53 protein-coding genes, 1 other RNA gene and 1 pseudogene (2 of these 55 running past the window's edge) are annotated in these 57,671 nt (G+C 53.3%); 8 read left to right on the top strand and 47 right to left on the bottom strand.

The annotated features are described in order from the left end of the window. The 3 genes from AAFJ72_RS07810 to AAFJ72_RS07800 all read right to left on the bottom strand — a co-directional run. A protein-coding gene (locus AAFJ72_RS07810; RefSeq protein WP_432776666.1) for a chemotaxis protein CheW crosses the window boundary here: on the bottom strand, window positions 1-1,905 show its 5' portion. Its footprint begins 108 nt before the window's first position; the window shows 1,905 of its 2,013 coding nt (coding positions 1-1,905); the start codon lies at window positions 1,903-1,905; the stop codon falls past the left edge of the window. Window positions 1,906-1,916: 11 nt separating this feature from the next. Then, window positions 1,917-2,342: a chemotaxis protein CheW gene (locus AAFJ72_RS07805; protein ID WP_432776665.1), complete on the bottom strand. Its 426-nt coding sequence runs from the start codon at window positions 2,340-2,342 to the stop codon at window positions 1,917-1,919. Window positions 2,343-2,427: 85 nt separating this feature from the next. Then, complete coding sequence (locus tag AAFJ72_RS07800) at window positions 2,428-3,012, bottom strand: HD-GYP domain-containing protein (RefSeq protein ID WP_432776664.1); 585 nt, start codon at window positions 3,010-3,012, stop codon at window positions 2,428-2,430. Window positions 3,013-3,136: 124 nt separating this feature from the next. Here AAFJ72_RS07800 and AAFJ72_RS07795 point away from each other — a divergent pair, with 124 nt between their 5' ends. Further along, window positions 3,137-4,060: a tyrosine-type recombinase/integrase gene (locus AAFJ72_RS07795; RefSeq protein ID WP_432776663.1), complete on the top strand. Its 924-nt coding sequence runs from the start codon at window positions 3,137-3,139 to the stop codon at window positions 4,058-4,060. Between the two features lie 538 nt (window positions 4,061-4,598). Here AAFJ72_RS07795 and AAFJ72_RS07790 read toward each other — a convergent pair. From AAFJ72_RS07790 to AAFJ72_RS07760, 7 genes are all read right to left on the bottom strand, one after another. Beyond that, window positions 4,599-5,012 (bottom strand): DUF4183 domain-containing protein, encoded by a 414-nt coding sequence (locus AAFJ72_RS07790; protein WP_309479573.1) that lies wholly within the window; start codon window positions 5,010-5,012, stop codon window positions 4,599-4,601. Window positions 5,013-5,242: 230 nt separating this feature from the next. Then, on the bottom strand, window positions 5,243-5,527 hold the full coding sequence (locus tag AAFJ72_RS07785; RefSeq protein ID WP_005832515.1) for a DUF4183 domain-containing protein: 285 nt from the start codon (window positions 5,525-5,527) through the stop codon (window positions 5,243-5,245). A gap of 391 nt (window positions 5,528-5,918) precedes the next feature. Beyond that, the gene (locus AAFJ72_RS07780) at window positions 5,919-6,338 is read right to left on the bottom strand and encodes an immunity 22 family protein (protein WP_005832514.1); all 420 of its coding nucleotides are present in this window, start codon (window positions 6,336-6,338) and stop codon (window positions 5,919-5,921) included. Beyond that, the gene (locus tag AAFJ72_RS07775) at window positions 6,335-6,751 is read right to left on the bottom strand and encodes a hypothetical protein (RefSeq protein ID WP_007782264.1); all 417 of its coding nucleotides are present in this window, start codon (window positions 6,749-6,751) and stop codon (window positions 6,335-6,337) included. Before AAFJ72_RS07775 ends, AAFJ72_RS07780 begins: the two co-directional genes overlap by 4 nt. After that, a complete protein-coding gene (locus AAFJ72_RS07770; RefSeq protein WP_432776662.1) occupies window positions 6,700-7,329 on the bottom strand; it encodes an SMI1/KNR4 family protein in 630 nt (209 codons plus the stop codon). Before AAFJ72_RS07770 ends, AAFJ72_RS07775 begins: the two co-directional genes overlap by 52 nt. Before the next feature lie 278 nt (window positions 7,330-7,607). Beyond that, window positions 7,608-8,174, bottom strand: a complete 567-nt coding sequence (locus AAFJ72_RS07765; RefSeq protein WP_432776661.1) for an N-acetyltransferase family protein — start codon at window positions 8,172-8,174, stop codon at window positions 7,608-7,610. A 201-nt stretch (window positions 8,175-8,375) separates the two neighbouring features. Further along, window positions 8,376-9,440, bottom strand: a complete 1,065-nt coding sequence (locus tag AAFJ72_RS07760; protein WP_122905977.1) for an HD-GYP domain-containing protein — start codon at window positions 9,438-9,440, stop codon at window positions 8,376-8,378. 171 nt (window positions 9,441-9,611) lie between these two features. Between AAFJ72_RS07760 and AAFJ72_RS07755 the strand changes: the two are divergent. Beyond that, window positions 9,612-9,971 (top strand): annotated as a pseudogene (locus tag AAFJ72_RS07755) (Mov34/MPN/PAD-1 family protein); the annotation flags it as partial. 43 nt (window positions 9,972-10,014) lie between these two features. Here the strand turns inward: AAFJ72_RS07755 and AAFJ72_RS07750 are convergent. The 9 genes from AAFJ72_RS07750 to AAFJ72_RS07710 all read right to left on the bottom strand — a co-directional run bounded on the left by AAFJ72_RS07750 (window position 10,015) and on the right by AAFJ72_RS07710 (window position 19,773). Further along, the gene (locus tag AAFJ72_RS07750) at window positions 10,015-11,844 is read right to left on the bottom strand and encodes a peptidoglycan D,D-transpeptidase FtsI family protein (RefSeq protein ID WP_432776660.1); all 1,830 of its coding nucleotides are present in this window, start codon (window positions 11,842-11,844) and stop codon (window positions 10,015-10,017) included. A 118-nt stretch (window positions 11,845-11,962) separates the two neighbouring features. Continuing rightward, a complete protein-coding gene (udk, locus tag AAFJ72_RS07745; protein ID WP_432776659.1) occupies window positions 11,963-12,607 on the bottom strand; it encodes a uridine kinase in 645 nt (214 codons plus the stop codon). A 42-nt stretch (window positions 12,608-12,649) separates the two neighbouring features. Beyond that, window positions 12,650-13,294 carry an O-methyltransferase gene (locus AAFJ72_RS07740; protein WP_432776658.1) on the bottom strand — a complete coding sequence of 215 codons (645 nt, stop codon included), beginning with the start codon at window positions 13,292-13,294 and terminating at the stop codon, window positions 12,650-12,652. 70 nt (window positions 13,295-13,364) lie between these two features. After that, window positions 13,365-14,465 carry an endolytic transglycosylase MltG gene (gene mltG, locus AAFJ72_RS07735; protein ID WP_432776657.1) on the bottom strand — a complete coding sequence of 367 codons (1,101 nt, stop codon included), beginning with the start codon at window positions 14,463-14,465 and terminating at the stop codon, window positions 13,365-13,367. Window positions 14,466-14,643: 178 nt separating this feature from the next. Next, a complete protein-coding gene (locus AAFJ72_RS07730; protein WP_122905972.1) occupies window positions 14,644-14,934 on the bottom strand; it encodes a DUF1292 domain-containing protein in 291 nt (96 codons plus the stop codon). Between the two features lie 6 nt (window positions 14,935-14,940). Then, window positions 14,941-15,357 carry a Holliday junction resolvase RuvX gene (gene ruvX, locus AAFJ72_RS07725; protein WP_432776656.1) on the bottom strand — a complete coding sequence of 139 codons (417 nt, stop codon included), beginning with the start codon at window positions 15,355-15,357 and terminating at the stop codon, window positions 14,941-14,943. 9 nt (window positions 15,358-15,366) lie between these two features. Beyond that, complete coding sequence (locus AAFJ72_RS07720) at window positions 15,367-15,627, bottom strand: IreB family regulatory phosphoprotein (protein WP_122905989.1); 261 nt, start codon at window positions 15,625-15,627, stop codon at window positions 15,367-15,369. A 109-nt stretch (window positions 15,628-15,736) separates the two neighbouring features. Then, the gene (gene alaS / locus AAFJ72_RS07715; RefSeq protein WP_432776655.1) at window positions 15,737-18,385 is read right to left on the bottom strand and encodes an alanine--tRNA ligase; all 2,649 of its coding nucleotides are present in this window, start codon (window positions 18,383-18,385) and stop codon (window positions 15,737-15,739) included. A 323-nt stretch (window positions 18,386-18,708) separates the two neighbouring features. Then, window positions 18,709-19,773 (bottom strand): AI-2E family transporter, encoded by a 1,065-nt coding sequence (locus AAFJ72_RS07710; RefSeq protein ID WP_432776654.1) that lies wholly within the window; start codon window positions 19,771-19,773, stop codon window positions 18,709-18,711. 378 nt (window positions 19,774-20,151) lie between these two features. On the opposite strand from AAFJ72_RS07710, the gene AAFJ72_RS07705 reads away from it, so the two are divergent. Continuing rightward, on the top strand, window positions 20,152-20,838 hold the full coding sequence (locus tag AAFJ72_RS07705; protein WP_432776653.1) for a TerC family protein: 687 nt from the start codon (window positions 20,152-20,154) through the stop codon (window positions 20,836-20,838). A 120-nt stretch (window positions 20,839-20,958) separates the two neighbouring features. Here the strand turns inward: AAFJ72_RS07705 and AAFJ72_RS07700 are convergent, their stop codons facing one another. The 7 genes from AAFJ72_RS07700 to cymR form a co-directional block, all read right to left on the bottom strand. Further along, window positions 20,959-21,153, bottom strand: coding sequence for a hypothetical protein (locus AAFJ72_RS07700; protein ID WP_246005837.1), 195 nt, complete (start codon window positions 21,151-21,153; stop codon window positions 20,959-20,961). Between the two features lie 32 nt (window positions 21,154-21,185). Next, complete coding sequence (locus AAFJ72_RS07695) at window positions 21,186-21,392, bottom strand: hypothetical protein (protein ID WP_005832479.1); 207 nt, start codon at window positions 21,390-21,392, stop codon at window positions 21,186-21,188. A 24-nt stretch (window positions 21,393-21,416) separates the two neighbouring features. Continuing rightward, window positions 21,417-21,908 carry a PRC-barrel domain-containing protein gene (locus tag AAFJ72_RS07690; protein ID WP_122905965.1) on the bottom strand — a complete coding sequence of 164 codons (492 nt, stop codon included), beginning with the start codon at window positions 21,906-21,908 and terminating at the stop codon, window positions 21,417-21,419. A gap of 74 nt (window positions 21,909-21,982) precedes the next feature. Then, entirely contained in the window at window positions 21,983-24,244 is a 2,262-nt protein-coding gene (gene recD2 / locus AAFJ72_RS07685) for an SF1B family DNA helicase RecD2 (protein ID WP_432776652.1), read from the bottom strand. Between the two features lie 101 nt (window positions 24,245-24,345). Further along, window positions 24,346-26,013, bottom strand: coding sequence for a methyl-accepting chemotaxis protein (locus AAFJ72_RS07680; protein WP_432776651.1), 1,668 nt, complete (start codon window positions 26,011-26,013; stop codon window positions 24,346-24,348). Window positions 26,014-26,208: 195 nt separating this feature from the next. Beyond that, window positions 26,209-27,357, bottom strand: coding sequence for a cysteine desulfurase family protein (locus AAFJ72_RS07675; RefSeq protein WP_432776650.1), 1,149 nt, complete (start codon window positions 27,355-27,357; stop codon window positions 26,209-26,211). Window positions 27,358-27,399: 42 nt separating this feature from the next. After that, window positions 27,400-27,819 carry a cysteine metabolism transcriptional regulator CymR gene (cymR, locus tag AAFJ72_RS07670; RefSeq protein ID WP_122905962.1) on the bottom strand — a complete coding sequence of 140 codons (420 nt, stop codon included), beginning with the start codon at window positions 27,817-27,819 and terminating at the stop codon, window positions 27,400-27,402. Window positions 27,820-27,918: 99 nt separating this feature from the next. Here cymR and AAFJ72_RS07665 point away from each other — a divergent pair, with 99 nt between their 5' ends. After that, the gene (locus AAFJ72_RS07665; RefSeq protein WP_170163465.1) at window positions 27,919-28,092 is read left to right on the top strand and encodes a hypothetical protein; all 174 of its coding nucleotides are present in this window, start codon (window positions 27,919-27,921) and stop codon (window positions 28,090-28,092) included. 16 nt (window positions 28,093-28,108) lie between these two features. Here the strand turns inward: AAFJ72_RS07665 and AAFJ72_RS07660 are convergent, their stop codons facing one another. The 7 genes from AAFJ72_RS07660 to AAFJ72_RS07630 form a co-directional block, all read right to left on the bottom strand. Next, a complete protein-coding gene (locus tag AAFJ72_RS07660) occupies window positions 28,109-29,467 on the bottom strand; it encodes an AAA family ATPase (RefSeq protein ID WP_432776649.1) in 1,359 nt (452 codons plus the stop codon). Window positions 29,468-29,473: 6 nt separating this feature from the next. After that, window positions 29,474-30,229, bottom strand: coding sequence for a tRNA threonylcarbamoyladenosine dehydratase (locus AAFJ72_RS07655; RefSeq protein ID WP_122905960.1), 756 nt, complete (start codon window positions 30,227-30,229; stop codon window positions 29,474-29,476). Between the two features lie 69 nt (window positions 30,230-30,298). Further along, a non-coding RNA gene (gene ssrS, locus AAFJ72_RS07650) (6S RNA) lies at window positions 30,299-30,480 on the bottom strand. A gap of 49 nt (window positions 30,481-30,529) precedes the next feature. After that, window positions 30,530-32,320: an aspartate--tRNA ligase gene (gene aspS / locus AAFJ72_RS07645; RefSeq protein ID WP_122905959.1), complete on the bottom strand. Its 1,791-nt coding sequence runs from the start codon at window positions 32,318-32,320 to the stop codon at window positions 30,530-30,532. Between the two features lie 22 nt (window positions 32,321-32,342). Continuing rightward, window positions 32,343-33,626, bottom strand: coding sequence for a histidine--tRNA ligase (gene hisS / locus AAFJ72_RS07640; protein WP_432776648.1), 1,284 nt, complete (start codon window positions 33,624-33,626; stop codon window positions 32,343-32,345). A gap of 482 nt (window positions 33,627-34,108) precedes the next feature. Continuing rightward, window positions 34,109-35,632, bottom strand: coding sequence for a coproporphyrinogen III oxidase (locus tag AAFJ72_RS07635; RefSeq protein WP_432776647.1), 1,524 nt, complete (start codon window positions 35,630-35,632; stop codon window positions 34,109-34,111). Between the two features lie 95 nt (window positions 35,633-35,727). Next, complete coding sequence (locus tag AAFJ72_RS07630) at window positions 35,728-35,898, bottom strand: hypothetical protein (protein ID WP_432776646.1); 171 nt, start codon at window positions 35,896-35,898, stop codon at window positions 35,728-35,730. Between the two features lie 197 nt (window positions 35,899-36,095). On the opposite strand from AAFJ72_RS07630, the gene AAFJ72_RS07625 reads away from it, so the two are divergent. Both AAFJ72_RS07625 and AAFJ72_RS07620 read left to right on the top strand, forming a co-directional pair. Beyond that, complete coding sequence (locus AAFJ72_RS07625) at window positions 36,096-37,979, top strand: SH3 domain-containing protein (protein WP_432776645.1); 1,884 nt, start codon at window positions 36,096-36,098, stop codon at window positions 37,977-37,979. Window positions 37,980-38,361: 382 nt separating this feature from the next. After that, window positions 38,362-39,846 carry an IS1182 family transposase gene (locus AAFJ72_RS07620; RefSeq protein WP_432774196.1) on the top strand — a complete coding sequence of 495 codons (1,485 nt, stop codon included), beginning with the start codon at window positions 38,362-38,364 and terminating at the stop codon, window positions 39,844-39,846. A 138-nt stretch (window positions 39,847-39,984) separates the two neighbouring features. Here the strand turns inward: AAFJ72_RS07620 and AAFJ72_RS07615 are convergent, their stop codons facing one another. The 8 genes from AAFJ72_RS07615 to AAFJ72_RS07580 form a co-directional block, all read right to left on the bottom strand. After that, window positions 39,985-40,536, bottom strand: coding sequence for a short-chain dehydrogenase (locus AAFJ72_RS07615; protein WP_432776644.1), 552 nt, complete (start codon window positions 40,534-40,536; stop codon window positions 39,985-39,987). A gap of 25 nt (window positions 40,537-40,561) precedes the next feature. After that, a complete protein-coding gene (dtd, locus tag AAFJ72_RS07610) occupies window positions 40,562-40,999 on the bottom strand; it encodes a D-aminoacyl-tRNA deacylase (protein WP_432776643.1) in 438 nt (145 codons plus the stop codon). A gap of 79 nt (window positions 41,000-41,078) precedes the next feature. Next, a complete protein-coding gene (locus AAFJ72_RS07605; RefSeq protein WP_432776642.1) occupies window positions 41,079-43,250 on the bottom strand; it encodes a RelA/SpoT family protein in 2,172 nt (723 codons plus the stop codon). A gap of 289 nt (window positions 43,251-43,539) precedes the next feature. Continuing rightward, on the bottom strand, window positions 43,540-44,052 hold the full coding sequence (locus tag AAFJ72_RS07600) for an adenine phosphoribosyltransferase (RefSeq protein WP_432776641.1): 513 nt from the start codon (window positions 44,050-44,052) through the stop codon (window positions 43,540-43,542). 12 nt (window positions 44,053-44,064) lie between these two features. After that, window positions 44,065-46,419 carry a single-stranded-DNA-specific exonuclease RecJ gene (gene recJ / locus AAFJ72_RS07595; protein ID WP_432776640.1) on the bottom strand — a complete coding sequence of 785 codons (2,355 nt, stop codon included), beginning with the start codon at window positions 46,417-46,419 and terminating at the stop codon, window positions 44,065-44,067. A 240-nt stretch (window positions 46,420-46,659) separates the two neighbouring features. Continuing rightward, a complete protein-coding gene (gene secF, locus AAFJ72_RS07590) occupies window positions 46,660-47,574 on the bottom strand; it encodes a protein translocase subunit SecF (RefSeq protein ID WP_432776639.1) in 915 nt (304 codons plus the stop codon). Then, a complete protein-coding gene (secD, locus tag AAFJ72_RS07585) occupies window positions 47,564-48,802 on the bottom strand; it encodes a protein translocase subunit SecD (RefSeq protein ID WP_432776638.1) in 1,239 nt (412 codons plus the stop codon). The genes secF and secD overlap by 11 nt, the downstream gene beginning before the upstream one ends. Before the next feature lie 175 nt (window positions 48,803-48,977). Then, entirely contained in the window at window positions 48,978-49,217 is a 240-nt protein-coding gene (locus tag AAFJ72_RS07580) for a post-transcriptional regulator (RefSeq protein WP_432776637.1), read from the bottom strand. Between the two features lie 87 nt (window positions 49,218-49,304). On the opposite strand from AAFJ72_RS07580, the gene spoVB reads away from it, so the two are divergent. Continuing rightward, window positions 49,305-50,891, top strand: a complete 1,587-nt coding sequence (gene spoVB / locus AAFJ72_RS07575) for a stage V sporulation protein B (protein WP_432776636.1) — start codon at window positions 49,305-49,307, stop codon at window positions 50,889-50,891. Window positions 50,892-50,894: 3 nt separating this feature from the next. Here the strand turns inward: spoVB and AAFJ72_RS07570 are convergent, their stop codons facing one another. Then, window positions 50,895-51,593 carry a DUF421 domain-containing protein gene (locus AAFJ72_RS07570; protein ID WP_432777158.1) on the bottom strand — a complete coding sequence of 233 codons (699 nt, stop codon included), beginning with the start codon at window positions 51,591-51,593 and terminating at the stop codon, window positions 50,895-50,897. A gap of 84 nt (window positions 51,594-51,677) precedes the next feature. Continuing rightward, the gene (corA, locus tag AAFJ72_RS07565; RefSeq protein WP_432776635.1) at window positions 51,678-52,655 is read right to left on the bottom strand and encodes a magnesium/cobalt transporter CorA; all 978 of its coding nucleotides are present in this window, start codon (window positions 52,653-52,655) and stop codon (window positions 51,678-51,680) included. Window positions 52,656-52,788: 133 nt separating this feature from the next. Between corA and AAFJ72_RS07560 the strand changes: the two genes are divergently transcribed. After that, the gene (locus tag AAFJ72_RS07560) at window positions 52,789-53,190 is read left to right on the top strand and encodes a TIGR04086 family membrane protein (RefSeq protein ID WP_122905945.1); all 402 of its coding nucleotides are present in this window, start codon (window positions 52,789-52,791) and stop codon (window positions 53,188-53,190) included. A gap of 97 nt (window positions 53,191-53,287) precedes the next feature. Here AAFJ72_RS07560 and yajC read toward each other — a convergent pair whose 3' ends face one another. The 4 genes from yajC to AAFJ72_RS07540 all read right to left on the bottom strand — a co-directional run. Further along, window positions 53,288-53,587, bottom strand: coding sequence for a preprotein translocase subunit YajC (yajC, locus tag AAFJ72_RS07555; protein ID WP_122905944.1), 300 nt, complete (start codon window positions 53,585-53,587; stop codon window positions 53,288-53,290). A gap of 15 nt (window positions 53,588-53,602) precedes the next feature. After that, complete coding sequence (tgt, locus tag AAFJ72_RS07550; protein WP_122905943.1) at window positions 53,603-54,733, bottom strand: tRNA guanosine(34) transglycosylase Tgt; 1,131 nt, start codon at window positions 54,731-54,733, stop codon at window positions 53,603-53,605. Between the two features lie 118 nt (window positions 54,734-54,851). Continuing rightward, window positions 54,852-55,880 (bottom strand): tRNA preQ1(34) S-adenosylmethionine ribosyltransferase-isomerase QueA, encoded by a 1,029-nt coding sequence (gene queA, locus AAFJ72_RS07545; RefSeq protein ID WP_122905942.1) that lies wholly within the window; start codon window positions 55,878-55,880, stop codon window positions 54,852-54,854. Between the two features lie 42 nt (window positions 55,881-55,922). Then, window positions 55,923-57,671 carry the 3' portion of a SpoIID/LytB domain-containing protein gene (locus AAFJ72_RS07540; protein ID WP_432776634.1) on the bottom strand. The gene runs 186 nt beyond the window's last position, so only the last 1,749 of its 1,935 coding nucleotides appear in the window; its start codon lies beyond the right edge, outside the window; its stop codon occupies window positions 55,923-55,925.

The raw sequence follows: 57,671 nt of genomic DNA, 5'->3' as shown, positions 1-57,671 counted from the left end.
TGTGGCCCCCGAAACGCCTTCGACCTGTCCGATATAGGAACCTATGGATTTTACTACAATTTCTTGGCTGCCGACCAATTCATCGACAACCAGACCGAGTCTTTTTTCCGCCAGTCCAACAACCACGATAAATACATTTTTGGCATTTGTATTACCGGAAGGCATTCTAAAATAATCGTGAAGCCTTATAAGAGGAAAAACTTTATCTCTGATTTGTACAACAGCTTGTCCCTTGATGGAGCGTATTTCTTTTTTAGACATGCGAACGATTTCGATCACGCAACTCATGGGCAGGGCATAAATTGTATTATTTAACTTAATCAGAAGCCCCCGAACAATAGCTAAAGTTAAAGGCAATTTAATCGTAAACTTCGTTCCCTCGCCCAAACGGGTTTCTACATCGATTAAACCGTTTAATTTCTCGATATGATTTCGGACAATATCCATTCCGACTCCGCGTCCCGATATATCGCTGACGGACTGGGCTGTGGTAAAACCGGGAAGAAAAATAAGATTAATCAGTTCCTGTTGTGACATCATTTCGGCATTTTGAGCAGGAATCAGTTGTTTGCTAATGGCGGATTCTTTTACTTTCTGCGCGTTTATGCCTGCCCCGTCATCCTCTACCGTCAATACCACCTGATTTTCTTGGTGGGATGCCTTAATCGTTATTGTGCCCTTGGGTGATTTCCCCAGTTTTTTTCTGACTTCCGGTTCTTCTATGCCGTGGTCCATGGAATTTCGGATCAGGTGAATCAATGGATCTCCAATTTCCTCTATGACAGTCCGATCCAGTTCTGTTTCTTTCCCCTCAAGCAGCAGATTGACTTCCTTGTTTAACGTTCGGGACAAATCCCGTACCATTCTTGGGAACCGGCTGAACAACTGCTCAATGGGAAGCATTCGTGTTTTCATTACGGATTCTTGAAGTTCCCCGATAATTCGGTTGAAATGATTGGATATTTGCTCCAGATCATCAATTGTTTCGTCCGTGGAATAACGGTCGCGCATCAAACTTCCGACTTGGGCGATTCTTGTCTGGTCAATGACCAATTCGCCAACCAAATTCATAATGTTCTCCAAGAGATCGACATCAACACGAACCGTTTGCCCTATTTTCTTTCCTTCCGTTTCGCTCTTGCTGGGGGTTTTGTTATTTTTCTCCACGTCCTTTTTGGCTTCTGTCAATGACACAGTAAGATCATCCGAGCTGTGATTTGAGACAGGCGTCACTTTGACATCCTCAACATCAAGAAGCTCGCCCAATTTATGCTGAATAATTTCAGGATCCAAACTAGTTGTGATGATACAGGCGATTTCATTAAAGGTTGCTTCTTCGGTTATGCTATCCAGGTCTGGTTCCATCGAAATAACGGACGCACAATTTTTTAAATGGTTTATTACAATGTGGGCACGAGCAATTTTCATCTCGCACTGATCGGATAAACGGACTTTACATATCCACTTCGTTAATTCCTGTCTTTCATCCGCAGACAGATTACCCTCCGATCCAAAATTTTCTTCCAACCTGTTTTCCAACTGCTGCAATTGATGCACGATGGAATCGACATTCGTTTTTGTTGCACCTTCCTGTTCAATCTCTTTTTTTAACCCGTTTAAATGATCCAAACATTGAAATAAGATATCTACAACCTGTTGCGTCACCGGCAAATATTGATTTCGGATCTTGTCCAAAATATTTTCCATTTCATGGGTTAATTGTTTCATTTCCTCGAAACCCATCGCAGCCGATGAACCTTTTAAAGTGTGAGCAACCCGAAAAATGCTTTGTATGATTTGCGGGGACTCGCCTTGCAGTTCCAAATTCAGAATTTCCCGTTCCAGCAATTGAAGTTGTTCTTCCACTTCAGATAGGAAGACTCCCATCAGTTCCGAACGATTCATATGCCCCCCCCTTACCCTACAAGAACATGTTCTAGATTTAAGATGCCGATAAATCCATCTTCCGACTGACCAATCCCTTGAAAATAACTGCCGTCAACTCCAGAAACAATTTCGGTAGAGGGCTGTATATCGGAAAATTTGATTACCTGATTAACTCCATCTACAGCGATGCCGATCATTTCTTCGTTATGATTTACCACTACGATTCTCGCTTTATGAATGACGGACGTCTCTCCCAATTGAAATCTTTTACGCAAACTGATGATTGGCACAATTTTTCCCCGAATGTTCGTAACACCTTCCAAAAAAGCCTTACTGTTAGGCACTGCTGTTATTTTTTGCTTTTTTATAATTTCATAGACTTCGGAAATCTTAAGAGCATATTTTTCTGTGCCAAGCTCAATCACTATATACTGGTCTTGCTGTGAAACTTCCATTATTTCACCCCCCTGGGTATAGTCACTCAACCAAGGAATGCGGATTCGGATAGAAGATATGGCAGATCATGCCGGCTGTCTGTTATTAACATTCATGAGTATGGTACAGCTCAATAAAGTGCGATTCACACACATGTAGAAATACAGTCAAATAGTACGGATCAAATTGCGTGTTTCGACTTTTCCACAACTCTGTTTTGGCATCCGCGAACGAAATGCTTTTACGGTAAGGGCGATCCGAAACCATGCAGTCGAACGCATCCAATATGGAACAAATTCTGGCGTAGAATGGGATGTCACTGCCAATCAAACCGAATGGGTAACCCGTTCCATCCAGACGTTCATGATGGTAGAGAACCGAACTGGTAACATCCTGGTTGGTGATGCCCTCCTTCTGTAATAATTCGTTTCCCCACATCGGATGTTGCTTAATTAATTCCCATTCATTTTGGGTCAGTGCGGAGGATTTTCTTAAAATGGATCTTGGAACAAAAATTTTCCCGATATCGTGCAATGAACATCCCAGTACAAGTTTTTGCGTTTGCTCTTGATTTAAATTTAATTCTGCGGCCATTCGTCTTGCCATATTACTAACGCGAATACTGTGATGATAAGTAGTCGAATCGTGCAACCATAATTTGTGCAACCAACTTGCGATACGTTGATTCAATAGGATGTCCCTCCATTAAAGATAATGTTGACAGGACCCATATTGTTTTGTTACTTATTGCGTTAAGTGCCATACTCAACGATTTCGCACAACTGAACTTGTACGACATCAGGAGGGACAAAAAATGAAACATGCTATCGTGGGGCCAATTGAAAAAGAGCAGGAGGAATTGACGGACGAAGAAATTGTCAGTATGTTTTTGGCAACCTATCAACACTCCAAAAACACCTTGCGAAATTATAAGTACGCAATTGAACGCTTTCAAAAATTCATCGGTAAAAAAAGGCTTAATGACGTTACTTGGAGGGATGTCGAACTTTATAAACTGAGTCTGCTCAAGAGGGATGAAAACAATAATCGTCAGTATTCCACAGCGACAATCTCCGTATTACTGGCTCCGCTTCGTTCCCTTTATAAGTGGGGGAACAGTGTCAATATTAATTGTTTTTCACACGATCCGGCAGCATGCATCAAAAAACCGAAAGTTTCAAATAACAGCAGGCGTCATTTTTTAACGAAACATGAGGTTGTAAAGATATTACAGCAATTAAACACCATGGGACTTCGCAATTATGTCATCGGCTTGACTTTGGTTTTGCTTGGTCTGAGAGTTTCCGAATTGGTTTCTATTGAATGGGACGATTTTCATACGGATCCCATGGGAACTTCCATTTGGTTGACCGTGCTTAATGGAAAAGGTCGGAAAGAACGGGAGGTGAAGGTACCCGAGATGCTCTGGAACCTGCTTTGTTCATACCGTATAGAAGATAGAAGAAGTGGCAAAGTTTTTCCGATTACCACCCGTCAGGTTGAACGAATCATCGAAATCGCCCGTAAAAAAGCGAATTTTTCCAAGAAGGTAACCCCCCACTGGTTGCGGCACACCAATGCAACCTTGGCTTTGTTGAACGGGGCGTCCCTTCAACAGGTGCAACAGACTCTGGGGCATTCCCACATCAATACGACACAACGTTATATACATACAGTGGAGCAAATCAAAAAAGCAGCTCCGGATTTTGTCGAAGATTGCCTAAAGGAAGTACTCTAGTGAGCAAGCTGAAACATACTTCGTACTTCTATAAGAAAATGATTGAAAAAAATGTTTTCTCATGGTATATTTGGGTCGAGATTTGCAGAATATTGTATTAATATGTCGTACAAGTTCAGTTGTGCGACATTAATAATGATAATCATATTATCATTATCCCAATTAGCGGTAAATTCATACATAATTCGCCAAGATATCATTATCCGTAAGATAATCTCCATTCTCTTGAGACTGGCTTTGAGCCGCACACATCAATACCTACCCGTTTCGCTTACCTGTTTATATAATAAAGTATCTGTTTGTAGAGTAGAGAACTGAAACGAGTTCTGGCGACCTGAAGGTCGCCAGAACTCGTTTCAGTTCCCCCTCATCAAACCGTACGTGAGGTGGATCGGCTACACTGAATTCCTTCAGCACAAGGGAAAGCGCAGCGTTGATTTATGTGGGCGAATACCCGTAAGTGCAAGTACCAGCGGAAAAACGGGCTCTGCCTCCTGGCGGGCTTGCCTTTGGCTTTTCGTTCCTTTACATCCCAGTTTCAGGAAGTTGCAATTTGGATAAACTGCAAAATAATCGGGACGCCTTGGGAGGGTACCTCGCTCAGAACCAGCAGCCCGTTTTGCACGACATAGCTGTTGGGCGGTTGCAAAATCCCGTTGATGAACAAATTGACGATCGAAACCGACTGCTGTCCGAGAATCCCTGAGGTGCTGAGCTGTGGCGCGGCATCCGCGTCGGTGTACACATTTTTTTGTCCATCGGAAAACGTCGTGTATTGATAAATCGTGGTGGTCAGCAGTCCTGGCGTGCACGGACACGGCGGGCAAGGGGGGCAGGTAGGGCACGGCTGTCCCGGAAAAATGTCTGGACATCCCAAAGGCATGAGCTGATAACGCACATTTAGGGAGTACGTCCGATTGGCGGCGCTGCACTGGATGTTTCTTTGCTGCAAAACTTTTCCCTCCTCTCTATACGAATGATGCGTGCGTTTTTGCGGCTGCCGGTTCACCTCCAAAGCTTTCCATGCGTAACTCGGCTAAGCTGTTTTTTGTCCAACGAGAACGGGCAAAAAAGGAGCGTGCGCCACTTCTCCCACCCATGTCAGACAGTCTGGCGACGGAACGAGAGTACCCCAGGCATGTACAATCGCCTGGGGCTTCCCGTTTGAGTGGATCTCTTGTTTTAGTTGACGACGAATTCAACCAAGACAGGTGTCCCCGCATTCTCAGCGTCGCCATCCGGGATCGTGATAGTGGTTGTGCTGATGGTGGACGTGTTTCCTGGCTGCAGGACGCCGTTGATGTAGAGATTGTAGAAGGCAAAGGTGCTTGGGAATGCAGTAGCCGCAGTACCCGCATCTGTACTGAACTCGGTTGCTGCAATCGCAAAAGTGGCTCCTGTACCTGTTCCGGCTCCCATCGTCGAGGTGAAGCGCAGAGACGTCATAAACGGTTTGATGATTGGCATGCACACCAACTCCTCATGTAAAGTACGTAAGGAAAAAACCTTACAATACATATCAAATGAACGAATCTGCGTTCCCGAAACGGACAAACATCATCTGGGAGGACGTATTTTTTATCGGTTTCGAACCTGCACACCGTGTATTTATCTGCGTTGCCAGAACAACGCAGCCAGACGGAATGAGCCCTATTCGAAACAAAAGATAATCTAGGCTCCTTCTTGCTAGAAAAGTGCCCCCTCTTGCCTTGCTGCCCTTTCGGCACCTCTCTTCAATAGAAGAAAGGCAATAGCGCGTCTGTTCCCAAACGTTAGCCTTCTGCTTCCCCTTTATGACTCAACCTCTCCCCAGCTTGAAAAATAGAAAAAGCGCCCGCACTCAGCCGGACGCCCCTGCTCATTCCTCATATTCGATTGTCGCCAACAGCTCCACAAGCCCATCGCCTACGTGCTGCTCACCCGTCAGCGCAAACAAAGCTTCATTCACAGTCCCGTAGTTGGTCACTTGCCCGTAGAGCAAAATAACTGTCGGAAAACGGGCAATCTCCCCGGACAGGTTCGGCGGAATTTTTTCGGCAAAACTCTCCCCGGCGGATACGCACTCGCGCTGCAAATAAGCCAAAAACGCTGCCCGCTCCTCTACCTGCGCCACCGCGTGCACCTCGAAAAAATCTTCGTCAACCCAATCCAGCCCTGCGGCGGCCATAAATCCGGACGGGATCACGTCCCCGTCCTCCGTGTACTCAGGCTGCAGGAAAGACTGCAGCTCTTCGTCCGTCTGCAAGGTCGTTCCCCAAATCGCAACGACATGCTTCATTCCCCGTTCCCCTCCTGCCCGACATGATCTGCCTCCACTCCCGGCCTCTTCGTCCAACTCCGCAAGAACGAGCGGCAGCCCTTCTGCTTCCGGCAGGGCAGGCACGCTGCGGTCAAATAAGCCCGCTGGCTGCCAGACACGAGCTTTTCTCCTTCCTGCGGCTTCCACAGCGAACGAACCCAGCCCGCAGCATTGGCTCCCTGCGTTTCCGCCAAAAGCTCGCACCATGGCTCCCTTCCGGAAAAGGTCTTTTCCTGCGCGATTTTTGTCACCCATGCTTGCAAAATGCTGTCCGGCGCATACTGGCGAAACGCCACCCGGACGCGTTCGTCCCCTGCTCCGTGCATCGCGGCGTATTCGATCAGCCAGGAAAAGTCAGTAGCCGCTTCTTCCAGCGAACGCTCTGCAGCCACCGCTTCCAGCTTTCTGCGTTGTGCCCGTGCACATCCAGGCCATCCGCTCCGGCAAACGGCTCGTAGTTCCAGCTCTCTGCCCCGATACACCCAAGCGCTGTCACCCGGTCGACAAATGCCGTGAAGCTTTGCCCCAGCAAAAGAAACTCGCCTGTCTCATGCCCCCAGGCATACACGGGCGGATCGTCTGCGCCAGTTCGCAAATCCAGCAGCAGCATGTCGCCATTGCCTCCTGTGTGGAAGCAAAGATACCGCTGCTCGTCGCTCGGGTCTTCCTCGTCGCCAAAATAAGGCCACTCGAAGCCGTCCAGGCTCCAGCCGAGATCCCCGCTGAGGGAAAAAGGCTCGCCCGTTCTCGCTGGCAACGACCAGCCAACCTGGACGCGACTCGTCCCCGCAAGCAAAATCCGGCGAATGGCCGCAGGCAACCTGATCCCCAGCCGCGCTTCCGCCTCTGCGACTTGCTCTGGCGCAGCAGGCGGCCCGATGATGAGCGGCCAAATACGCGCCCCTTGTCTTTCCATGTCCGTCATAAGCGTTTTCCACGCGTGAACCCACTTTTCCATCTGCTCGCGCATTCAGGCAGCTCCTTTTTTGTCCATGCTTGGCTTGACCTGCTTTTTCTTATTGTTACGAATGTAGCCGTCGATTTTCAACCTTCCAAAGAACCAATTTCAACCAAATTTTCCACGCTAACATGCTCAAAACTTGGCTGGCCGCATGCTGACCGTACCTGTCGTCCCCAACCGCCACTTACCAATCACTCCAGCCGCTCCATCTCCCCATGCCACCGCACACCCGCATGCAAAAAAACGTTTCCTTCGAATCGGAAACGTTTTTCCTACACCGCTACGATCTATACCGACACCAATACCCTTTTGACCATATGGCGGAATTGATGCCCGCTCACCATAACCGTTCCGTCCTGACGATAGCCCAATGCCTCGTAGAGCTGGTACGCGCGGGGATTTTCCTTGTCCACCAAAAGGGCGATACAGTCATGACCGCGCTGGATGGCTTCCTGCTCGAACGCTGCCAGCAGCTTTTTGCCGATCCCTTTTCCCCGTTTGTCGGAGCGTACCGCTACCGAATCGAGGTAAAATTCATCGTCGCGCGCTTCCTTGACCAGCGTGGGAGCAATCCCCGTCCGCTCTTTCACAAACTCGACAAACGGCCGATCCAGCACCTCAGTCTGGCTGCCATGATAAAAAAGGGCAAGTCCCACAGGCTCGTCTCCTTCCATGGCGATGACCGCATTTTCGTAGCTGAGCCGATTTCGTTTCTGCGCGAAAAACTGTGCCATCAGCGAAATCGCCTCGCCAGCCGCAGCCGCTCCCGTCAAGGTATGGGCAATATCACCGATCGCCTGATAAATCAGCGGTGCCGCAAATGCTGCATCTTTCGGTTCCGCTTTACGTATCATGGTTCTCTCTCCTTGCGTGTGCGTGCCCATGCGCCGTCTCCGAAAAAGACGGCTTAGAAAGCGACACGTTTTTTTGCTGGCCAGAGCCAACATCAGTCTCATTGTGGCACACTTTGCACCCAAGGTCGAGCTATCCTCACAGCTGTCACAAATTAGCAACAAAAAAAAACCGCTCTCATGAAGAGAACGGTCTGTCCGCGCCTACCCGATCATTTTTTCAATGGTCAGCTTGCGCTCGTATCGCAAATCGAGAAACTCCCCGCTGCGCCGTACCAATGGCCGCATCGGCTCATCCGGGTGAATGAGGATCACTTCTACCTCATCTCCGTTGCTCAGGCGCGCTTTCGCCCCGACGTACAGCAAGGCGATGTATCGCACAAAAATAGTGACCACCTCGATGTTCAACAGCCCGTTGCACGCTTCCTTCCACAAAAGCTGCGCCGCCTCAAAGGGAGAAGTCCTGCCCTTGTAAACCCGGTCGGAACAGATGGCGTCAAATATGTCGGCAACCGCCAAAACCTGGCACTCCAGCGGGATTTCGTCGCCTTTCCGCTGCTCAGGGTAGCCGGAGCCGTCCAGCCGTTCGTGGTGAAGCAGCGCACAGAGCGCCAGCTTTTCTGTGCCGCCTTCCATCTTGCGAATCATTTCGTAGCCGTAGGTCGTGTGCTTTTTCATAATGGCAAATTCTTCTTCCGTCAGCTTGCCCGGCTTGAGCAAAATTTCCTTGGGAATGCGCATTTTGCCCACGTCATGCAAAAAGCCCGCGTTTCCCATAAACGTCACCTGCTGCTCGTCCCATTTCAGCAGACGGGCAATCAACGAACAGAGAATGCCTACGTTCAAGGAATGCCGATAGGTATAGCTGTCGGCTCCTTCCAGCACGTACAGGGAGCGAAACAGCCCCAACTGTTTTGTCGATTTTTCGAGCACATTTGTGAAAATTCGCGAAAAATGCTCCAGACTCGCCACCTTGCCTTGCTGCAACTGTTCGAAAATCATCCGTGTCTCGTCCAGGGCTTGTACGTAAAAAGCGACAGTTTCCTCATCCGCTTCCAACTGGAATAATTGCTGGGAAACCTGCTCTCCCGTTCCTTCTGTCCAAGGATCCACGATTGTTACCTCGCGCACTCGCTGTTTCCAGAGAAGATCCACATGTGCATACGTAATCGTCGTATTCTTACCGAGCAGCAGAACCCCGCTGCTAGAGTAGATGTCATCTGCCAGAACTTGTCCAATCAATTTTTGATTGACGGGTGCCGTAGGCATACAATCACCCTTTCCAGTCATGTATTCTCCTAAATTATAGAAAGGAAGGACGAGAGTTACAATCCTTTTTTCGACAATTTGTCAAAATTTCGCAAGCGGGACCTTCTGCATTCGCCGCACATACGATATAGAACGAATGCTGGCGGTAATGTGGAGGAGGGAACGCATTTCATGACAACACTGTACATCACGCCAAAGGCATGGAAGCAGATCGAGCAGGCTGTACGAAAAAAACCCTCGCTGGAAACAGGAGGGGTCCTGATGGGGTATCCGCTCGGAAATGAAAAATGGGTCGTGACGTATGCCAGCGACCCGGGGCCAAATGCGATTCATCAGCCGCACTCGATCTTTTTCGATGATGATTATTTGAAAAGACTCGTCCGCAAGCTGAGCAGAAAACGCCAGTGGCAATACATCGGCGATTGGCATAGCCACACGATCAAGCGATTGTCCCCGAGCAAAGGGGACAAACGAACCATCTGGACAAAGGCATCACAGTCGATGTACATGTCTTCCTCTCCGCTGATGCTGATTGTCGGGCTTGGCAAGCGCAATCAGCTTCAAGCTCGTGGATTTATTCTCGGGAATACCCTGCGCGAAGTTGGGAAGATCGAGCTGTATAATCGGCAAGCTCATCGACAACTCGGCGAAAAAGCTCCATCGCCTGGTTCTTCCCCCAGCTTGGCTGGTTCTCTGATACGACACAGATCGCATAGCGCGGCTCCTCCAAAGGAGCGTAGCCGACAAACCAAAGGTGGTTTCTGGAATCGCCTGTACTCCCTGTCTGGGCGGTCCCGCTCTTCCCGGCTACCTGCCACGAAGCATCCAGCAGCATTTGGCCGGTCCCAGCCGTAACGACCTTGCGCATCATTTTCCGCAGCTTGCTCGCTGTCACATAGTCGATTCCGGCTGCATCGTGTTTCTGCTCTGGAAACTGGTAAAACGATTGACCGTTTCGATAGGTAATTTCCTTGACCAGACGGACCTGCGCGGGCTGACCGCCGCGCAGGATCGTCACCATCATGTTTGCCGCCTGCAACGGCGTAATCCGCACATCGCGCTGGCCGATTGCGCTCTGGATCAAGACGCCCTCGTCCTCGTAGGACACGTCCTTCGCAAACACCCGACCGCTCTCTTCGCCATCGAGCTGTTTGAACCCGTCCAGCTTGAACAGGTGCGCAGTCGCATGCCCTACCTGCGTGGTCAAGCCCAATCTGGCGGCGTACTCCTCCAGTTTTTTTGCCCCGACTCTTTTCGCTATTTCGGCAAAAGCGATGTTGCACGACTCCGCGTAAGCCTCCTCCATCGTGACGCTGCCGTGCCCTTCCTTTTTCCAGCAGGAAAAATGGTACTTGCCATACTCACCCGTACATGTAAACCGCTCTGTCGGGGAAATTACGCCTTCTGCCAATGCGGCAGCAGCTACCACTGTCTTGAAGACGGAACCTGGCGGCAACTGCTTGAACGCTCTGTTTTTCCACGCGTCTGCCTGCCCGCTCACATTCGTCTGGTCGTAGTCTGGACGGCTGACAGCCGCGAGCATATCGGCGTTTTGTGCATCCAGGACGATGATGCTGCCTTCCCTCAGACCTGCCTGATCGGCTGCCGCTTCCAATCTCCGTTGAATATCCGCATCGAGCGTGGTCAACAGCGACAGCGGGTAATACTGATTGCTTGGCTTCGTATAGCGGATGTCCAGCCCCCGGAGCGGCTTGCCCTGGCCGTCGACGTAGTAGGACAGGACAGACGGCTCCACTCCTTGCAAAAAGCGGTCAAAGCTTCTTTCCAGTCCGGACGCGCCGACGGTAGATTCCGCATTCATTTTGCCGCTCGCCCATTCGTCCGGGTAGAGGGACTCCACCATTTCTGGATTTTTGTGAATGAAGCCGATCAGGTGCTTGGCTACTTCGTCGGGGCGGTAGCGCTCTGTCACCGCCAATGCCACGACACCGGGAATCGCCAGCGCATTGATCTCGTCTGCCTGCTTTTGGGTAAGCTCGATCAGCTTGCCTGTTTCACTGCGCAAGAGCAGCGGGACCTTTGCTGTTTCCATCGTCTCGGACAACCGTTCTTTGGACTGGCCTGTAATTTCCGCCAGTCTGGCAAGCCCTTCTGTCCCTTCCAGGCTGCCGCGGGCAAGCGGAAACAAAATCAGGGCGAGATGCTCTACGCCTGTAAACGCATAGCCCCCGCGATCCAAAATATCTCCACGGCCGCTGTGCAGCACGAAGCTTTGCTGCCGCTGCTTGACCGAAGCTTTCACCAGATCGATTCCGCGCCGGGAAAACCGATGGGGCGCGCCGAGCTGTATCCACCACAGACGGGCGATCAGCACCAGCCAAAGCAGTGTCATCGCCATCAGTACGAGAAAATGCCGTCGTTTGATTCGTCGATCAAGCTGCATGCGTTTCCCTCCCCGCCCTTTTTTCCCAGTATTGCCGAAAGCGCCGGGCGGGAAACTTTTCCATACAAAAAACACACTGCAACTCGCAGTGTGCTTTGGGTCAAAAGCGGATGGGATGCTACAGCTTCGCAGACTGCCGCTTTTCCAACAAAATATTTTTGATTTTGGTCGACAAAAGGTCGAGTGCCACCCGGTTGTAGCCGCCCTCGGGAATGATGACATCCGCATAGCGCTTGGTCGGCTCAATGAACTGCAGGTGCATCGGACGCACTACGTTCAAATATTGATTGACCACAGATTCGAGCGACCGACCGCGTTCCTCGATGTCGCGCACGATCCGCCGGACGATGCGCACGTCCGCATCCGTGTCGACGAACACCTTGATATCCATGAGGTTGCGAATCCGCTCGTCCTCCAAAATCAGCATCCCTTCGAGAATGATGACGTCCTTCGGGTCTACCCGAACTTGCTCGCTTTTGCGGTTGTGTATCTTGAAATCGTAGATCGGCTTTTGGATCGCCCTGCCCTGCAGGAGCTCCTGCAAGTGGTGCAAGAGCAGATCGTTGTCAAAGGCGAATGGATGGTCGTAATTCGTCATGGCGCGCTCTTCCACACTCAGATGGCTTTGATCCTTGTAGTACGAATCTTGTTCGATCATCGTTACGCTGTCGTTGCGGAACTGGTTGTACAGCTCCTTTGCCACCGTGGTCTTTCCGGAACCACTTCCTCCTGCTACCCCAATCAGTACGGGGTTATTACCCATGCCACATGTCCCCTTCCTCATGCTGCTTCTAACGATTTCACCCTACGGCTGTATCTGTTTTTTCAGGCTGACCGCCAGTCCGTCCCCTACCGGGATGAACGTCGTCTCCAAATCCGGCCGCTCCGCCAGATGGGCGTTGAAGGCGTTCAGCTTGTCCACCATCGGTCTTTGTCTTTTGCTCGCCTCGTCTGGCGTCGCCACTAATCCGCGGAACAGGACGTTGTCGCTGATGACAAGTCCCCCCTCCCGGAGCAAAGGCAAATACAAATCGAGAACCGCCCGATACTGTCCTTTTGCCGCGTCGATAAACAGGCAGTCGAACTGATAGGAATCAGGCAGTCCAAGCGTTGCGTCGCGCGACAATATTTCAACCCGGTCTGCGCAGCCCGCCTCCGCTACATTGGCCCGTGCCCGTGCCAGGCGTTCTTCATCTATGTCCATCGTGACAATCCGCGCCTGCGGTGCTGCTTCGGCAAGCCAAATGGTCGAATAGCCGATTGCTGTCCCTACCTCCAAAATCGCCCGGGGGCGATGCAGCAAGAGCAGCATTCTCATCACCTGAGCGGAAGCAAGCTGAACGATCGGAATATTTTCTTCGGCAGCTTCCTTTTCCAGTCGCGCCAGAAGCGGCGATCGCGGCGGAACCAGACCCGACACGTAGTCGTCGATTGCGGGATTGGTTATCATGATTTCACTCCTCTTTCGTTACAACCGCATTATTATAGCATAACTCGCCAAAAAAAGCAGAGGAACCTGGTTAGTTTCCCCTGCTTTTTGCATCATTGGCGTTGTGCTCAGAAAGTGTTTTGGAAAAGTAATGCTCCGATGTTCCGTCTTTTTTCGTGACGTAGAAAAAGTAGTCGTGCTGGGCGGGATTGACGACCGCTTCCAGCGAGGCTCTGCCCGGATTGGCAATCGGTCCCGGCGGCAAGCCTGGGTTCAGGTACGTGTTGTACGGGCTTTTCACCTTCAAATCCTCATACGTCAGCCGATCCCGCTGCTTGCCCAAAATAAACTGCACCGTCGCGTCTGCTTGCAGCGGCCATTTATCGCGGATGCGGTTGTAGTACACACCGGCGACGATGGGCCGCTCCTTGTCTACCGTCACTTCCCGCTCCACGATGGACGCGAGGCTGACCGCCTCGTCCAGTGTAAGCCCGCGCTGTTTGAGCTGCTCTGTCCACTGCGGCTGCCATTCTTTCTCGAATTGGGCCAGCATCTTGGAGACGACATCATGCGCCGTGGCGTCCTTGTTCACCTCGTACGTCTCCGGGAACAAATACCCTTCCAGACGATGCTTGCGTTCCTTGTTTTGCGGAATCTGGGCCACAAATTCGTATTCCGGGAACTCTCCTTCGTTCACTTCCTGCAAAAAGGCAGCTTTCCCGACAATGCCTTCCTTGTCCAAATGCTCGGCAATCTGCTCAATGTTCCAGCCTTCCGGGATGGTAAAGCGAACGGCATTCACGACCGTTTTTCCCTCTGCCATCGCCGTAAGCATATCGTCAATCGCTTGTCCTGTTGTAAACTGGTACTCCCCTGCCTTTAGCTGCGGGGCCACCCCTTTGTACTTCACGTAGTACTGGAACAGCTCGGCATTGCGAATCAGCCCTTGCTCTTCCAGCAGTCTGCCGATTTCCCGCACGGAGGAACCAGTGGGAATCGTAACGTTTTTGGCTGTTTGCGGGCCATCGACGGGTTGCAGCCCTGCGTACACGTACCACGCTGCTCCCCCGGCGGCCAACAGGGCGATGAGAAACATGGCCAACAGCCACATGACAATCCTGCCGCCTCTCCTGCGCCGGGATGCGGCAGGTCTGTCTGCTCTGAAATCAGGCTTCGCTGACATTGGTTTCAAGCTAGAAATCCTCCCTTTAGGGTCTCTTCTCTCCATCCCGTCTATTATACAAGAGGTGACTTTCGCTGTCACTGTATACGATTTATTGGCGAAAAAAGACTGCGAAGAAAGAACTTTGGCCACCAAACCGTTATTTTGAAAGAAAAAAAGAGAGGGCATACGCCCCCTCCCCAAATGTTTAAATCCCGTCTTTCTCCAAATCAGCAATCAATGTTTCGAAGGTCGCTTCTACTTGCTCCCACTCTTCATCATCTTCGATTGGCTGGAGCATGTCCGTACCGTCATAGCGCAGGAAGTGAACCTCGTACTCCTCTTCTTCCTCCTGGTCGACCGGAACGAGCACCAGGTAGCTGCGGTCTTCAATATCAAAAATGTACATGATCCGAAAATCCCGCGGCTCGTCTGTTCCCTCTTCCGTCAGGGCAATCACGTCGCCTACTTCGAATTCTTCCATCATCTCTTCACTCACTTCGGGTCACCTCGATTTTGCGTCCAAAAATCCTTGCAGGATTAATGTGGCCGCCATTTTGTCAATTACGGTTTTGCGCTTTTGACGGCTGACATCCGCAGAGATCAGCATGCGCTCTGCTGCCATGGTTGTCAATCGCTCGTCCCACATGTGGACAGGAAGAGATGTCCGTTCCTCCAAAAGCTTGCCGAATGCCTGGCACATCTCGGCGCGCGGTCCGATTGTGCCATTCATGTTTTTCGGCAAACCTACTACGAATCCACCTACCTGATAGTGCGCCACCAATTCCTGGATGCGGGCCAAATCTTTTTCCCTGGATTGCCGCTTGATCGTTTCCACCCCTTGGGCGGTCCATCCCAGCTCATCGCTGACCGCAATGCCAATCGTCTTTTCGCCTACATCCAATCCCATCCATCTCGTCATGTTCAAGGTCTACTTGCGCTCGGACAAGTAAACAGTCACCAACTCTTCTATGATTTTGTCCCGTTCCAGTTTGCTAATCAGGCTACGCGCGTTGTTGTGGCGTGGGATAAACGCCGGGTCGCCAGAAAGCAAGTAACCGACGATCTGGGTGATCGGGTTGTATCCTTTTTCCTGCAGGGCTTTGTACACTTCAGTCAATGTTGCCTGCACATCCGCCGAATTCGCTTCCTTGGGCACCGTAAACTTCATGGTATTATCCAACGAACTCACAATCAACACCTCGATTTCCTTAAAAACTTCGGTTTTTTGCTACCATACTGTATTCGACCTGGATGGAACCTACTCCTTGTCGATTTTGCAAATTTCTTGGCGGGATCGGCTATTTCGCTACTGCCTGGCTTTTGACGAGCTCTGCTACCGCATCCAGCGCTTCTTGCAGCTTGGAAGGGTCTTTTCCGCCCGCCTGCGCCATGTCAGGGCGACCGCCACCGCCGCCGCCGCAACGGGTAGCCACTTCCTTGATGATTTTGCCAGCGTGGATGCCTTGATCCATCAGGTCTTTGGTCACGCCAGCAACGAGATTGACCTTCTCGCCATCGACAGAGCCGAGTACGATCACTGCGGAGCCGAGCTTGTTTTTCAGTTCGTCTACCATGCCGCGCAGGTTGTCCATATCGGAGGCAGAGACGCGCGCCGCGAGGACGTTCATGCCGTCTACCTGCTTGAGCTGGTCGGTCAATGCTGCCGCTTCGATGTTGCCGAGCTTCGCGCGGAGCGATTCGTTTTCACGCTGCACTTCCTTGAGCTGCTGTTGCAGGCTTTCTACGCGTGCAGGCGCTTCAGCAAGCACAGGTGCTTTCAGTGCTTGTGCCACTTCTTTCAGTGTCGCAAACTGCTGATTCAGGAACTGGTAAGCCCCACGGCCAGTCACAGCTTCGATCCGGCGCGTACCCGCCCCGATGCCGCTTTCGCTGACCAGCTTGAACAGTCCGATTTCGGCCGTGTTATTGACATGGCATCCGCCGCACAGCTCCAGGCTGTAGTCGCCGACTTTGACCACGCGCACGATGTCACCGTATTTTTCGCCAAACAGCGCCATCGCCCCCATTGCTTTTGCTTCTGCCAGCGGCTTGTTGGAGATTTCCACGCTCAGGTTTTCCCACACTTTTTCGTTGACGATCGCTTCGATGCGCTCCAGCTCTTCCGGCGTAATCGCGCTGATGTGCGTGAAGTCAAAGCGCAAGCGATCCGGGGCTACAAGCGAACCAGCCTGATTGACGTGCGTGCCCAGTACGTCTTTGAGCGCCTGATGCAGCAAGTGTGTCGCGGTATGGTTTTTCGTAATCGCCAGACGAGCTTCGCGGTTTACTTCCGCGCGTACAGTGTCGCCTTTACGCAGTGTGCCTGCTTCGATGATGACAGAGTGTACGTTTTGGCCTTTTGGCCCTTTTTGCACATCTGTCACGCGCGCTTTGACAGAATCGGAGAGCAGGTATCCTTCGTCGTTGATCTGACCGCCGCTTTCTGCATAGAACGGCGTCTGATCGAGAATGACCTGTACAGTTTGCCCTTCTTCTGCTTCGTCAGCCAACTGGTTGTCGAAAATGATCGCTTCGACTTTTCCTGTTGCTACCAATTCAGTATAACCAACAAACTGGCTTGTAACCGTGAGTTCAGACAACGGACCGCCCTGGATTTGCATGCTGTCTACGTCCTGGCGGGCAGCACGGGCACGTTCGCGCTGTTCTTCCATCGCCTTGTCGAAGCCGTCGCGATCCACTGCCAGACCTTGCTCGCTGGCGAAGTCCTCTGTCAGATCGACCGGGAAGCCGTATGTGTCGTACATTTTGAACACGTCTTGACCGGACAGTTGCGATTGGCCGTTTTCTTTTGCCGTCTTGACCATCTCGGACAGGATCGCCAGTCCGTCGTTCAGCGTCTCGTGGAAGCGCTCTTCTTCCGTGCGAATGACTTTTTCAATGAATTCGCGTTTTTGCACAACCTCTGGGTAGAATTCGCCCATCATGTTGCCGACAGTCTCTGTCAGGCTGTACAGGAACGGCTTCTCCACACCCAGCTTCTTGCCCATGCGCACAGCGCGGCGCAGCAGGCGGCGGATGACGTAGCCGCGGCCTTCGTTGGAAGGAAGCGCTCCGTCCCCGATGGCAAACACGACGGTACGGGCATGGTCCGCGATCACTTTCAGCGCCACGTCAAGCTCTGGGCTTGTTTTGTATTGCACGCCGGAGATCTCGCTTGTCCGCTCGATCAATGGGAACAGCAGGTCTGTTTCAAAGTTGTTGTCCACACCCTGGAGGATGGAAGCCATCCGCTCCAGCCCCATGCCGGTGTCGATGTTTTTCTTGGGCAGCGGCGTGTAAGTGCCGTCCGGGTTGTGGTTGAACTGGGAGAACACCAGGTTCCACACTTCGAGATAACGCTCGTTTTCCCCGCCTGGATACAGTTCCGGATCGTTCGGATCGTTGCCGAATTCTTCGCCGCGATCGTAGAAAATTTCCGTATTCGGACCGCTCGGACCTTCACCGATGTCCCAGAAGTTGCCTTCCAGACGGATGATGCGCTCTTCCGGAATGCCGATTTTTTTGTTCCACAGCTCATACGCTTCCTCGTCTTCCGGGTGAATGGTGACGGAGAGGCGCTCTGGTTCAAAGCCGATCCATTTCGGGCTGGTCAAAAATTCCCATGCCCACTCAATCGCCTCTGCCTTGAAGTAATCGCCAATGGAAAAGTTACCTAGCATTTCGAAGAAGGTATGGTGGCGAGCGGTGCGGCCTACGTTTTCAATATCGTTGGTACGGATTGATTTTTGCGAATTGGTGATGCGCGGGTTGTCCGGAATGATGCGGCCGTCAAAATACTTTTTGAGCGTCGCCACGCCACTGTTGATCCACAGCAAGGATGGATCGTCGATTGGAACAAGCGGAGCGCTCGGCTCGATGCGATGCCCTTTCTCCACAAAAAAGTCAAGGAACATTTTGCGGATCTGATTGCCTGTCAGCTTTTTCATCTGCATTCTCCTCTGTACAAAAATAAATAAAAAAGCTCCCATCCCCTCAGGGACGAGAACTGTTTTTTCTCGCGGTACCACCCTGCTTACAGACTTCCCTTCATGCCAAAAAAGCACGGATCGTCTGTCGCTTTACGGGCATGTAACGGTGCCGACCCGCCGGTTTTTGCCCGGTCTTAGGAGTAGCCTTCGGTTGCCCTTCTTCTGAGCGCCCTCTCAACCGTGGAGCCCCCTCTCTGTAGAAGGTCTGCAACGTACTCGTTCCCTCATTGATCTCGCTTGTACTCATATGTTCGTATTATAAATTTTTTTCCTGATCGATGTCAACTTTCATGCATCATGACGGCAATTCGGCTGATGACCACCTTGCATACGGCAAGCACCGGCACCGCCACGATCAGGCCAATAATTCCCCCGAGCGTCTCCCCGACCAGCAACGCCACAATGATCGTCAGCGGATGCAGCTGCAGCGAGCGTCCGACGATGTTTGGCGACAGGATGTTGCCTTCCAGCACCTGAATGACCAAGTTGACAACAATGACAAAAAGCAGCATTTTCGTCGAAATCGTCAAGGCGACGACCATCGCTGGCGCTGCCCCGATCAAAGGGCCGATGTAGGGAATGATGTTCGTCAGGCACACGACTGCGGCGAGTACGAACGGGTACGGCATCCCGATCAGCCAATAGCCAAGGTAAGCCAGCACCCCGACGATCAGGGCCACGATCATCTGCCCATGTATGTAGTTGCCGAGCGATTCGTTGATGTCCCGCAAGACGACAAGCACCTGCTTGCGGTACGCTTTTGGCACGATGGACATGCCCGTCTCATGCAGCGCCCTCATATCTTTCAGAAAATAAAAGGCGATAAACGGCACGATGGCAAAGGCGAACAGCTTGCCAAGCGAATGGCGCGCGTTGTTGACGAGCCTCGTTACGGAGTGGGACATTCCTTCCTGCGACTGGATGATGACCCGGTCTACTCCGTGCGAGATGCTGTCTGGCAAAAAGTATTTGTATGCCTCCCACTCGCTCATCCACTTGTAGTACCAGTCCATCAGCCGGGGCAAGTCGTCGGACAGCTCCACCAACTGATTCGTGAAAACGGGAATGGCGTTGATGACGGCGATTGTGATAACCAGCACAAACGAAGCGTAAATAAGCAGGACAGCCATCAGCCGGGGAACTCTCCTTTTTTCCAGCAAAACGACAATCGGGTGAAGCAGGTACGCGATCACCAGACCCAGGATGATGGGAATCAGCACTTCCTCCAAAAGAGCAAACAGCTGTGCGAGAACCGGGCGAATCATCCACAGCAAATTGCCGATGACGAGCAGCGCGATCAGCCAAAGCGCAGCAGCAAACAGGCGGCTTCGGCGCAGTTCATCCACGAAGGACACCTCCTCTCCATTTCCATTAGGGTGTGTTCTTCGCACAAAAATCATGTACCCTATTGACACCCGGAAAACACCGAAGTAGTATGTATTTACAAGAGGATATCTCCAAAGGGGAGTAGCTTTTTCGCAACATAGTCGTCATTACGGGAGAAATCCCCGGCTATGTTGGCAACATGCTTTTTGCGATGTTGTAAGCAAGACCTTTGCCTGTCAGGTAAAAGGTCTTTTTTTGTTTTCAAACGACCTTTGCCTGTCCAGGGAAAGGTCGTTTTCTTTTTTGCCCCCGTTACAAACACTATAGGAGGTATCAAGAAAACGGCCGGAGGATAACTCGCTTTTATCTTCAAACAGGATGAGGAGGAGGAAGAGAAAATGGAACTACTGCTGCAACCTGAATTTTGGTCTGCCCTGCTCGCGATCGTCGTCATCGACCTCGTGTTGGCCGGTGACAACGCCATCGTAATCGGGATGGCCGCGCGAAATCTGCCCGCCGAACAGCAAAAAAAGGCAATCATCCTGGGAACGGTCGGTGCAATTATCATCCGTGCTTTGGCAACACTCGCCGTTGTCTGGCTGCTGAAAATCCCTGGTCTTTTGCTTGTCGGTGGCCTGATCCTGATGTGGATTGCCCTCAAGCTGCTCGTCTCGGATGACGGCGAAGAAAACATGAAGCCTAGCGGAAGCCTTGGCGCTGCGATCTGGACCATCATCGTGGCCGATACGGTCATGGGTCTCGATAACGTCATCGCTGTTGCCGGTGCCGCACATGGTGATTTTCTGCTCGTCATCGTCGGACTGGTCATCAGTGTACCGATCATGGTGTGGGGCAGCACGCTGATTTTGAAAATCATGGAGCGTTTCCCGATTGTGATCTACATCGGGGCTGCCGTCCTCGCTTACACCGCCGCCAGCATGGTGACAACCGAAAAATTCCTGGCACCGTTCTTCACCGCGTACCCATGGGTCAAATGGGTGTTCATCGTCGCTGTCGTCGCCGGCGTGCTGTTGATCGGACGCATGAAAAGCCAGCAGCAAAAGCGACTGGCCGAACAAAACTAAACATCTTTGAACCAAAGCTCCGTCCTCTTTGTGCGACGGAGCTTTTTGCTGCACAAAAAAGCACCCGAACTCATTCTATGCTCGGGTGCTTTTGAACGTTCCTGTTGCCATCATGTCTCGTTAACGGGTAACTGCACGCATCAGCTTGCGGCCTGTCTTCATCATGCGAGTCATATCGCGCATGGAGAAGGGCAACTGCTTCCAATTCAGCGAAAAACGGCTGCGGCGGCGCGGGGCTATCAAATATCCGATGACAGCCACAATTCCGCTTGTGGCAAGGACGCGCAATAAACTTCGAGTAAACAAGCGTGCCACCTCCAGTTGTTTTTCTTCACATGAAGGAGTAGCTACATGTTCAGTTGTGCGGAAACCGTTTGATCTTCAATAAACAGATCGTTGAGCGAATGCAAGGATCCGTCTTCCTCCACCTGGTAGACAGAAGCAATCTGCTCGTTGGAAACGCTCATCTCTATAAAGCAATTCCAGCAGTAGTATTGATTGGTTCCAATCTTCCCTACATCTTTGGAACTGCAGTTCGGGCAAATGACACGCATCACGCTTTTCCTCCCTTATCACGCCTAGGTACGAACAAAGTCCGGCACGATCAGGTTGTCCTCCCCGATGATGACGGAAGCCGGTGCAGGCAGACGCTTGCGCCCTTCTGTCACATCTGCAAACCAGCCGTTGGACAGTTCGTACCCTACAAGTTTCTCCCAGTTCGCTGAAAAGTAAACATCTTCCAGCCTGCCAAGGAGTTCTCCGGAAGCGGTAATCACCGCTTTTCCTTTTAGCTTCATTTTTCCCGTCACGATGCCGACAGGTTCAATCCCGGCGAGATGAGGCAAGGGCGTGATCGCGTCTTTTCCCGTTACGGTAAGGCAGGACTCCCCTACCGCATGAATCTGCTCGGTAGGAATATAGGTACCTGAATGGAACCAACCCTGTTCGCTCAGCAAGACTCCTCGTACATGCCAAGTGGAGTCGCAAAGAATGTCACGTACGGTGCCAAGCGTCTCTCCGGTTTGGAGGCAAACGACTGGCAAACCGACTGCATCCATTGCCTTGCGCATGTGGGACATCCCCCTTCCGCTCTTTTAGTATCGGGCGAAAGCAGCATGTCCATTCGGCGCAAATGGTTCCAGCTTCACTCCTGCTGCAGCCGTTCCTGCAAAAAGCTGTACCGCACTCCTTCTTCGTCGGCTTCCACGGCTGCACGAAACGCATCCGGCTCCCCGCACATGATGAGGAATGATTTGCTCCGCGTAATGCCCGTATATACGAGCTTGCGCCTGAGCATCCGGTAGTAGCTTTTGACAAACGGCATGACGACGATCGGAAATTCGCTCCCTTGTGATTTGTGTACGGAACAGCAGTAGGCAAGCGTCAGCTGATGGTAATCCGAACGCCTGTACACCACCTCCCGATTGTCGAAAGCAGCAACCAGCATTTCCTGGTTCTCTGCGTTTTCGTTCGGGAAAAATATCGCAACAATTTCACCCATATCGCCGTTGAACACCTGTTCTTCGGCATTATTCACCAACTGCAGAACCTTGTCGCCTGTGCGAAAAGTCGTGTCCCCGAACTTCACCTCGCGCTTTTGCGGGGTTTTCGGGTTGAACAGCTCTTGCAGTTCTTCATTCAGCCGGTTTACCCCGGCGTTTCCTTTATAAATAGGCGCCAAAACCTGTACATCTTTTGCCGTATATCCTTTTTTTACGGCTCCCAGACAAATTTGTTTCACCACTTCGGGAACATCTTGTGGCGAACTTGTGAAAAATCGCCGATCCGGCGTCGTATCGAGCAAATCGGCCGGGACGTGCCCTTTGCGCACATCATGCGCCAGCCGGATGATCGTGGACTCTTCAGCCTGGCGGTAAATTTCCGTCAACTGCACCATCGGCAGCAGCCCGGAGCGGATCATGTCGAGCAACACGTTGCCTGGGCCAACGGACGGCAGCTGGTCAGGGTCGCCAACCATAATCACCTGCATGTCGTCCGGCACGGAGCGAAACAGTTGGTTTGCCAGCCAGACATCGACCATCGACATTTCGTCCACGATCAGCAGCCGTCCGCGAATCGGATTCTCGGCGTCGTGCTCGAAGCTCTCGCCTTTGTAGCCCAACAGACGATGGATCGTCATCGCAGGCAGACCTGTCGTCTCCGTCATCCGTTTGGCAGCGCGCCCGGTCGGAGCCACGAGCAAAATCGGGAAAGGATTTTCTTCGTTGTATTTTTTCAGATCGAGCGACAGTCCATGCAACTGCGAAAAGACGCGGCAAATCCCGCGAATTACCGTCGTTTTGCCCGTACCCGGTCCACCTGTGAGCAGCATCAGCCCGGACGTAATCGCCTGTTCAATCGCATCCCGCTGCGTCTGGGCATAGCTGATTCCCAGCTCGTCCTCCACGGCTCCCAGGGCACGGTAAAATTCCGAGGCCGGAAACGATCCGAATGAATCCCGCTTGGCAAACTGCCGCAGCTTGTTCGCCAGACCCAGCTCCGCAAAAAACAGGGAAGGCAAATAGACGCGCTCATCCTCCCAAACGACCTTGCTTGCAACAAACAAAGCCTCGACAGCGTGCAAAATGTCTTCCCCGGAAAAAACGTGCCCGCCGCATTCCATCAACAGGCCGAGCGTCTTCTCACATAGCTCATCAACAGGCAAGTAGACGTGTCCTTCCGAATAGGACGCCTCCTGGAGCACGAACAAGGCCGCCGCTTTTACGCGTTCCTCCGACGATGCGGCTATACCGGTCGCGCGGGCAATATCGTCAGCCCGCTTGAACCCGATCCCGACGACATCCTCGATCAAGCGATACGGCTCTTCCTTGAGCACTGTCATCGTCTCCAGCTTGTACGTCTGGTAAATTCGGAGCGCCATGTTCACGCCGATCCCGAAGTCGTACAGAAAGACCATCGCACTCTCCAATGAGCGGTGCTCCAGGACGGACTCGTAAATCAGCTTGGCCCGCGATTCGGAAATGCCCTGGATTTCCGCAAGCCGCTCGGGATGGTCGGCGATAATCGTCAAGGCATCTACGCCTAGGTGTTCGACGATGCGCTTTGCCATCTTTTTGCCGATGCCCTGAAACAGCCCGCTGGCCAAATAGCGCTCCACGCCTGACAGCGTCTTCGGCGTTTCCCGCTCGTAACGCTTGACCGCGTACTGCTGTCCGAAGCGCGCATGGGTCTTCCACTCGCCGTAGAACGTATACAGCTCCTCCGGGTGAGGCCGAGGGAAGTTGCCGACAATGATGACTTCCGATTCCTTGACCGCTTCTGTCGTCTCTTCTATTTTAAGACGAATGACGCCGTACCACGTTTCTTCATTGTAAAAAATTTCTTGTATCATATATCCGCGAATAAAGGGTTCCGCAAACAGGGAGATTGATTGCTGCTCCTCCATCTCACCTTCTCCTCTCTTGCCTGCTCCATGACGAGCAAAGTGGCACGAACAGAAAAATCCACTTTGACAAGGAAAGTGGATTTTTCTCGTAGTCATACGTTTTAAATTGTAAAGCGTTTTACTTGCTCTGACAACTGCTCCGCCATCTGGGCCAGTGTCTCTGCAGCCGCCGTCATTTCCTCGGTCGTCGCAGTCTGCTGTTCGGAAGCGGCCGCTACCTCCTGCGTATCCTTCGCGGCTGTCTCCGCCAGCTCGGCGATTTTTTCGGAGTGTTCGACGAGCCGGAGCGTATCGCGGTGAATGCCCTGTGCCGCCTCATTCATCCGGTTCACCTGCTGGCTGACGTCCTGGACGGCGACCAAAATTTGCTGGAAGCTTTCTCCCGCGACGGCTACACCGCCCCGCCCTGCCTGAACCGCTTCTGTCGTCGTCCCCATCGCCTGGACGGCAGCCAAAATGTCGGTATGGATCGTATGAATCAACGAGGCGATTTCTTCTGCCGCATTTCCTGACTGTTCTGCCAGCTTGCGCACTTCCTGCGCGACGACTGCGAAGCTTCTTCCCTGTTCGCCGGCGCGTGCCGCTTCAATCGCCGCATTCAGTGCGAGAAGGTTCGTTTGCTCGGAAATTTGCCGGATGATCGTAATGATCCCGATAATTTTTTCCGATTGCCTGCCCAGCTCGCGAATGACCTGCTCCGTATGGCGGGCGCGGGTCGTAATCTCGTCCATCTCCTGCACAAGCTCTTTCAGCTTGTCCCCGCCATCCTGCGCCAGGCGAAACGCCTGTGTCGCATCGGTATTGACCTGTTCTGTGGCGGTTGCGATTTGCTGGATGTCGCCGCCGATTCGCGTCAAAAAGCGCGTCGTATCCGCTACCGTCTGTTTTTGCACCTCCGAACCAGTCGCAATCTCTGTGGAGGCGAGCGAGACTTGCTCCGCGGCGCGGGCGCTTTCTGCGGCGCTGGCCGTCAATTCCTCGGAGGCAGCCGCCACCTGTTGGGAGACACGCTGCACCTCGCTTAACATGTGGCAGAACACTTCCATCATTTCGTTGTACATCGCAGACAGCTCGCCAAGCTCGTCCCGCGAGCGGACTGTCACCCGCCTGGTCAGATCGCCTCCCTCTGCTGCCTTCATCGCGGCCACCAGCTCTTTCAGCGGACGAACGAGCTTGCTGACGATAAAAATCCCGGTAGCGAGCGCCACGATTGCGCTCAGCAGATTCAGGAGAAACATGAGCGGACGGTTGCTCTCGATTGTCGCAAGCAAGTCGTTCTGATAACTGCCAATCGCGAGAATCCATCCGTTCGGCAATGCTTCGTACACGACCAGCTTTGTGGCCCCCTGGAACTCGTATTCCAGCCAGCCGCTCTTTTTACCGAGCATCTCCTGCATGAACGCTTCGCCGGCGAGCGAAGTATTTTGCACGCTTGCTTCCGGGTGGAAGAGCGCCACGCCTTTTTCATCGACAATATAGGCATAGCCGACCATTCCATTCGGCTTGTAGTAGCTCTCTGCCACATCGCGTACGATTTCGTCCATTTTCTGTTTACTTGCTTCGTTTAAGGTCGTCGTCTGGACATAAGGGGCCAGCTCCCGCGCCTTCAATTTGGTTATGTATTGCAAATCGGAAACCGTCAGCCGATATACGGCACTCCGCGCACTTTCAAACTGGATATACCCGACGATCATCAGTGGAAGGACGGTCAGAAAGAGAATTGTCAGCACCAGTTTGTAGCGAATCGAGTATCGTCTGGCCATCATCATTTTTCCTCTCCTTGATTAAGATGCGAAAAACTTGGTTCTTCCGGCATGGTTCTACAGAGTCATTTTACCATCATCTTCCACATTTAACCACAAGTGAAAATAATTTGACAATTCGCTCAAACAAAGCCAACAAAAACCGCCCGGAGGCACTTTCCTGCTTCCGGGCGGTTCCTGTTGGTTTGTGGTGTGTTCCATTTACTTGCTGCGCACGAGGCGGTTGACGATTTGCACCACGGTCTGCGCGGCTTGTCTTGCTTCCTCGACGGTGTTCGTAATGCCGAAACTGAAGCGGATCGCGGACCGGGCAATTTCGTCTTCCAACTGCATCGCCACGAGCACGTGCGACAGCTCCAGGGAGCCTGACGTGCACGCCGAGCCGCTGGCCGCTGCGATTCGAGACAGATCGAGGTTCATCAGCATCGTTTCCGTGTGCACGCCAGGGAAGCTGACGTTGAGAATATGCGGCATAACGTTTGTCGGGTGTCCATTTACATGGTAGGAAATTCCTTCCTCTTCCCAAACGGCGAGCATGGCGGCCTTCATTTCCCCGTATTTGGCAACGCGATCAGCCATCTCTTCTGCTGCGACTTTGACAGCTTCGGCAAAGCCGACGATCCCAGCCAGGTTTTCCGTTCCCGCCCTGCGCTTGCGTTCCTGCGACCCGCCGTGCAAAATCGGCGAGATCGGGACCTTGCGGGCGAGATACAGGGCCCCTACGCCTTTGGGGCCGTTGATTTTGTGCGCGGACACAGAGAGCATGTCCACCGGAAGCTGTTTTGCCTGAATCGGCAACACGCCGAATGCCTGTACGGCATCCGTGTGAAAAACAATGCCTTTTTCCCGCAGGAAAGCGCCGATTTCTTCAATAGGCTGGATCGTTCCAACCTCGTTGTTGCCGTACATGATCGAGACGAGCACGGTATCCGGGCGGACAGCCTGCTTCACATCTTCCAGCCGGACAGAGCCTGTCCTGTCTACAGGCAAATACGTCACTTCAAACCCTGCCTGCTCCAAAAATTCGCAAGCGTGCAGGACCGCGTGGTGTTCGATCCGGGTCGTAATGACATGGCGGCCGCGTTCGCGCTGCGCCATCGCCCCGCCAATGATCGCCATATTGTCGGCTTCCGTCCCGCCGCTGGTAAAGATGAGCGATTGCGGATCGGCATCCAGAAAGCCCGCGATCGTATCCCGCGCTTGTTCCAGTGCCTTGCGCGCCTCGCGTCCGGCGCCGTGGACACTGGACGGGTTGCCAAATACTTGCGTCAAGTATGGAGTCATCGCCGCAAGTACACGGGGATGCACCGGAGTCGTAGCAGCGTGGTCAAAATACAACATGTCAGACAAAAGTGTCACCTTCTACTGGCTTGGCAGCCTTGCTTGAATTGCTTAAATGTAAAACATATAGTTATCGGTATGTCCGTCATCTTCATAGCTAATCAAATCTTGCAGCGAGGTCGAATCGAGCACCGCGGAAATGCTGTCGCGAATGCGCAGCCAAAGCTGGCGCTTCGCCGGGTCCTCTTCTTCTGCAAACTCAACCGGGCTGATCGGCCCTTCCAGTACACGAATGACATCTCCGGCAGAGATTTCATCCGGTTGTTTTGCCAAAACGTAGCCGCCGTAGGCTCCGCGAATGCTTTTTACCAATCCTGCGTTGCGCAAAGGCGCAATCAGCTGCTCCAAATAATGCTCGGACAGTTCATGCTTCTGGGCAATGCTGCGCAAGGAGGTCGGCCCTTCCCCTACCCGGTTGGCCAGCTCCATCATGATCGTCAGTCCGTAGCGTCCTTTCGTAGAAATTTTCACGTAACAACTCTCCTCTTTTTCTTGTGTTTACCCACTCCCTTACCCTACATGACTTGGGCGTCCCGGGACACACTAGCATCTTAGGGGGGTGAAAGCAAAATGGCAACGAACAAGCGCTCGGAACGAGGACGCAACCACCCGTCCGCCACCTTGTACGACCAGCCTGCGGGCACCATTGCCCACAAAGCCCGCTTCGGGGCAAGCGAACAGAGTAAACAGCCGAATGAAAACGGCGATTTGCCGAACAAACCCGGCGGCAACGTCCGCACCTGATGGACTGCTCCCCCTGTTATTCGGGGGAGTTTTTCTTCGGCAATCCGCGAGCGTCCAGCTTTTTCCGCTCTTCCTGGAAGCGCCGGATATGCCGCTCGTAGCCAAAATCTTTTGGCTGGTAGAACGAATAATTCACACCGTCAGGCAGATACTGTTGGGGTACATATCCATACGGGTAGTCGTGCGGGTACAGGTATCCCTGACCGTGTCCCAGCTTGGCTGCGCCCTTGTACGCCGAATCGCGCAAATGAATCGGTACAGGCTTGTGGCCATCTGTACGAATCCGCTCCAGCGCGGAGTTGATTCCGTTGTAGGCCGCATTGCTTTTCGGCGCTGTCGCCAAATACGTCGTCGCCTGGGCCAGAGGGATTCGTCCTTCGGGCATCCCCACCAATTCTACCGCCTGAAAGCAGGCAACCGCAACCGAGATCGCTTGCGGGTCCGCATTCCCAATGTCTTCGGAAGCCGAAATCACCAGTCGGCGCGAAATAAACCGGGGATCTTCGCCCGCATCAATCATCCTCGCCAGCCAGTAAAGCGCAGCATCCGGATCGGAGCCGCGAATGGATTTGATAAACGCCGAGATCGTGTCGTAATGATTGTCGCCGCTTTTGTCGTAGCGAACGGCGCGGCGCTGGATGGACTCTACAGCCACATCCAGCGTCACCGTCACGCCGCCGTCCGGATCAGGTGGCGTCGTCGTCACCGCCAGCTCCAACGCATTCAGCAGCCGTCTGGCGTCTCCTTCCGCATACTGGATCAAGTGCTCGGCGGCTTCCTTCGTCACGGTGACAGCCAGTTCTGCCAATCCGTTTTCCTCATCGGTCAGCGCCCGCTCCATCACCTGCCGCAGTTCCTCATGCGACAGCGCCTGCAAGGCAAACACTTGCGAGCGGGACAGCAAGGCCGGATTGACCTCGAAAAAAGGATTTTCCGTCGTGGCGCCAATCAAAATGATCGTCCCTTCCTCTACGTAGGGAAGAAGCGCGTCCTGCTGGGACTTGTTGAAGCGGTGAATCTCGTCGACGAACAGCGTCGTCCGCTGGTTGTCCATGACGAGCCGCTCTTTGGCTGCATCCACGACTTTGCGGATGTCCGCTACCCCTGCGGTGACTGCGTTCAACTCGGAAAAATGCGTGCGGGTCGTGCGGGCAATCACTTTTGCCAATGTCGTCTTTCCCGTGCCGGGCGGGCCGTAAAAAATAAGCGACGATACTTGATCGGCTTCAATCGCCCGGCGCAGCAGCTTGCCCGGCGCCAGAATGTGCGATTGGCCGATCACTTCCTGAATCGTCCTGGGCCGCATGCGCGCAGCGAGCGGCTTTTGCTTGCGGCCCCCTTCCTGGTCATAGGCATACGAAAACAGATCGCTCATGCTATCCTATCCTTTTACAGGCTGCCAGTCCAGCAGGTCACGCACGACGACGCTGGCCAGAATCAGGCCCGCTACAGATGGAACAAAAGCGTTGCTTGCTGGAGGCTGCCGCACTTTGCTGATCGGAGAATCCGGGTTGGTCACGATTTTTTCCCGCACATCTGTGCGCACAGTCACCGGAATTTCTTTGGAGTATACTACCTTGACACCTTTGTAAATGCCTTTTTTGCGCAGTTCGCGGCGGATCACCTTGGCAATCGGGTCGTAGCTTGTCTGGGAAATATCTGCAACCTCAAAACGGGTCGGGTCCATCTTGTTCGCCGCCCCCATGCTGGAGATGATCGGAATGCGGCGGCGCTTCGCCTCCTGGATCAGATGCAGCTTGGCCGACATCGTATCCATGGCGTCCACGATGTAGTCCAATTCATGGGCAAACAGTTGCTCGGCCGTCTCGTTGTTGTAAAACATGTTGAGCGTCACGACTTCGCATTCCGGATTGATCGCGGCGATCCGCTCTTTCATCAGCTCTGCCTTTTTTTGTCCGATGGTATTCAGGTTCGCGTGAATCTGCCGGTTGATGTTGGTGATGTCAACCACGTCCTTGTCCACCAGCACGAGCTTGCCGACACCTGTCCGGGCAAGCGCTTCCACTGTAAAAGAACCAACGCCGCCCACACCGAGAACGGCGACGCGGCTATTTTTCATTTTTTCCAAACCTTCGGGACCGATGGCCAATTCGCAACGGGAAAATTGATGAAGCATCGTAAGTTTCACCTTTCATTCGCAAGTAGATTCATAGTCAATCGGAAAAGTAGGAATCACAAAGAAAAAAGGAGCCCCAGAATGCCGTGTAGCTCCTTGGTTTTGAACCTGCTCATCGCAGGTGGGTGTCTTGCCCAATTGTTGCAGACGTCCACTCGACGGAGGCGTGTCTTTACAATTGCGGACGAAAAACTCCCGAAACAAACTTTGTGGCTCAAAACTTTCGGATGTCACGAACATCGCAGGGCTTGGTAGTAGTATTACCAATGTATCAAACAGCCATGCAGTTGCGCAAGTCGATTACGCTTCTACCTTTTCTTCTTCTTTTGCCAGCGTGGCGATCGACAGCTCTGTCAACTGCTTCGGCGCTACCACATCAGGCGCATTGACCATCAGGTCGCTCGCGCTTGCTGTTTTCGGGAACGCGATGACTTCGCGCAGGTTGTTGCGGCCAGCCAGCAGCATAATCAGGCGGTCCAGGCCGAGCGCGATTCCGCCGTGCGGAGGCGTGCCGTACTCGAATGCATCGAGCAGGAAGCCGAATTGCTCATGCGCTTCTTCTTTTGTAAAGCCGAGTGCCTTGAACATTTTTTCCTGTACGTCGCGTTTGAAAATCCGCATGGAACCGCCGCCCAGCTCGTAGCCGTTCAACACCATGTCGTATGCTTGCGCACGGATTTGCCCCGGATCGGTGTCGAACAGGTGCAGGTCTTCGTCTTTTGGACGAGTGAACGGATGGTGCAGTGCCACGTAGCGTTTTGCTTCCTCATCCCACTCCAGCAGCGGGAAGTCTACCACCCACAGGAACGCGAACTTGCTGTGGTCGATCAGGCCAAGCTCCGCACCCAGTTTGGAGCGCAGGGCGCCCAAGGCGTCTGCGACGACTTTTGGCTTGTCGGCCACGAACAGGAGCAGGTCGCCCTCTTCTGCTTCGAGACGCTTTTTCAGTTCGTTAATCTCTTCTTCTTTAAAGAACTTGGCAATCGGGCCTTTTACTTCGCCGTCCTTGAAGCCCATGTACGCAAGTCCTTTCGCACCGTAGCGGGCCGCGAATTTTTGCAAGTCATCCGCTTCCTTGCGGGAGTAGTGGCCGCAGCCTTTGGCGTTGATCGCTTTTACCTGTCCGCCGCCAGCGACTACGCTTGCGAAAACTTTGAAGTCGCTTGTCGCAACCAGATCGGATACGTCTGTCAGTTCCATGCCGAAGCGTACGTCCGGTTTGTCAGAGCCGTAGCGAGCCATCGCTTCCGCATAAGTCAGGCGCGGGAATGGAGTCGGAATGTCCACGCCAATCGTTTGCTTGAACACGTGCGCGACCATTTTTTCCATCATCGGCAAAATTTCTTCCATCGACAGGAAGGATGTTTCGATGTCCACCTGGGTAAACTCAGGCTGGCGGTCAGCGCGCAAGTCTTCGTCGCGGAAGCAGCGCACGATCTGGTAGTAGCGCTCCAGACCGGATACCATCAAAAGCTGCTTGAACAGCTGTGGCGATTGCGGCAGCGCGTAGAACTCGCCGGGATGTACGCGGGATGGCACGAGGTAGTCGCGCGCGCCCTCTGGCGTACTCTTGGTCAGCATCGGCGTCTCCACTTCCACGAAGCCGTTCTCGTCCAGGTAGTCGCGGAATGCTTTCGCCGCTTTGCTGCGCAACATCAGGGAGCGTTGCATTTCCGGACGGCGCAGGTCGAGGTAGCGGTATTTCAGGCGAACCTGCTCATCGACGTCGATGTCGTCCTCGATTGGGAACGGAGGCGTTTTGGCATCGTTCAAAATATGGATTTCGGAAATGTGAACCTCGACTTCTCCCGTTTTCAGCTTCGGATTGACCGCTTCCGGCGCACGTTTTACAACGCTGCCTTTTACCACCAGAACGTACTCGCTGCGCACTTTGTCAGCGGCTTCCCACGCTGGCTTGTTGTGCTCCGGATTGAAGACGATTTGCACGATCCCGGTGCGGTCGCGGAAGTCGATGAAAATGACTCCGCCAAGGTCACGGCGCTTTTGCACCCAGCCGTTCAGTACGATTTCCTGTCCTACGTGTTCGGTTGTCACTTCACCGCAATGTACGGTGCGATATTGCCAAGACATGTTGATTTCCTCCACTTTTGGTTTATTCGTTTGCTTGTTGCACTTTTGCAGCCAGAACAGAGACGAATTCGTCCTGCTTGATCTCCTGCTGTTCGCCTGTTGCCATTTCCTTCAGCACGACTGTGCCGTTGGCCAGCTCGGACTCCCCGATGATCGCGGTGAAACGGGCAGACAGCCGATCCGCCTGCTTCAGTTGCGCTTTCATTTTCCGGTCGAGGTAGTCCAGCTCAGCAGACACGCCCGCCTGACGCAGTTGGTCGACGAGAATAAACGCGCCTTTTTTCGCTTCCGGCGTCTGCACGGCGACGAAGCAATCGATTCCGCCTGTAATCGGCAACTGTACGCCCTGCTTTTCCAGCGCAAGCAGCAAGCGCTCGATGCTGAGCGCAAAGCCGATTCCCGGCATGTCGTCGCCGCCCAGCTCTGCGACCAGGCCGTTGTAGCGACCGCCGCCGCAAAGCGTTTCCACCGCGCCAATCTCCGCCATCTTGATTTCAAAAGCGGTCAGCGTGTAGTAGTCCAGCCCGCGAACCAGACGCGGGTTGACATGGTACGGAATGTCGAGTGCAGTCAGATATTCTTTCACCGCCTCAAAGTGGGCCGCCGACTCTTCGCTCAAGTAGTCCAGAATGGACGGAGCGTCATTCGTCAATGTTTTGCACTTTTCGTTTTTGCAATCGAGCACGCGCAGCGGATTGCGGTCAATCCGGGACTGGCAATCTGCACACAGCTCGGAGCGCACGCCGTTCAGATGCGCCAGCAGATGCTCGCGGTGACGCGCCCGGTCTTCTACCGTCCCGACGCTGTTCAGCTCGACGGACAGCCCTGTCAGTCCCAGCTCCTGGTACAGCCGAATGGCAAGCCCGATCACTTCGGCGTCAATCGCCGGATCGCTCGAACCGATTGCTTCTGCCCCAAATTGCACGAATTGGCGGTAGCGACCCGCCTGAGGACGCTCGTGCCGGAACATCGGACCAAGGTAGTACAGCTTGGTCGGTTGATTTGGCGAACCGTACAGCTTGTTTTCCACGTAGGAGCGAACGACGCCCGCCGTCCCTTCCGGACGCAGCGTGAGCGCATCGTTGCTACGCGGGTTGGCCACGCTGTACATTTCTTTTTCCACAATGTCCGTCGTCTCGCCTACACCCCGCTGGAACAGCTCCGTGCTCTCGAACAGCGGCGTGCGAATTTCCGCGTAGTTAAAGCGGCGGCACAGCTCGCGGGCTTTTGCCTCCACGTAGTGCCACAGCTCTACGGTACCGGGCATAATATCCTGCGTACCGCGGGGAATCTGGATTCTCGTCATTCCTCTCGAACCTCCATGTCTTTTGAAAAACTTGGGCTACGCCAAACCTCCAGGATGAGACAACTTATTTTGCTGACAAATAAAAAAGTCCCTCGCCTCCTGACATTCGGCAATTCGCCACATGTCAGGGACGAGAGACTGGTTATACTCCCGTGGTGCCACCCTGTTTGAACAGCCTTATGGAAAAAGGCTATCCCACTTGTTAGCCGTTAACGCCGGCGCACGCCTGCCAGTTACTGAAGAATCGAGGCCAATACCTCGCCCGTTCACTGCGGTCTTCGGGGATGTCATTCACCAAGTCGTGATACGAAAGCACTCTCAGCCACGGCGCTTCCTCTCTGGTTATCCGTTTCGTTGGGTACTTGTTCCCGTCATCAGATCTTGTTTTATCCAAAAGCTTAATGTGAATCATAGCAAACCAGCCAGCAGGCGTCAACAGGCACTCCGTAAAACTTTTTTTGCAATGGGATCGTCAAAAGCGTCTATACGTGCGCCTCTTTTTCTGCGTCAGTCGCCCCTGTGTAAATTTCGTCCAGTTCACGCAGCTTGTTTTCCACCAGCGTCTTGTACGTTTCGTTGTACGTCTTCGGGTCTTTCGGATTGGGAAAACGCTTCAGCTTGCCGCTGCCCGGCGCCATCAGCTTGGAGACGGCTCCGCAGCCAAGACCAATGATCGTCTGAACCTCTTCCATAATCATGATGTTGTAGATGCTTTCCTGCCCCGGCTTGGCGTAACCGACATTCTCCAGATTACCCAAAATGTTTTTTTGCCGATACAAATAATACGGGTTGTAGCCGTTTGCCGCTGTCCAGGCGGAAGCCATCTCCATCATCCTGCTGATCTCGTCGCGGCTGGCCACCTTGTAGCGCTCCTTGTTCTGGGTCATCTCGGAAGCTCTTTTAAAAGACAAGGTGTGCACAGTCAGGGAGGCGGGCATCAGCTTCTCCACTTGTTCGAGACTGTGTGCCAGCTCGGCCACGCCTTCGTTGGGCAACCCGATAATCAGGTCCATGTTGATATTGGTCAGGCCCATTTCCATGGCGAGATGGTACTTTTCAATCGTCTCCTCGACGGTGTGGTGACGGCCGATTGCGCGAAGCGTCTCCTGGGTGAACGACTGGGGATTGATGCTGATCCGGTCCACCTTCCAGCGCTTCATGACAGCGAGCTTTTCCGCCGTAATCGTATCCGGCCTGCCTGCTTCAACCGTCAGCTCGCGCACCCCGTCCATATGCGGAAAGCTGCGGTGCATCGTCTCAAACAGCTGATTCATGTCCTCTGCCGTAATGCTCGTCGGCGTGCCGCCCCCGAAGTAGATGGAGGTGATGCGCTGGTTGTTTCTCGTCAGCCACTCGCCCATTTTCTCGATCTCGTAGTGCAGCCCTTCAAGAAACGGGTTGACCGAAGCGGTATGGCTGCGGATCGCATAGGCTGGGAACGTACAGTACGCGCATTTCGTCGGACAAAAAGGAATGCCGATGTACACGGACAGCTCCCGGTCGATCTCGTACAAGTCGGGCACGACCTGCAGCTGCTTGTCTACGATCTCTTGCAAAAGCTTCAGCTTGTACGGACGCAAAATGACCTCCTGCTGCAGCTTCCGGTGCGCTTCCTCGCGTCCGACACCTGCGGCGTTCAGTTGGTGCAACAGTTTCGTCGGGCGAATCCCCGTCAGGATGCCCCAGCCTTGCTCGATTCCGGTATACTCTTCCAGCATCAGCAGCAAGGCATAGCAGAGGGCTTGCTTGGCCGTTCTGCGCTTCGCTTTTTCATCGTGCGAGACGTATTTGCGTTTGACTTGGTGAGCGAGCTGTCTGCCCCCGGCAACAAGCTCGCCCGAAGCCACCACGCCCTCGTCCTGTACCGTCAGTGCCAGCTTGATTCGCATATCGGCGTCACCTTCCCACAAAGAGACAAAGGCGAGCGCGGGATCTTCGTAAAACAAGGCGAGAATCAGGGATAGCTCGCGTTCAAACGCGTGTCCCTCGCACTTTATTTGAATCATGGTTCGTTCACCTGCTTTTTTAAAATGCCACTCCTCATCATAGCTGACGGAGTTCCCCTCGGTCAACAAAAGCGAGGGAGCGGCACTGCAGGCCATTATTTCCTTTTTTGGCGCAACTGCTGCACATCCCGCGTGCCGACAAAAAAATCTTGGGACATTTCTACATTTTGCCGTGACGATTCTTTGGCCAAATCGTCATGAAAGTCGACGGAAAAAAATTGCCGATTCAAGCCTTGCGCAAATGTTTCCTTGGTGGACTGCCTCACAATCTACTCCTCCTGCGTGCAATGGTTCTCTTCCGTTCTAGTATGGCCCATTGCGAGACCGTGCAATCGGGGGATGATTTGCAAAGCTTTGTCGCTTTTTGCAGGAAAAAGCCGAAACAGGCGCGAAGTGATTTTGTTGGCAAAAACATGAAAGAAGCGTTCCGTTACAACTCTAGCATTTCAATGAATGGGAAAGGATGTCTACCGTGTCTGTACGTCAAAAAATCGGGAGGTCGCTTTTGACGATCATCTGCGCCCTCTCTCTTCCCGTCTCGACAGCATGGGCTGCCGGGTCTGTTCAGGTCACTGTGGACAAGCTCAATGTCCGCTCCGGTCCGAGCCTGCAGGACGCTGTCGTGACCACGCTGCCGAACAAAACGGTACTGCCTGTCATCTCCACCAAAAACGACTGGGTGCAGGTCAAGCTGCCCAATGGACAAAGCGGCTGGGTGGCGGGCTGGCTCGTCTCGGCACAGCAGCAGCCAGCGCCCGCTGCGAAAGGCACTGTGGAGAGCACGACGACCAATCTCAACGTGCGCTCCGGTCCCGGCCAGACTCACCCGGTTATCCAGACGATCAATCCGGGGACGCGTTACCCGATCGTGCAAAAAAACGGTGACTGGATCATGATCCAGCTCAGCGGAGGCAAAACAGGCTGGGTCGCAGGCTGGCTCGTCAAAGACAGCACGTCTGCTTCGACAGGCTCCACGTCAAGCGCTGGATCCACCCAAGCGCAGCCAACCGGACCGACAGGCGGCAATCCGCCGGGCACTGCTGGAGGCACTACAGCACCAGCAAAGCCGCCAGCCGTTCAGGGAGCCAGTCTGACACTCGATTTTGCTCCCTATGTGTACCCCACGCCGGATGCCAGCACGCCTGCAATCGGGCAGCTGCACGCCGGGGAGACGATTACGGTGCTCTCGCAACAAAACGGCTGGATTCAGTTCCCCTACGACGGGGTAAACGCCTGGATTTCCACGAACAGCAACACAACTGCCCAAGACACCACCACGGCGCCAAGCACAGATACAGGCGGTGCAGGCAATACGAGCACACCCGCTCAGCCAAGCACGCCTGCCACACCTGCTGAGCAGACGGCGACGGTGCAAACAGATGGGCTGAATTTGCGCAGCCAGCCCAATACGTCCAGCGCCATCCTCACCACGCTGCCCCTCGGCAGCAAACTGAAGGTACTGGAAAAGCAAGGCGATTGGTACCGCGTGCAAACCTCTGCCGGAAAAACGGGCTGGGTCGCAGGCTGGCTCGTCGCCGTCTCGGGAGCGAACACGCCTACGCCAAGCGGGCCATACGTCACGATCATCAATGCCAATACAAATGTCCGCTCTGGTCCCGGCACCGGACACAGCGTACTGCGACAAGTACAGACTGGCGAGAAATACAGCATCGTGAACAGAGAGGGCGACTGGTTCCAAGTAACGCTCAGCGATGGCACTACAGGCTATGTGGCCGGCTGGCTCGTAGCGGCGAACGGAGTGCCTGCTGTCATTCACAGCCAGGCCATCGCAAACAAACTGATCGTCGTCGATCCCGGACACGGAGGAAACGACAACGGCGCGACCGGCTCCAGCTTTTCCACTCTTGAAAAAACGGTTAACCTGCAAGTCGCCCTGCTTTTGCGCAACAAGCTGGAAGCAGCCGGAGCCAAGGTCATCATGACGCGTGCGGACGACCGCAAGCTCACCTTGCAGCAGCGTGTGGACATCGCCGTGCAAAACAAAGCCGACATTTTTGTCAGCATTCACCACAATACGCATCCAAACTCGGCGACGAACGGCTCCATCGTCTTTTACTACCACCAGGGCAATTCCAGCAAGCTCGCATCCCTGGTGCAAAACGAGCTGGTCAAGGCGACGAACTACAAAGACTTGCAGTCCCGCTTCGGCGACTACTTCGTCCTGCGGGAAAATTCCGTTCCCTCCATCCTGGCGGAAATCGGCTTCCTCTCGAACTACAACGACGAGATTCGCGTCCGCTCGGAGAAGCAGCAGGATCTGGCGGCAGAGGGTCTGTTCAAAGGGATTGTCCAATATTTCAGCTCGTTGAACCCGCAGAGTGGTTGAGCCCTGGGGAGTCGCACTTCGCGTAACACAAAAAAACGGTTGCCTTGGGAGAGCACTGCAAAACACTTCCTTTATATGGAAAGTGAAGGCGTTTCTTTGCTTCGCTTCGTTGCCAGCCCACTATGGGGCTTATCTGTCCGTTCCGAGACGTTTCACGGGGCGGGGGCTCAACATCTGGGTTTCACAATGAAGTGAGACTAACGCCCCCTTCATCCCCGTGTCCACGTCTCTACGCTGGAAGGCTGGCAAAGGCGCTCCGCAAATAAAACGCCTCCTATTCCAAACTCCATCAGCTTTTTGGCTTTGAATGATTGCCAGCACCTCGCGGTGCTGGTTTTTCGCTATAATCAATATTAAGAAAATGTTCAAAGGACATGTTGCCATGCTATCTGCTGACAGACAATTGAAAGCCTCATTTCATTCAGAACTTTACAATTTAATTCCCGAAGACCATCTTCTTCGAAAAATCAACGAAGCTGTGGACTTTTCGTTCATTTACGAGTTAGTTCGTCCATCTTATTGTGAATATTACGGAAGACCAGCGAATGAACCGGAACTTCTGTTTCGTCTTTTATTTCTGCAGTATCTTTATGGCTTATCCGATGAGCGAATGATTCAAGAAGCACAAGTAAACCTCGCGTATAAATGGTTCTTGGGGTTGAATCCTGAGGATACTTTGCCCGATCCGTCACAATTATCCCGATTTCGGAATCATCGCTTAGGTGCAAGCCAGATTAACGAAATCTTACAAGTGCTTGTAAAACAGTGCGTAGAAGAAGGCTTGATTAAGTCAAAAACACTCATTGTCGATGCAACACATACTGTTGCTTCCACTCAAAAGAAACGGCCTTTGGACGTGTTGCAGGAAGCCGCCAAACGGCTCGTACGAGCCGTACTTAAAAAGCATCCAAAGCTGGAGAAGAAACTTCCTCGTCCTCCGAAGTGTATGCAAGGCGATGTCGATGCGGCAAAAGTGATGCTACATTACCTCGCTGAACTGGGAGAAACGGTAGAAAATCTCCTTCCTGATCATGAAGGGGCCATCTCCGAAAAACTCAAGCACGCAAAGCAAATCGTGGAAGATGAACGGTTACTAGCAAACAAAGGCATCATGTCTGCGATTGACCCAGACGCGCGTTTTGGCTGGAAAAGCAATACCCTCTCCTTTTTTGGCTACAAAGAGCATGTAGCGATGACAGAAGAAGAGATCATCACTGCGATTGAAGTTACGGGTGGAAGTGAAGATGATGGCAAACAACTGCCAAAGCTATTAGAGCAAACAGAAAAGACAGGTATGAAGATTGAGGAAGTCATCGGAGACACTGCTTACTCTGGAAAAGACAATTTAAATCTCCTTGCCTCAAAAGACATTCAACCGATAGTCCCCTTAAACCCAATTGTCCATTCCGGAGGAATGAAACAGGAAGGCTTTACATACAACAAAGACGCCGACTTTGTCATTTGCCCAACCGGAGAGCACAGTATACGAAAAGCGGTACAAGGGAAGAAAAAATCCGGGCGCAGCCGTTCTCTTGTCTTTTACTTTGATGTGGAGAAGTGCAAGACATGTCCACTTCGCGAAGGATGCTACAAGCCTGGTGCCAAAGCAAAGACTTATTCCATTCGTATGGTGGCGGAGCACTATCAAGAGCACATGAGGTTTGAGGCAAGCACCACCTTCAAAGAGCGATCGAAGCGTCGCCGGATCATTGAGCACAAAAATGCTGAATTAAAAAGATTTCATGGATTGACCAGGGCAAAATACCGTGGTTTATTTGGTATGCGGATACAAGCATACTTAACGGCATTCGTTGTAAACGTAAAGCGAATGGTAAAGCTAATAAAGCAAATGCAGCCAGCTTCGTAAGAAGTAAGGCTGCATTCTTTTTGATGCCGTCGGCATCAATTATTGACATGAACCCATTATTAAAAACCGAGAGAGCACTTTTGCAGTGCTCTCCCTTGGCAGCCGTTTTTTCTTTTTATCTTGCATCTGTTCGCATGTTCAATAGGTCGGACGCCTCTCCCACGGCTCGACCTGGCCGACGATCGCCTGCGCTGCTTCTTGACGTATGGCCCGGATGACGCCATCGGCAATTTCCCTGTTGGTCAGCCAGCGCGCCTCTTCCCCTTCGCACACGAAACCGAGAATGACACGATGGTACGCGCACGTTTTCGGCACATGGACAACCGGAGGATTTTTCCAGGCGCGGCTGCCGCAGACGTGGTACAACCGAAACGGCCGCTTGGGGCGGGACAGTTCTGCCAATACGGTCGCAAGCGCATCTGGCGCCGTTTGGTGAATCCAGGCCACGACCAGTTCCATCGCCCCCCGGCTCGCGACAAGCTCTGCCATGGCGGTGCGCAGCGACTCCGTCTGCCCGTAATCGAGCGCAAGCAGATGAACAGAGTCGGGATTCATAGCCCCATCCCTTACCTGTTCGAGCTTTTGGCGATCCCGTCCCACTATCGTTACTTGCCAGCCTTCGTTTGCGAGCCAGCGGGACACCTCTGCAAGCATCCCGCTCGCCCCGATTACCAATGCTTCCCGTGCCATTTGACCGCCCCCCGCGTCGTTTCTGCTACGCTTCCACAATCAAGGTGACAGGCCCGTCGTTGAGCAGACGCACGTCCATCATCGCGCCAAAACGCCCCGTCTCCACGACCAGACCTTTTTCCCGCAGCTTCGCATTGAACAGCTCGTACAGCGGTTCCGCCTGCTCCGGACGAGCGGCGGCCATGAAGTTTGGCCGTCTGCCCTTCCGACAGTCCCCGTACAGCGTAAACTGGGACACGGACAAGATCTGACCGCCCGTATCCAGCACCGAAAAGTTCATTTTTCCTTCCTCGTCTTCAAAAATTCGCAGGTTGGCGATTTTGTCCGCGACGAACTCCACCTCTTTTTCGCTGTCCTCGTGGGTGATGCCTACCAGCAGCAAAAGCCCGTGCTCGATTTGCCCGACCACCTCGCCCGAAACGGTCACACTCGCTTCCTTCGTTCTTTGCACAACTACTCGCACGTCGATCCATTCCTTTCGTTTTGTGTCATGCTGTTTGCCGCCATTTGCCCACAAACAAGAACACCCGACCCCCGAAGGATCAGGTGCTCAAAATGCGGCGAACCGAATAAATATCTTTAATGCGCTTGATTCGTTCCACAACCTTCAACAGATGATCCACATTGCTGATCGAGATGGTCATATGAATCGTAGCCACCCGGTTTTTATCTGCTTTGCCGCTGACGGCAGCAATATTCGTCTTCGTCTCGGCCACCACTTGCAGCACGTCGTTCAACAGGCCGCTGCGGTCGTGACCCGTGATCTCGATTTCCACGTTGAAGTTGTGCTTCTGGTCCGTATCCCATTCGACGTCGATCAAACGCTCCGAGCACTCGTCCGTCAGCACATTCGGACAGTCCTTCCTGTGCACAGACACCCCGCGTCCTCTGGTAATAAAGCCGATGATCTGGTCGCCTGGAACCGGCGTACAGCAGCGTGAGATGCGCACCAGCAGGTTTTCTACGCCGCGTACCTTGACGCCGGATTCGCTTTTTTGCGAACGCTGCCCCGGATTTTGCTTGACTTCCGGGATGACAGGGTTTTGCTCTTCCCGCTCGCGTCGGAGCTTGTCGACGAGCCTGGTGGCAATCTGCGAGGCGGTAATGCCGCCGTAGCCGACTGCCGCAAACATGTCCTCTGCCCCCTGAAAATTAAACCGCGCCGCCGCTTCTTTCAGGTTCGCCTCCGTCATCGCTTCCTTCACGTCAAAGTTGCGCGCCTTGATCTCGGCCTCGACCATTTGCTGCCCTTTGGCGACGTTTTCTTCCCGCTTTTCTTTTTTGAACCATTGCTTGATCTTGTTGCGTGCATGGGCGGACTTGGCTATTTTCAGCCAGTCCTGGCTCGGCCCGTACGAATGCTTGGAGGTGAGAATCTCGACAATATCGCCCGTTTTCATGGCGTAGTCCAGCGGGACAATCTTGCCGTTTACTTTCGCCCCAATCGTCCGGTTTCCAACCGCCGAGTGAATGCGATAGGAAAAGTCGAGCGGTACGGAGCCTTTTGGCAGCTCCACGACATCGCCTTTTGGCGTAAAGACAAAGACCGTATCCGAAAACAAATCCTGCTTGAGGCTTTCCATGAACTCCTGCGCATTGGGCGCTTCCTTGGACCCGCCTTCGATGATCTCGCGCAGACTGCCCAGCTTCTCGGCAAACGATCCTTGCACAACACTTTTGCCTTCCTTGTACGCCCAGTGTGCCGCGATCCCGATTTCTGCCGTCTGGTGCATCTCCCATGTGCGAATTTGCACTTCCAGCGGCTCGCCTTTTGGCCCGATCACTGTCGTGTGCAGCGATTGGTACATGTTCGTCTTGGGCATCGCGATATAGTCCTTGAAGCGGCCAGGCATCGGCTTCCACAAGGTGTGGACGATGCCCAGTACCGCGTAGCAATCGCGAATGTCGTTCACGATAATGCGCAGCGCCAGCAAGTCGTAAATCTCGTTGAACTGCTTGTTTTGCTTGGTCATCTTTTTAAAGATGCTGTAAATGTGCTTCGGACGTCCCGATATTTCCGCCTCGATGTTCAGCTCGCCCAGCTTCTCCCGAATCATATCCGCCGCTTCGTTCAGGTATGCCTCGCGCTCTACGCGCTTCTTCTGCATCAGGTTGACGATCCGGTAATACTGCTGCGGGTTCAGATAGCGCAGCGCAGTGTCCTCCAGCTCCCATTTGACCGAGGCAATCCCCAGGCGATGGGCAAGCGGAGCGAAAATTTCCAGCGTCTCATCGGAAATTTCCCGTTGCTTTTCTTCGGACATGTGCCGCAGTGTCCGCATGTTGTGCAGTCGGTCTGCCAGCTTAATCATGATGACGCGAATGTCCTGGGCCATGGCGACCAGCATCTTGCGATGATTTTCGGCAAGCTGCTCTTCCTTGGACTTGTACTTGATTTTTTCCAGCTTGGTTACCCCATCTACCAGCAGAGCCACATCAGGCCCGAACTGTTCCCGTAGATCGTCAAGCGTAACGTCGGTGTCTTCCACCACATCATGCAAAAATCCGGCCGCAATCGTCACGGCGTCCATGTGCAGGTTTGCGAGAATCCCTGCCACGGCAATCGGGTGCATGATGTACGGGACGCCTGATTTTCTGACCTGCCCCTCATGAGCTTTTTCGGCCAGCTTATAGGCGCGAGTAATCAGCTCCAGATCCGATTGTGATAAATAGGTGCTTGCTTTTTTTACTACCTCATCAATGCCGGTAATCATAGTTCCCTTCCCTTATCCTCTCATTGGAAAACCTGGCTTTGCCAAGCCTTATGTCACAGGCGAAGGCTTCGTTGCGTATAAAAAAAAGCCTTAAAGGTTGAAGTTCTTGCGAAGAAGCAGGCTTGAATAATCGATCGTTTGTCTGGATGAAAAAAGAACCTCATCTCTATTGCATACTATTATCTTTTATGTCGTTCGTATTGTAAAGCTGTTTCCCCTGTAAAGTATGAACAGTGCGCGGAAAAAAGAAAAAAACGGGCGTATGACCCGTTTTTCGTTGATGGTTCAATTAATACTGCACCAAAGATTTGATCGGAACATCGCCGATTTTTTTACGGCCTTCCAGGTAGGACAGTTCGATGAAGAAAGCGGTGCCGACCACTTTTCCGCCCAGCTTTTCAATCAGGTTGATCGTGGTTTCAATCGTTCCCCCGGTTGCCAAAAGGTCGTCTGCGATCAGAACACGCTGTCCAGGGGTAACTGCATCCACGTGTACAGCGAGTGCGTCTTTGCCGTACTCAAGATCGTAGTCCGCCTTGATCGACTCGTAAGGCAGCTTGCCGGACTTGCGGACTGGCACGAAACCGATCCCGAGCTCGTATGACAAAGGAGCCCCTACAACAAATCCGCGTGCTTCCGGACCCGCGATGACATCTGCCTGCACTTCGCGGGCGAACTCAGCGAGCTCCTGAATCGCCGCGCGGTAGGCAGCGCCGTCTTTCAAAAGCGTCGTAATATCCTTGAAGCGAATCCCCGGTTGCGGAAAGTCCGGAATGACGCGAATGTATTGTTTGTAATCCATGAAAAATTCCTCCTATACGGTGACAGGTGTCACCAACTGATGAAACGTTTGAATCAATGTTTCCGAAGAGGAAAGCAGCAAGTCCGTTGCAAGCTGCGCCTCTTCCTTCCACTCTGAATATAGAACCGAGCTTTCCAGCGGCCTTTTTTCTGCCACCTCTTGCAATCGGTACTGTTCTCTATCCTCGCTTACAAACTGCAGCTCGACAAAAATCGCGAGCATCCCGTCCAGCAAGCTCCTTTTCCATTGCAGCTTGCGGGCCAGCGCATCGAGATGAATGCGCTTTACGGTCGGCACCTGTACAAAAAACTGGTACAGCTGCTTGAAGTGCTCCCGGCTTGGACAGGAAAGCCGTTCCATCCCCAGATCCGGGTCGCCGAACAGGCAGTAAATGCGCTCGGCCTGCTGCAGCATCGCGCTGATTGCATGCAAATCCGCGCGGCGTTTTGGCAAATCGTAGAGGATGATTGTCTGCTTGGGTCCCTCGTGTTCAGGCTGTACGGATGACGCGAGCAACACCACGGAAGATCGCTGCGCTTCCGCCGCCTTTTGCACCAGCAACTCATAGCTTTCCCTGCGAAACACGACCGTCGTCGTCACTGATTCAGTTACAAGCTGCTGCCATTTCTCTACTTTATCACGACTACCCCGCCAATCAAAAACTTGCTGGTGATTGACCGACAAGTCGCGGATGGTCAACTGTGGCTTGCGGTTGCCATTCCATTCATTTACCGACAGCTCTCCCAGCACATGAAAGCGCGCTTTTGGGGTCACTTGTTTGGTCACGTGCGCCCAGTTGAAGCCGATGGCATCCAACGATTGGCCAGACTTGACGAGTGTGCATTTCAAGTGATTGTCATCACGCCCGATCGTGCGCATTCCCTGTGTTTCCACTTCCTCCAGCAAGACGAGCGGAGTCGGGTTGCCCATTCCGTACGGAGCGAGCCGTTCCAGCTGCTCCGCGGCTTCCAGGCTGATCTCGTCCATGCTCATCGCCACATCGACCTTGGTCAGCGGGATAAAGTCTTCTGCCGTCAGCCATTCGCCTGCCAGCTCGTTCAGTCTGTTGCGCAACAGATCGAGATTTTCCACGGGCAAGGTCATTCCTGCCGCCATGGTGTGCCCGCCATAATGCGGGAGCCATTCCTTGCACGCAGTCAGTGCCTCGTACATGTCAAAGCCGGCGATGCTCCGCGCCGAGCCTTTGGCCGTACCTTTTTCCGGGTCGATGCCGAGCACGATGGTCGGACGGTAAAACAGCTCAACCAGCCGAGACGCCACAATTCCCACAACGCCGACGTTCCAGCCTTCCCTGGCCAGCACGAGGACGTTGTTTTTTTCCGGTGGGTACAGCTCTCTGACCATCTGTACGGCTTCTTCCGTGATCTGCGCCACCAGCTCCTGGCGATCGCGATTCAAATCGTCCAGCGCCTGCGCACACTGCTCGGCCTCGTCCTGATCCTTGGTCGTCAGCAGCTTGACAGCGGCCTCTGCCGTCTCCAGTCGTCCGCTCGCATTCAGCCGCGGTCCAAGAGCAAAGCCGACATGTCCTGCCGACAGCTCGCTGTCAGCCAGCCCGCACACGCGGATAAGCGCTTGCAAACCGATATTGCGCGTCTGGTTCAGCCGTTTCAGTCCCACCCTGGCGAGAATCCGGTTTTCATCCACCAGTGGCACCAGATCGGCGATCGTCCCGAGTGCAGCCAGGTCAGCCAAATGCAAAGGAGGCTCCTTTAGCAAAGCATGCCCCAGCTTGAAGGCGACCCCGACTCCCGCGAGCATGTCAAACGGGTACGGACATCCCGGCTTTTTCGGGTTAATCACAGCAAATGCCTCCGGAATGACTGCCGGAGGTTCGTGGTGGTCGGTTACAATGACGTCAAGCCCCAGCTGTGTCGCATACGCTACCTGCTCTACTGCACTGATCCCCGTGTCTACGGTAATAATCAGTTTGTAACCGCTTTTATGCAAATGCGCCAAAGCTTCTTTATGTAACCCGTACCCTTCGGTAAAACGGTTGGGAATGTAGTAGTCAAAAACAGCGCCCAGTTGGCGCAGCAGATGTACCATTAACGATGTCGAACTGACCCCGTCCGCGTCATAGTCGCCGTAAATGCAGATCGGCTCTTGCCTCTCTATCGCTTGTTGAATGCGATGCACGCTCTGTTCCATTCCATCCAGCAAAAAAGGGTCATGAAACAATTCCGGGCCAGCTTGCAAAAAATCACGGGCCTTCTGCGCTGTGTCGATGCCGCGAATGACAAGCAGCTTGGACACGAGCGGAGTTAGCTGGCACTCCTCAGCTATCGCGGCCGCAATCTGTTCATCGTAGGTGGCCAGTTTCCAGCGTGTTTTCGCTTTCAGCATAGGCTCTCCTCCAATCCTCATTCATTATAGAGGATGGAGCAACAGACTGACAACTGCATAAACATGGCGGTTGCGAGCTAGAACCGAAAATGCCGCAAGCTGGGCCACCAAGCTGTGCTTTGGCCAGCCGATCATCCGCCATCGTTCTCCTCCTGCACGATCCGCGCCCTTTTTTCGTAAACAACGTTTGGACGAACAAGTGTAGAAAACCGCAGGGGGAAATTCCCTGCGGTCTGCCCATTACGCTTCTTTTTTCTTTTTCATATTCCGCTCTTTCAAGTTTACCCAAACTTGAGCAGCAATAAAGATCGAGGAGTACGTACCGCTCACCAGACCGAACAACAGCGCCAGCGAGAAGTTGCGAATGCTCTCGCTGCCCAGCACCGCAATCGCAAGCGCGGTAAAGAACACAGTCGCTACGGTGTACACAGAGCGGCGCATTGTTTGCCAGAGCGATACGTTCACCAGATGCTCCAGATCCGGAATCGTTTTGGACTTCATGGTGCGCAGGTTTTCCCGGATACGGTCAAAAATAACGATTTTGTCGTTGATGGAGTAACCGAGAATCGTCAACAGCGCGGCAATGAAGGTAATGTCTACCTCCAGATCGAACACGGAGAACAGCGCAATCGGAATGATTACGTCATGCAAAAGCCCGACGATGCAGGCAATCCCGAACAGCAACTGGAAACGAATCGCGATGTAGACAACGATCCCGAGCGAGGCGATCGCTACTGCAATCGCTGCCTTTTTCACCATTTCCTGGGCGATAATCGGGTCGACAGATGATACTTGCTTCGTGACCTGATCGCCGAATTTTTTCTTCAGCGCCTCTTCCACCTTCATCAGCGTGTCAGAGGAAATCGTTTGATCGAAGCGGGTATAAGCCTGATTCGTTCCGTACGGTGTCACCTTGGAAAAGGTTACGTCCGGAATTTCCTGCTTCAACACCGCTTCGACATCAGCCGGGTTGAACTCTTTTCCAACGAAAATGTCCAGACGGGTCCCTGCCTTGAAGTCAACACCAAGGTGCAGCCCCTGGAACAGCATAAACAAAAAACCGATGATGATAATCGCGGAAGAGAAAATGAAGTACTTCCGGCGATTCTTTACGATGTCAAATCGAATGACAGTGTGTTCACGATCAAAGCTCACCGATCTCACTCTCCTTTACCCCGAACCAGAACGGCTTTTTAAACATGTTGGAACGGACCACCAGCCAGAGGAGGAAGCGAGACCCAAACACGTTGGTAATCACACTCACGATGATTGTCATGGCCAAAACGACAGCAAACCCTTGCACGGAGCTTGTCCCGAAGTAGAACAACACGCCTGTCGCAATCAGTGTCGTCACGTGCGCGTCGATAATGGTAATCAGGGAGCGGCGCTCACCGGCACGGAAAGCTGACAAAATGGTTTTGCCCGAGCGAATTTCTTCTTGGATACGCTCATACGTAATGATGTTCGCATCGACTGCCATCCCTACTGCCAAAATAAAACCGGCGATACCCGGCAGCGTCAGGGTAGCATCCATCCAGTCGAGTACGAGCATACAAAAATAAGTAAACCCAGCCAGCGTAATATTGGCGATCATCCCTGGCATGCGGTAGACGAGCAGCATGAACACGAAGATCAATGCAGCCCCGATATAGCCGGCATAGAGCGTTTTCTCCAGGGCCAGCGCACCGAGGGAAGCTCCTACCGATGTCACCTGCTTCTCGGTCAGCTTCGCAGGCATCGCACCGGAATTGAGCAGGTCAGCCAGTTCCTGTGCGGACTCCTGGGTATATTCTCCGGAGATCCTTGCGCTACCACCAGTAATTACCTCCTGGATTGTTGGGTTGGTTTGCAAATTTTCATCCAAATAAATTGCCATACGCTTATGCAAATTAGCTCGCGTGACGTCTTCTAATTTTTTTGAATCTGAAAATTTCACAATGACCAAAGGTCTCTTTAATTCATCATAATCAACATATGCCCCGTTCGGCGCCAGGTCGCTTCCTTGCAGGATAATCTTGCCCGACTCGTCGCGGAACGTCAGTACAGCCGGTTTGCCGATCAGCTCGCGCAGCTTGTCCTGATCCGCGGACTGCGAAGCGATTTGCACGCGAATCCGGTTTGGCAGCTCGGTTGAGATCACAGGCTCTGCCACGCCACCGATGTTAATCCGTTTCTCAATCATGTGTGCGGTTGATTTCAAAAGCTCAAGATCAACCTTGTGTCCAGCCTCGAGAGGCTCAACCTCGTACAAAATCTCAAACCCGCCCTGCAGGTCAAGACCGAGCGTGATGTTTCCTGCTACCTGCTTGGTCGTAGTAGACACCAGTGTCGCCAAAAGGCCGACAACAACCAGGAACAGGAGAAATCTTCCCCATTTTATCATTTTTGTGATACCCCTCTTTCATAAACAGGGTCCCGCGCCAAGGCGAGAAACCAATATGCCCATTATAGCGAAGTGAGAAAAAACGTGTCAACGAATGCTGGAAGAGCGAACCATGGTAACCAACCCCTTCTCTACTAAAAGCATGCTACTTATACGAACGAAGAGACAGGAAGTTTCACTGACTGTTTTTATACATTTGCATCATGAGGTAATTCATGTACTTGTTCGGCTTGAGCGACAGAATATCGTTGACAAGACGGTGCATCGGGGGGATTTCCTTGTACCCGCTCGTGACACATTCCCAGATGTCTGCGGGCTCCACATTTTCATAGCCCAGCATGGCAAATTCCTCGGCCTTGCTCTGGCAAAGACTTGCTACTCGCCCATACCATTCCTGCTTTTGCGCTTGGTCCATCCCCGTTTCCCCCTCAAAGTAGTCATGCCGACAGCGGCACGTCCATATTCTTTACTGAATGAATTTTTCATTGCAAAGGAGCCTTCCATGAGACAGTCATTCTTTTTCGGAACGGTTATCCTCATCATTGCCGGCGGCATCACCAAAGTATTCGGCTTTGCTCACAGGATCGTGCTATCACGCATCATTGGAGCGGAAGGAATGGGGCTGTATCAAATGGTTGTGCCCCTGTTGTACTTTCTGATTACGGTGACGACATTCGGTCTGCCTGTCGCCATCGCCAAGCAGGTAGCAGAGACGGAAGCGGCGAACAATCCGCGGCTGACCCGCCGCTACCTGCTGTTGGCCTTGTCTGTGGCAGGCGGCATCAGCCTGTTCATCTGCACACTGCTCCTTTTGTTTTCCCACCGGATCGCAGGTGCCCTGTTCGCCGACCCGCGCGCCCATATCGTCATGCTCGCCGCCATCCCTGTCATTCCGATCTCCAGCATTTCGCTCGTTCTGCGCGGATACTTCCAGGGCAAGCAAAACATGATTCCGACAGCCGTCTCCCAACTGCTGGAGCAGGTAGCGCGCATGGCGCTGGTCGTCGTCATGACCGTGTCGTTTTTACCTGCGGGCGTCGAGTACGCCACAGCCGGTGCGGTCGGCAGCATTATTTTCGGGGAAGCTGCCGGACTTCTCTACATTCTCTGGCAATACCGAAAAGGAAGTAAAAAAGCGGCCACACAGCTTCTGGAAACGTCATTTCGCAAAGCCATTTCCGCAAGCAGAGCAAACCTCGCGCAGCTGATCCACGTCGCCCTGCCTGTTACCTTAAGTCGCATCATCGGTTCCATCGCCTACGTGCTGGAGCCAATGCTCGTTCCGTTTGCGCTCGTCATCGCCGGGTACACGACGGCAGCCGCAACCGGACTGTACGGACAGTTTGCCGGGATGGCGGTTCCGCTGCTGCTCTTTCCCACTTTTTTAACCTATTCCTTGTCCGTTTCGCTCGTTCCTGCCGTTGCCGAGGCGGCCTATCAAAAAAATGCTCCTCTCGTGCATCGGCGCATCTACCAGGCAATGCGCATCACACTCGTCATCGGAGCACCTTGTACCGTTCTGCTTACTATTTTTGCCGAGCCGTTGTGCGTGCTGCTCTACGGCAGCGAGTATCGCGAGGTCGGCGTCCTGTTGAAGGAGCTTGCTCCCTTTTCCGTCTTTCTCTTTTTCCAGGCCCCGCTGGCCGCTGCCTTGCAAGGTCTCGACTACGCCCAGGTCGTCTTTCGCAATACACTGATTAGTGCCATCGTAAAAACAGGGGCGATGTTCGTGTTCACCGCCCAGCCGGCTTTTGGCATCCACGGCGCTGTGATTGCCACCAACATCGGCATCACATTGGGAACGCTGCTCCATTTTGCCAGTCTCACCAAAAAAATCGGCTTTACCATTGACGTATGGGAATTTGGAAAAATAGGGATCGCCATGCTGGCCATGGGCTACCTTGGCACGTACATGGCCGAGCACTGGTTCCTGCATTCTTCGACGGGCAAGCTGCTTTTGGCCAGCACCTGCATCAGCACCTTGCTGTACCTGGTGCTGCTCGTGGCCATGCGCGTCCTGGGCAAGCAGGACGTCCGTCGCATTCCGTGGATCGGCGAGCAGCTCGCCATGTTTTTCCCCCGCCGCTAACACCTAGTGTAGCGGTTTGTCTTTTTTGTCGATGTAGATGATGCCTTGTTCGTCAATGCTGCAAAAGGACACCTCGCGAATGTCCTTGATCCCGTACTTGCGGATTTCCCGTTTCAGCCAAAGCTGATTTTGCCCGATCTTTTGCAATGCCTCCTGCCTCACCTTGCCGTCGAGGATCAACGGAATCGGCAAACCTTTATACGAAACAGGGCTTACCGGTTTTTCTTTGGGCAGCCCTAAATCTCCGCGCGTAAGGGGTTCTTTGTCCTGCTTCAAAAAGACGCTCATTTGCCCTGTAGGCTCCATCATGGCGTACTCGACATCCGCAATGTTTTTCACGTTTTTTTGTCGCAGGTGAACCAGCAGATCATCCATGTTCAACCGATTTCGGCGCATCGCTTGCTCGCGGATTTCCCCGTTTTCGATAATCATGTCAGCGGAACCATCGACGACATCGCGAAATTTTTTGCTTTTGAGGGAAATGTACGCCATAACGATTTCCAACAGCGCGATCAACAGCATCGGCAAATAAAACTGAAGCCCCGGCTTTTCCACGTCCTCGATAGCCATTGCGGCCATTTCCGCCAGCATGATGGAGATCACAACATCAAAAACCGACAACTTCCCCAGTTCTCGCTTGCCCATCATGCGGAGCAAGATCAGGAGGAAAAAATACGAGAAAAGGGTGCGCAACAATACCATTGAAATTTCTTCCACTCCCGCTGCCCCCTATCGAACATTTTTGCTAGTAGTGTTCGGCAGGGGGCTTGCAACTATTAGCTCCAATTACAACCACTTTCGTTTGCGGAAAATGTGCAGCATGAAAAAGGTCATCGCCAGCATGATAACGAGTGCCACGATCAGCATGTAAGGCTCTGCCTCTTCTCCCAGCCAGGCGAACGTATTCATCCCGAACAGCCCGGTAATGAAGGTAAGCGGCAGAATGATCGTGGAAATAATCGTGAGGACGCGCATCGTCTCTGTCGTCTTCGCGCTGATAATCGTGTAGTACGTATCAAGCGCACCGTTCACCAGGTCGCGGAACGTCTCGGTGGAGTCCGATATGCGCTCCAGGTGGTCGGTCAGGTCACTGTAGAACGGAACGTTTTCCTCGGAAATGTCGAAAGAGTAGCGACCATTGACGTTGGCAAAAATTCGCTTTTGCGGCATGATGACACGCCTTATCAAAATAATCGTCCGCTTCAGCGCCAGGAACTCTTCCGTAATTTCCTCCATCTGGTGTTCGTAAATCTCGTCCTCCAGTTCGTCAATCCGCACGCTGATCCGGTCGATGATCGGGAAATATTCATCCGTGATCCCGTCGACAATCGCGTAGAGCAAGTAGTCGGGCCCCCGGTTCAGATAGGAGTTGTTGCGGTGACACATGGCAGCGATCCGCCCGATGGTGTTCATCGGCGATTTATGGATCGTAACGATGTAGTTGGGGCCGAGAAAAACGTTCAGTTCTACCGTGGTAATCTCGTCGTCGCTTTCTTCATTGTAACGCAGGGCGTGAAAAACGAAGAAATAATAATCATCGTACTTGTCAACCTTGGCACGCGGACTGACGTGCAGGCAGTCCTCGATGGCCAGCGGGTGAAAGTCGAAAATCTTGGCAATATAGGGCAGTTCATTGTTCCCCACATCATACAGATCGATCCAGAGCAAATCCTCGGGAGATTTCAGCCATTGATCCTTCGTGGACAGATCAACATCGTGAAACATCTTCTGCTCTGAATGGTTGTAAAAGTACGTTTTAATCAATCTTCCTCACCCCCGTCTCGTTCCCCATCCATCATACGAAAATTCCTTCCAATGTTCAACGCGAAGATGAATACAAGGGCCAGGCCATTCATATAGATGGTACAAACAGTTGACCAGTGAGGGGGTTACTATCGTGCGGAGTGCGTCCACCTCTGTACTGACAGGTCTTTTGTACACGACAGGTCTCGTCTTGTTCGGGGCATTGCTCGCTACCTTGCTTCTCAGCTTTACCAGCATGCGCGAAGGATCTTTGCCTTATTTTACGTACATCATCAACGCAATTGCCTTGCTCGTCGGCGGTTTCGTCACCGGAAAGCGCTGTGGCGGCAAAGGCTGGTACTACGGCGGCTTGACCGGGTTCTCCTATTTTCTCCTGATCCTTTTAATCGGCTTTCTCGGCTTCGACGCTCCGCTGCAATGGGGGACGTTCCTCTTTTTGCTCGGTGCGTTCGGCATCGCTGCACTGGGCGGCATTCTCGGCGTCAACTCGGCCAATACCGGCAGCAAGCCCAAAAGCTTCAAGCCGAGACGGTAAAAATGACGGTAAAAATTTTTGCTCCCATCCCAAACGATCAAGGCGGTTCTGGCCATCAAAAAAAGCAGGCGGATGCTCCCACCTGCTTTTCCTTGCTTTATTTGGACTCTTCTTTTTCCGCTTTTGCCGGCTCGTTGCTGGAAGACACAACGTTGTTGATGGCACCGCGATCAAACGTTACGTTGACGTTGTGCGCAATGCGCAGAGTCACCGTGTCGTCGGTCAACTCCTGGATGGTACCGTGCATGCCGCCGATGGTAACGATCCTGTCGCCCTTTTTCAGAGCAGCGAGCATGGCGTTGCGCTGTTTGGCTTTCTTCTGTTGCGGACGAATCAGCAAGAAGTAGAAAATCGCAAACATGATGATAATCGGTAAAAACTGAGTCAAGCCCTCCATGAATATCCCCCTCGATTAAAAAGATCTATCTTCACTCAATCCATACTGAGCGAAAAACTGGTCCCGAAAATCTTGCAAGCGGTCTTCGGCAATCGCCTGACGCACCTGCTCCATCAGCTTCACGAGGAAATGCAGATTGTGGTAGGTGGTCAAACGGATGCCAAAGGTCTCCTCCGCCTTGATGAGATGGCGGATGTAAGCGCGGGTGTAGTTTTTGCATGTGTAGCAGTCGCAATTCGGGTCGAGCGGTGTGAAGTCGCGCGCATACTTGGCATTGCGGATAACCAGTCGTCCCTGGCTCGTCATGCATGTCCCGTTGCGAGCGATCCTCGTCGGCAAGACGCAGTCAAACATGTCAATGCCGCGGATTGCGCCGTCGATGAGAGCATCAGGCGAGCCTACTCCCATCAGGTAGCGAGGCTTGTTTGTCGGAAGTAGCGGAACGGTGTGTTCCAGCACTTCGTACATCAAGGAAAACGGTTCGCCCACGCTTAAGCCCCCAATCGCATATCCCGGAAAGTCCATGGAGATGAGGTCTTTGGCGCTTTGCTCGCGCAGGTCCTTGAACATCCCGCCCTGTACGATCCCGAACAGTGCCTGCTCGTTTGGACGGGCGTGTGCCTTCAGGCAGCGCTCCGCCCATCTGGTCGTGCGCTCCATCGACTTTTTCACGTAATCGTACTCCGCAGGATAGGGTGCACACTCGTCAAACGCCATGAAAATATCGGCGCCGAGCGCGTTTTGGATCTGGGTGGCCTCCTCCGGGCCGATAAACAGTTTTTCCCCGTTCAGATGAGAGCGGAAGGAAACCCCTTCCTCCGTGATTTTGCGGAGGTTGCTCAGGCTAAACACCTGGAATCCGCCGGAGTCTGTCAGAATGGCGCGGTCCCAGTTCATGAAGCCGTGCAATCCGCCTGCTTCGCGGACAATTTCATGACCTGGACGCAGAAACAGATGGTAGGTATTACTGAGGATAATGCCCGCCCCGATCGCTTTCAACTCCTCGGGACTCATCGTCTTGACCGTTGCCTGCGTGCCGACTGGCATGAAGACAGGCGTGTCAATCGTCCCATGGGGAGTGTGCAGCTTTCCGAGACGAGCGCCGGTTTGCTTGCATGTTTTGATTAATTCGTAGCGTACAGCCAAATTGTCGCACTCCTCAAGCTATGTATGTAAGTCTTTCCTATTATAAGAAAACTTGAGAGTGAAGTAAACCCACCCGACTTATAAGTATACACTTATGCGGGTGGGATTTGTACATTTTTTACACGATCAGCATCGCGTCGCCAAAACTGAAGAAGCGATATTCCTCCTGGATCGCCGCTCTGTACGCATTCATGACATGCTCCTTGCCAGCCAGCGCGCTGACCAGCATCACGAGTGTCGACTTGGGCAGATGAAAATTCGTCAAAAGCCCGTCGAGAATCGAGAACGTATATCCCGGATAAATGAAGATGTCCGTCCAGCCCGCTGTCGCCACCAGCCTGCCGCCGTTCGCGCGTCCGACCGTCTCCAGTGTCCGGCACGAAGTCGTCCCGACCGCAATGACTCTTCTCCCCTCCGCCTTCGCCTTGTTCACCAGTTCGGCGGTCTTTTCCGGAATCTCGTAATACTCGGCATGCATGACATGCTCCTCTACCGTGTCAGCAGATACAGGCCGGAACGTTCCAAGTCCTACGTGCAGCGTCACGTACGCGAGCTGTACGCCTTTTGCAGCGATTTGCTCCAGGTAAGGCTTGGTGAAGTGCAGCCCTGCTGTCGGCGCTGCCGCTGAGCCTCGCTCGCGCGCATACACCGTCTGGTACCGTTCGCTGTCTTCAAGCTGCGCATGAATGTAAGGAGGCAGCGGCATCGAGCCTAACTGGTCGAGAATCTCGTAAAAAATGCCTTCGTACAAAAAGCGCACAATCCGCCCGCCTGTCTCTGTCACTTCTTCGCATACACAGCGCAGCAGTCCGTTGCCAAAGACCACTTCCGTTCCCGGCTTCATCCGTTTGCCTGGCTTCACCAGCGTCTCCCAGCGGTCGTCCCCGAGCGATTTCAGTAAAAGGATCTCGATCTTCGCTCCCGTCCCGGCCTTTTCGCCGATCAGCCTTGCGGGCAGCACGCGGCTGTCATTCATGACCAGCACGTCTCCCGGCTGCAAATGGTCGATCAGGTCGGTAAAGCGCTGATGGGAAATGCTTCCGGTCTGTTTGTCCAGAACGAGCAGCCGCGAAGCTGTCCGGTCCTCCAAAGGATGCTGGGCAATCAGATGCTCCGGAAGTTCAAAATCAAATTGTTGCACGTCCACGAATCGTTAACTCCTTTGATGACAGTACATGTGGCAAAAGGATCACTTGTCAATTGTCACATCCTGGTAATAGTGTTGCAAAATTTGCAGGTAGTCATACCCTTTCTCCGCCATTGCGCGAGCCCCGTATTGCGACACACCAAGGCCGTGTCCAAAGCCGTAGCCGCGGAACAAAAACTGTGGCCCCGCCTGCTTGTCACCCTGAATGACCTCGACATCGAACTTCGTGCTGCGAAGCGAGTTGCCGCCTTGCTGGAACAGCGAGCGGAAAGCATCCGGGGACGAAACGGCAATCGGAACACCATTCGCCTCCATCGCGATCACCCGTCCGGACGGTCCTCGCTTCGTCACTTTCAGGCTGGTGACGTTCCCAGGGATGCGCGGTGCCTTTTGTTTGTCCTGGTTCGCATTCAGCAGCGCGGTCAGTTCCGCAGAGGTAAAGGGACCGCGTGTCCACGCATAGGCATTTTCCTCGGGCTCTTCGGAGAGGATTGTCACCTGGGCGCCGCTTGGGAGTGTAGACAAAACCTTGTGCGTCGTGGTGCTTGGGCCTGTGCGCAAATTCGTGTTTTCCGTCGTGATGACGCCTGTTCTTGCGCCTTTGGCATCCCCTGTCTGCTGCACCAGGTCGCTGCGCACATATCCGATCGTCCCATCTGCAAGCTGTACCCGATACCACAGGTTCGCCGTTACCATCGGATACGTATCATCACTCTCGACTGGCCGCAAATACGGAACGGGATTTCCCCATACTTCCGTGCCATCCGCAGTCATCCCGCCTGCATTCGAGTAAAACAGGGACTCGACGAGTTTGCCCTGGTAATAGATGGCTTCCCCGGCGGTTTCGTCAACGGCCACGCGGACATCTTCCGACTCCTTGCCATAGCCGTAGTACGCCTGCTCTACCACTGTATCCGACACGTTGGCGATCCCGTACTTGTTTCCTTGCCACAGGGCTCTTGTTCTCGACAGCACCGCCTGCGTTTTCAACGCTTCCAGCGGCCAGCCCGGAGCCATTTCCGAACCGACAACCCCGTACAGATATTCCTCCAGCGGCAGTTCATTGACAACCGTCAAGTGACCGTTGTATTCCGACAGCTCCATCTCGCCGCGGTACGTCCGCTGGTCACGCTCGACGACGCCGATCAACGCTTCCGGCTCCGCTTTTTTCGCTTCAACCGTCAGCTTGGCCTGCGGAGAGAACACGTACTTCCAGATCGGCTCATCAGGAGAGCCGTAAACATCTTGCTTCAGTACGACGTAAGACTTGCTGTCAGGCGTCTTGTAGGAAAAGCCCGGAACAGCGCTGCTCGCTTTGCGCGCCAAGGCAGCGAGCGCTTCCTGGCTGACCTCGTCGCCGATCCAGACGGCGTATTTGACTTTTTTGCCGTCTGACAACAGTACAGGGTACGCCGGGATACCTTTTTGCTCAAACGCCTCCTGCCACTTCTGGGCTTCGCTCAAGCTTTTGAACTGCCCCGCTTCCAGCCGGAGCGGACCTTGCACAACCGGCTTTTGTCCTGTCGCCTGGGCCACAGCCGCTGCTTGATTGGCTGCTGCCTGATACGTGTCGTATGTACCGCTGACAACCTGATAAACGGTCTGTCCGCCTCGTTTCGCCACCTGAATCGAGCCCTCGTATTTGCGCTGGCTCAAAAGCTGGGCGACTTGCTGCGCCTGGTTCCAGTCCGGCGTCTGCGCCACGACCAGATGATATTCATCTACCCGGTAACGGGCAGCTTTTGCTTTCAAATCAGGCAGTTCGCTCTCCCCGTCTGGGCCTGCCAACGT

The organism is Brevibacillus gelatini (assembly GCF_050920745.1).
Taxonomy (GTDB): domain Bacteria; phylum Bacillota; class Bacilli; order Brevibacillales; family Brevibacillaceae; genus Brevibacillus; species Brevibacillus gelatini.
Note: the sequence above shows the minus strand (reverse complement) of the source record. Positions and strands in the feature narration are given on the sequence as shown.

What these genes read in the sequence shown, in the direction of transcription:
- AAFJ72_RS07770 (WP_432776662.1), bottom strand. Translation starts at nt 7,329, where the DNA reads ATGCGCGAGCAGATGGAAAAGTGGGTTCACGCGTGGAAAACGCTTATG.
- AAFJ72_RS07780 (WP_005832514.1), bottom strand. Translation starts at nt 6,338, where the DNA reads ATGAAGCATGTCGTTGCGATTTGGGGAACGACCTTGCAGACGGACGAA.
- AAFJ72_RS07620 (WP_432774196.1), top strand. Translation starts at nt 38,362, where the DNA reads ATGCTATCTGCTGACAGACAATTGAAAGCCTCATTTCATTCAGAACTT.
- spoVB (WP_432776636.1), top strand. Translation starts at nt 49,305, where the DNA reads ATGAGACAGTCATTCTTTTTCGGAACGGTTATCCTCATCATTGCCGGC.
- udk (WP_432776659.1), bottom strand. Translation starts at nt 12,607, where the DNA reads ATGGGTAATAACCCCGTACTGATTGGGGTAGCAGGAGGAAGTGGTTCC.
- AAFJ72_RS07695 (WP_005832479.1), bottom strand. Translation starts at nt 21,392, where the DNA reads ATGCGTGTCATTTGCCCGAACTGCAGTTCCAAAGATGTAGGGAAGATT.
- AAFJ72_RS07705 (WP_432776653.1), top strand. Translation starts at nt 20,152, where the DNA reads ATGGAACTACTGCTGCAACCTGAATTTTGGTCTGCCCTGCTCGCGATC.
- AAFJ72_RS07765 (WP_432776661.1), bottom strand. Translation starts at nt 8,174, where the DNA reads ATGATACGTAAAGCGGAACCGAAAGATGCAGCATTTGCGGCACCGCTG.
- AAFJ72_RS07655 (WP_122905960.1), bottom strand. Translation starts at nt 30,229, where the DNA reads ATGCTTCATCAATTTTCCCGTTGCGAATTGGCCATCGGTCCCGAAGGT.
- AAFJ72_RS07785 (WP_005832515.1), bottom strand. Translation starts at nt 5,527, where the DNA reads ATGCCAATCATCAAACCGTTTATGACGTCTCTGCGCTTCACCTCGACG.
- recD2 (WP_432776652.1), bottom strand. Translation starts at nt 24,244, where the DNA reads ATGGAGGAGCAGCAATCAATCTCCCTGTTTGCGGAACCCTTTATTCGC.
- AAFJ72_RS07690 (WP_122905965.1), bottom strand. Translation starts at nt 21,908, where the DNA reads ATGCGCAAGGCAATGGATGCAGTCGGTTTGCCAGTCGTTTGCCTCCAA.
- ruvX (WP_432776656.1), bottom strand. Translation starts at nt 15,357, where the DNA reads ATGACGAGATGGATGGGATTGGATGTAGGCGAAAAGACGATTGGCATT.
- alaS (WP_432776655.1), bottom strand. Translation starts at nt 18,385, where the DNA reads ATGAAAAAGCTGACAGGCAATCAGATCCGCAAAATGTTCCTTGACTTT.
- AAFJ72_RS07760 (WP_122905977.1), bottom strand. Translation starts at nt 9,440, where the DNA reads ATGCCTACGGCACCCGTCAATCAAAAATTGATTGGACAAGTTCTGGCA.
- yajC (WP_122905944.1), bottom strand. Translation starts at nt 53,587, where the DNA reads ATGGAGGGCTTGACTCAGTTTTTACCGATTATCATCATGTTTGCGATT.
- AAFJ72_RS07665 (WP_170163465.1), top strand. Translation starts at nt 27,919, where the DNA reads ATGGCAACGAACAAGCGCTCGGAACGAGGACGCAACCACCCGTCCGCC.
- AAFJ72_RS07605 (WP_432776642.1), bottom strand. Translation starts at nt 43,250, where the DNA reads ATGATTACCGGCATTGATGAGGTAGTAAAAAAAGCAAGCACCTATTTA.
- AAFJ72_RS07580 (WP_432776637.1), bottom strand. Translation starts at nt 49,217, where the DNA reads ATGGACCAAGCGCAAAAGCAGGAATGGTATGGGCGAGTAGCAAGTCTT.
- AAFJ72_RS07615 (WP_432776644.1), bottom strand. Translation starts at nt 40,536, where the DNA reads ATGGCACGGGAAGCATTGGTAATCGGGGCGAGCGGGATGCTTGCAGAG.
- hisS (WP_432776648.1), bottom strand. Translation starts at nt 33,626, where the DNA reads ATGACGAGAATCCAGATTCCCCGCGGTACGCAGGATATTATGCCCGGT.
- AAFJ72_RS07635 (WP_432776647.1), bottom strand. Translation starts at nt 35,632, where the DNA reads ATGATTCAAATAAAGTGCGAGGGACACGCGTTTGAACGCGAGCTATCC.
- AAFJ72_RS07795 (WP_432776663.1), top strand. Translation starts at nt 3,137, where the DNA reads ATGAAACATGCTATCGTGGGGCCAATTGAAAAAGAGCAGGAGGAATTG.
- AAFJ72_RS07805 (WP_432776665.1), bottom strand. Translation starts at nt 2,342, where the DNA reads ATGGAAGTTTCACAGCAAGACCAGTATATAGTGATTGAGCTTGGCACA.
- AAFJ72_RS07740 (WP_432776658.1), bottom strand. Translation starts at nt 13,294, where the DNA reads ATGATAACCAATCCCGCAATCGACGACTACGTGTCGGGTCTGGTTCCG.
- recJ (WP_432776640.1), bottom strand. Translation starts at nt 46,419, where the DNA reads ATGCTGAAAGCGAAAACACGCTGGAAACTGGCCACCTACGATGAACAG.
- AAFJ72_RS07660 (WP_432776649.1), bottom strand. Translation starts at nt 29,467, where the DNA reads ATGAGCGATCTGTTTTCGTATGCCTATGACCAGGAAGGGGGCCGCAAG.
- AAFJ72_RS07600 (WP_432776641.1), bottom strand. Translation starts at nt 44,052, where the DNA reads ATGGATTACAAACAATACATTCGCGTCATTCCGGACTTTCCGCAACCG.
- secD (WP_432776638.1), bottom strand. Translation starts at nt 48,802, where the DNA reads ATGATAAAATGGGGAAGATTTCTCCTGTTCCTGGTTGTTGTCGGCCTT.
- AAFJ72_RS07680 (WP_432776651.1), bottom strand. Translation starts at nt 26,013, where the DNA reads ATGATGATGGCCAGACGATACTCGATTCGCTACAAACTGGTGCTGACA.
- aspS (WP_122905959.1), bottom strand. Translation starts at nt 32,320, where the DNA reads ATGTCTTGGCAATATCGCACCGTACATTGCGGTGAAGTGACAACCGAA.
- AAFJ72_RS07570 (WP_432777158.1), bottom strand. Translation starts at nt 51,593, where the DNA reads ATGGTATTGTTGCGCACCCTTTTCTCGTATTTTTTCCTCCTGATCTTG.
- AAFJ72_RS07750 (WP_432776660.1), bottom strand. Translation starts at nt 11,844, where the DNA reads ATGCAGCTTGATCGACGAATCAAACGACGGCATTTTCTCGTACTGATG.
- AAFJ72_RS07625 (WP_432776645.1), top strand. Translation starts at nt 36,096, where the DNA reads ATGTCTACCGTGTCTGTACGTCAAAAAATCGGGAGGTCGCTTTTGACG.